Source organism: Bhargavaea cecembensis (assembly GCF_000826125.2).
GTDB classification, from domain to species: Bacteria; Bacillota; Bacilli; order Bacillales_A; family Planococcaceae; genus Bhargavaea; species Bhargavaea cecembensis_B.
Genome location: NZ_LN651373.1, coordinates 37,343 through 95,013 on the forward strand (window position 1 = coordinate 37,343; position 57,671 = coordinate 95,013).

Annotated in this window: 53 protein-coding genes (1 of these 53 cut by a window edge); 41 read left to right on the forward strand and 12 right to left on the reverse strand. The window is 52.8% G+C overall.

The window, feature by feature from the left end:
• On the forward strand, positions 1-751 hold a 751-nt coding region (tatC, locus tag BN1189_RS05975; protein ID WP_052455671.1), incomplete at its 5' end, for a twin-arginine translocase subunit TatC.
• Positions 752-861: 110 nt separating this feature from the next.
• Here the strand turns inward: tatC and BN1189_RS05980 are convergent.
• Positions 862-1,068: a hypothetical protein gene (locus BN1189_RS05980; protein ID WP_040226515.1), complete on the reverse strand. Its 207-nt coding sequence runs from the start codon at positions 1,066-1,068 to the stop codon at positions 862-864.
• A 240-nt stretch (positions 1,069-1,308) separates the two neighbouring features.
• Here BN1189_RS05980 and brnQ point away from each other — a divergent pair, with 240 nt between their 5' ends.
• Positions 1,309-2,673: a branched-chain amino acid transport system II carrier protein gene (brnQ, locus tag BN1189_RS05985; protein WP_040226516.1), complete on the forward strand. Its 1,365-nt coding sequence runs from the start codon at positions 1,309-1,311 to the stop codon at positions 2,671-2,673.
• A gap of 434 nt (positions 2,674-3,107) precedes the next feature.
• Here the strand turns inward: brnQ and BN1189_RS05990 are convergent, their stop codons facing one another.
• Positions 3,108-3,776, reverse strand: a complete 669-nt coding sequence (locus tag BN1189_RS05990) for a GntR family transcriptional regulator (RefSeq protein WP_040226517.1) — start codon at positions 3,774-3,776, stop codon at positions 3,108-3,110.
• 233 nt (positions 3,777-4,009) lie between these two features.
• On the opposite strand from BN1189_RS05990, the gene BN1189_RS05995 reads away from it, so the two are divergent.
• On the forward strand, positions 4,010-5,098 hold the full coding sequence (locus BN1189_RS05995) for an AI-2E family transporter (RefSeq protein ID WP_040226518.1): 1,089 nt from the start codon (positions 4,010-4,012) through the stop codon (positions 5,096-5,098).
• Between the two features lie 45 nt (positions 5,099-5,143).
• Here BN1189_RS05995 and BN1189_RS06000 read toward each other — a convergent pair whose 3' ends face one another.
• Positions 5,144-5,473 (reverse strand): CHY zinc finger protein, encoded by a 330-nt coding sequence (locus BN1189_RS06000; RefSeq protein ID WP_040226520.1) that lies wholly within the window; start codon positions 5,471-5,473, stop codon positions 5,144-5,146.
• Between the two features lie 110 nt (positions 5,474-5,583).
• On the opposite strand from BN1189_RS06000, the gene BN1189_RS06005 reads away from it, so the two are divergent.
• The 8 genes from BN1189_RS06005 (at position 5,584) to BN1189_RS06040 (ending at position 11,416) form a co-directional block, all read left to right on the forward strand.
• The gene (locus BN1189_RS06005) at positions 5,584-6,138 is read left to right on the forward strand and encodes a biotin transporter BioY (RefSeq protein WP_040226522.1); all 555 of its coding nucleotides are present in this window, start codon (positions 5,584-5,586) and stop codon (positions 6,136-6,138) included.
• Positions 6,139-6,268: 130 nt separating this feature from the next.
• Positions 6,269-6,916 (forward strand): hypothetical protein, encoded by a 648-nt coding sequence (locus BN1189_RS06010; RefSeq protein ID WP_040226524.1) that lies wholly within the window; start codon positions 6,269-6,271, stop codon positions 6,914-6,916.
• A 139-nt stretch (positions 6,917-7,055) separates the two neighbouring features.
• Entirely contained in the window at positions 7,056-7,916 is an 861-nt protein-coding gene (locus tag BN1189_RS06015) for an MBL fold metallo-hydrolase (RefSeq protein WP_040226525.1), read from the forward strand.
• Between the two features lie 246 nt (positions 7,917-8,162).
• Positions 8,163-9,566 (forward strand): MBL fold metallo-hydrolase, encoded by a 1,404-nt coding sequence (locus tag BN1189_RS06020; protein WP_040226527.1) that lies wholly within the window; start codon positions 8,163-8,165, stop codon positions 9,564-9,566.
• Between the two features lie 56 nt (positions 9,567-9,622).
• Positions 9,623-9,883, forward strand: a complete 261-nt coding sequence (locus BN1189_RS06025; protein ID WP_040226529.1) for a metal-sensitive transcriptional regulator — start codon at positions 9,623-9,625, stop codon at positions 9,881-9,883.
• A gap of 23 nt (positions 9,884-9,906) precedes the next feature.
• Positions 9,907-10,260, forward strand: coding sequence for a rhodanese-like domain-containing protein (locus BN1189_RS06030; protein WP_040226533.1), 354 nt, complete (start codon positions 9,907-9,909; stop codon positions 10,258-10,260).
• Positions 10,257-11,060: a sulfite exporter TauE/SafE family protein gene (locus BN1189_RS06035; RefSeq protein WP_257125387.1), complete on the forward strand. Its 804-nt coding sequence runs from the start codon at positions 10,257-10,259 to the stop codon at positions 11,058-11,060. Before BN1189_RS06030 ends, BN1189_RS06035 begins: the two co-directional genes overlap by 4 nt.
• A 59-nt stretch (positions 11,061-11,119) precedes the next feature.
• Positions 11,120-11,416 (forward strand): rhodanese-like domain-containing protein, encoded by a 297-nt coding sequence (locus tag BN1189_RS06040; protein ID WP_052455672.1) that lies wholly within the window; start codon positions 11,120-11,122, stop codon positions 11,414-11,416.
• Positions 11,417-11,453: 37 nt separating this feature from the next.
• Here the strand turns inward: BN1189_RS06040 and BN1189_RS06045 are convergent, their stop codons facing one another.
• Complete coding sequence (locus BN1189_RS06045; protein WP_257125388.1) at positions 11,454-12,140, reverse strand: hypothetical protein; 687 nt, start codon at positions 12,138-12,140, stop codon at positions 11,454-11,456.
• 109 nt (positions 12,141-12,249) lie between these two features.
• Between BN1189_RS06045 and BN1189_RS06050 the strand changes: the two genes are divergently transcribed.
• The 8 genes from BN1189_RS06050 (at position 12,250) to BN1189_RS15810 (ending at position 18,921) form a co-directional block, all read left to right on the forward strand.
• Positions 12,250-12,813, forward strand: coding sequence for an AAA family ATPase (locus BN1189_RS06050; RefSeq protein ID WP_040226539.1), 564 nt, complete (start codon positions 12,250-12,252; stop codon positions 12,811-12,813).
• Entirely contained in the window at positions 12,810-13,262 is a 453-nt protein-coding gene (locus BN1189_RS06055; protein WP_040226540.1) for a YaiI/YqxD family protein, read from the forward strand. The genes BN1189_RS06050 and BN1189_RS06055 overlap by 4 nt, the downstream gene beginning before the upstream one ends.
• Positions 13,262-14,263: a sodium:calcium antiporter gene (locus BN1189_RS06060; protein ID WP_040226541.1), complete on the forward strand. Its 1,002-nt coding sequence runs from the start codon at positions 13,262-13,264 to the stop codon at positions 14,261-14,263. Before BN1189_RS06055 ends, BN1189_RS06060 begins: the two co-directional genes overlap by 1 nt.
• Positions 14,264-14,754: 491 nt before the next feature.
• On the forward strand, positions 14,755-15,561 hold the full coding sequence (locus tag BN1189_RS06065) for an ABC transporter permease (RefSeq protein WP_040226542.1): 807 nt from the start codon (positions 14,755-14,757) through the stop codon (positions 15,559-15,561).
• 4 nt (positions 15,562-15,565) lie between these two features.
• A complete protein-coding gene (locus BN1189_RS06070; protein WP_040226544.1) occupies positions 15,566-16,345 on the forward strand; it encodes an ABC transporter ATP-binding protein in 780 nt (259 codons plus the stop codon).
• Positions 16,346-16,426: 81 nt separating this feature from the next.
• Positions 16,427-17,473 carry an ABC transporter substrate-binding protein gene (locus BN1189_RS06075; protein WP_040226625.1) on the forward strand — a complete coding sequence of 349 codons (1,047 nt, stop codon included), beginning with the start codon at positions 16,427-16,429 and terminating at the stop codon, positions 17,471-17,473.
• A gap of 558 nt (positions 17,474-18,031) precedes the next feature.
• Positions 18,032-18,634 carry a YusW family protein gene (locus BN1189_RS06080; protein WP_040226545.1) on the forward strand — a complete coding sequence of 201 codons (603 nt, stop codon included), beginning with the start codon at positions 18,032-18,034 and terminating at the stop codon, positions 18,632-18,634.
• Between the two features lie 8 nt (positions 18,635-18,642).
• Positions 18,643-18,921 carry a hypothetical protein gene (locus BN1189_RS15810; RefSeq protein WP_143242256.1) on the forward strand — a complete coding sequence of 93 codons (279 nt, stop codon included), beginning with the start codon at positions 18,643-18,645 and terminating at the stop codon, positions 18,919-18,921.
• A gap of 268 nt (positions 18,922-19,189) precedes the next feature.
• Here BN1189_RS15810 and BN1189_RS06085 read toward each other — a convergent pair whose 3' ends face one another.
• The 3 genes from BN1189_RS06085 to BN1189_RS06095 all read right to left on the reverse strand — a co-directional run bounded on the left by BN1189_RS06085 (position 19,190) and on the right by BN1189_RS06095 (position 22,474).
• Entirely contained in the window at positions 19,190-20,152 is a 963-nt protein-coding gene (locus BN1189_RS06085; protein ID WP_040226546.1) for a DMT family transporter, read from the reverse strand.
• A gap of 15 nt (positions 20,153-20,167) precedes the next feature.
• On the reverse strand, positions 20,168-21,394 hold the full coding sequence (gene pepT / locus BN1189_RS06090) for a peptidase T (protein WP_040226547.1): 1,227 nt from the start codon (positions 21,392-21,394) through the stop codon (positions 20,168-20,170).
• A gap of 198 nt (positions 21,395-21,592) precedes the next feature.
• Entirely contained in the window at positions 21,593-22,474 is an 882-nt protein-coding gene (locus BN1189_RS06095) for a LysR family transcriptional regulator (protein WP_040226550.1), read from the reverse strand.
• 120 nt (positions 22,475-22,594) lie between these two features.
• Here BN1189_RS06095 and BN1189_RS06100 point away from each other — a divergent pair, with 120 nt between their 5' ends.
• Positions 22,595-23,590 carry a YeiH family protein gene (locus tag BN1189_RS06100; protein ID WP_040226552.1) on the forward strand — a complete coding sequence of 332 codons (996 nt, stop codon included), beginning with the start codon at positions 22,595-22,597 and terminating at the stop codon, positions 23,588-23,590.
• A 105-nt stretch (positions 23,591-23,695) separates the two neighbouring features.
• Here BN1189_RS06100 and BN1189_RS06105 read toward each other — a convergent pair whose 3' ends face one another.
• Both BN1189_RS06105 and BN1189_RS06110 read right to left on the reverse strand, forming a co-directional pair.
• Positions 23,696-24,211 carry a hypothetical protein gene (locus tag BN1189_RS06105; protein WP_143242257.1) on the reverse strand — a complete coding sequence of 172 codons (516 nt, stop codon included), beginning with the start codon at positions 24,209-24,211 and terminating at the stop codon, positions 23,696-23,698.
• A 338-nt stretch (positions 24,212-24,549) separates the two neighbouring features.
• Entirely contained in the window at positions 24,550-24,780 is a 231-nt protein-coding gene (locus BN1189_RS06110) for a DUF2187 family protein (RefSeq protein ID WP_040226554.1), read from the reverse strand.
• Between the two features lie 328 nt (positions 24,781-25,108).
• Here BN1189_RS06110 and BN1189_RS06115 point away from each other — a divergent pair, with 328 nt between their 5' ends.
• The 14 genes from BN1189_RS06115 to BN1189_RS06185 all read left to right on the forward strand — a co-directional run bounded on the left by BN1189_RS06115 (position 25,109) and on the right by BN1189_RS06185 (position 47,903).
• Positions 25,109-25,327 carry a hypothetical protein gene (locus BN1189_RS06115; protein ID WP_040226556.1) on the forward strand — a complete coding sequence of 73 codons (219 nt, stop codon included), beginning with the start codon at positions 25,109-25,111 and terminating at the stop codon, positions 25,325-25,327.
• Positions 25,327-26,853: a sodium:solute symporter family protein gene (locus BN1189_RS06120; RefSeq protein ID WP_052455674.1), complete on the forward strand. Its 1,527-nt coding sequence runs from the start codon at positions 25,327-25,329 to the stop codon at positions 26,851-26,853. Before BN1189_RS06115 ends, BN1189_RS06120 begins: the two co-directional genes overlap by 1 nt.
• 5 nt (positions 26,854-26,858) lie before the next feature.
• Entirely contained in the window at positions 26,859-28,478 is a 1,620-nt protein-coding gene (locus BN1189_RS06125) for an amidohydrolase (protein WP_040226557.1), read from the forward strand.
• Between the two features lie 14 nt (positions 28,479-28,492).
• Positions 28,493-29,527 carry a C45 family autoproteolytic acyltransferase/hydolase gene (locus BN1189_RS06130; protein WP_040226629.1) on the forward strand — a complete coding sequence of 345 codons (1,035 nt, stop codon included), beginning with the start codon at positions 28,493-28,495 and terminating at the stop codon, positions 29,525-29,527.
• A gap of 97 nt (positions 29,528-29,624) precedes the next feature.
• Positions 29,625-29,903 carry a YhdT family protein gene (locus BN1189_RS06135; RefSeq protein ID WP_040226558.1) on the forward strand — a complete coding sequence of 93 codons (279 nt, stop codon included), beginning with the start codon at positions 29,625-29,627 and terminating at the stop codon, positions 29,901-29,903.
• Positions 29,900-31,375, forward strand: a complete 1,476-nt coding sequence (gene panF, locus BN1189_RS06140; protein ID WP_040226559.1) for a sodium/pantothenate symporter — start codon at positions 29,900-29,902, stop codon at positions 31,373-31,375. Before BN1189_RS06135 ends, panF begins: the two co-directional genes overlap by 4 nt.
• Entirely contained in the window at positions 31,372-32,610 is a 1,239-nt protein-coding gene (locus BN1189_RS06145; protein ID WP_040226561.1) for a M20 family metallopeptidase, read from the forward strand. Before panF ends, BN1189_RS06145 begins: the two co-directional genes overlap by 4 nt.
• Positions 32,603-33,688: a tartrate dehydrogenase gene (locus BN1189_RS06150; protein WP_040226563.1), complete on the forward strand. Its 1,086-nt coding sequence runs from the start codon at positions 32,603-32,605 to the stop codon at positions 33,686-33,688. The genes BN1189_RS06145 and BN1189_RS06150 overlap by 8 nt, the downstream gene beginning before the upstream one ends.
• Positions 33,689-33,693: 5 nt before the next feature.
• Positions 33,694-34,440: an SDR family NAD(P)-dependent oxidoreductase gene (locus tag BN1189_RS06155; RefSeq protein WP_040226565.1), complete on the forward strand. Its 747-nt coding sequence runs from the start codon at positions 33,694-33,696 to the stop codon at positions 34,438-34,440.
• Between the two features lie 77 nt (positions 34,441-34,517).
• Entirely contained in the window at positions 34,518-36,920 is a 2,403-nt protein-coding gene (locus tag BN1189_RS06160; RefSeq protein ID WP_441296264.1) for an aldehyde dehydrogenase family protein, read from the forward strand.
• Positions 36,921-37,324: 404 nt separating this feature from the next.
• Positions 37,325-40,189: an SNF2-related protein gene (locus BN1189_RS06165; protein WP_040226568.1), complete on the forward strand. Its 2,865-nt coding sequence runs from the start codon at positions 37,325-37,327 to the stop codon at positions 40,187-40,189.
• Between the two features lie 12 nt (positions 40,190-40,201).
• Entirely contained in the window at positions 40,202-43,189 is a 2,988-nt protein-coding gene (locus BN1189_RS06170) for a site-specific DNA-methyltransferase (protein WP_052455677.1), read from the forward strand.
• 19 nt (positions 43,190-43,208) lie between these two features.
• A complete protein-coding gene (locus BN1189_RS06175; protein WP_040226572.1) occupies positions 43,209-46,379 on the forward strand; it encodes a DEAD/DEAH box helicase family protein in 3,171 nt (1,056 codons plus the stop codon).
• 720 nt (positions 46,380-47,099) lie between these two features.
• Positions 47,100-47,903: an HIRAN domain-containing protein gene (locus BN1189_RS06185; RefSeq protein WP_069201954.1), complete on the forward strand. Its 804-nt coding sequence runs from the start codon at positions 47,100-47,102 to the stop codon at positions 47,901-47,903.
• Between the two features lie 523 nt (positions 47,904-48,426).
• Here BN1189_RS06185 and rhuM read toward each other — a convergent pair.
• Positions 48,427-48,639 carry a RhuM family protein gene (gene rhuM, locus BN1189_RS16645; protein WP_306610702.1) on the reverse strand — a complete coding sequence of 71 codons (213 nt, stop codon included), beginning with the start codon at positions 48,637-48,639 and terminating at the stop codon, positions 48,427-48,429.
• Between the two features lie 164 nt (positions 48,640-48,803).
• Here rhuM and BN1189_RS06195 point away from each other — a divergent pair, with 164 nt between their 5' ends.
• Together BN1189_RS06195 and BN1189_RS06200 are read left to right on the forward strand one after the other, a co-directional pair.
• On the forward strand, positions 48,804-48,992 hold the full coding sequence (locus tag BN1189_RS06195; protein ID WP_040226575.1) for a hypothetical protein: 189 nt from the start codon (positions 48,804-48,806) through the stop codon (positions 48,990-48,992).
• Between the two features lie 603 nt (positions 48,993-49,595).
• Positions 49,596-50,597, forward strand: coding sequence for a DNA/RNA non-specific endonuclease (locus BN1189_RS06200; RefSeq protein ID WP_040226635.1), 1,002 nt, complete (start codon positions 49,596-49,598; stop codon positions 50,595-50,597).
• A 94-nt stretch (positions 50,598-50,691) separates the two neighbouring features.
• Here BN1189_RS06200 and BN1189_RS06205 read toward each other — a convergent pair whose 3' ends face one another.
• A complete protein-coding gene (locus tag BN1189_RS06205) occupies positions 50,692-50,892 on the reverse strand; it encodes a cold-shock protein (protein ID WP_040226580.1) in 201 nt (66 codons plus the stop codon).
• Positions 50,893-51,198: 306 nt separating this feature from the next.
• Complete coding sequence (locus BN1189_RS06210; protein WP_257125434.1) at positions 51,199-52,578, reverse strand: amino acid permease; 1,380 nt, start codon at positions 52,576-52,578, stop codon at positions 51,199-51,201.
• A gap of 379 nt (positions 52,579-52,957) precedes the next feature.
• Here BN1189_RS06210 and BN1189_RS06215 point away from each other — a divergent pair, with 379 nt between their 5' ends.
• The 5 genes from BN1189_RS06215 to BN1189_RS06235 all read left to right on the forward strand — a co-directional run.
• Positions 52,958-54,211, forward strand: a complete 1,254-nt coding sequence (locus tag BN1189_RS06215) for a Zn-dependent hydrolase (protein ID WP_040226582.1) — start codon at positions 52,958-52,960, stop codon at positions 54,209-54,211.
• A gap of 68 nt (positions 54,212-54,279) precedes the next feature.
• On the forward strand, positions 54,280-55,698 hold the full coding sequence (hydA, locus tag BN1189_RS06220) for a dihydropyrimidinase (protein WP_040226584.1): 1,419 nt from the start codon (positions 54,280-54,282) through the stop codon (positions 55,696-55,698).
• Positions 55,699-55,811: 113 nt separating this feature from the next.
• On the forward strand, positions 55,812-56,447 hold the full coding sequence (locus BN1189_RS06225; protein WP_257125390.1) for a TetR/AcrR family transcriptional regulator: 636 nt from the start codon (positions 55,812-55,814) through the stop codon (positions 56,445-56,447).
• 294 nt (positions 56,448-56,741) lie between these two features.
• A complete protein-coding gene (locus BN1189_RS06230) occupies positions 56,742-57,635 on the forward strand; it encodes a 3-keto-5-aminohexanoate cleavage protein (RefSeq protein WP_040226588.1) in 894 nt (297 codons plus the stop codon).
• On the forward strand, positions 57,635-57,671 hold the 5' portion of the coding sequence (locus tag BN1189_RS06235; RefSeq protein WP_040226590.1) for an L-carnitine dehydrogenase. It continues 932 nt past the right edge of the window; only the first 37 of its 969 coding nucleotides appear in the window; its start codon is at positions 57,635-57,637; its stop codon lies beyond the right edge, outside the window. Before BN1189_RS06230 ends, BN1189_RS06235 begins: the two co-directional genes overlap by 1 nt.

A 57,671-nucleotide genomic window follows, 5' to 3' on the forward strand; every position in this document is an offset into this window, starting at 1 on the left:
GGGGAAGCAGCCCGCCGGTCCGGAACCGGATCCCGGTGACGGGGGGCTCCATGAGACGTACATGACCCATCTCGATGATCTGCGGAAGGCGCTCATCAAAGTGACCGTCGTCTTCCTCGCATTTTTCATCGGTGTTTTCTCGACGATCAATCTCTGGTTCCCGTATGTTACAAAAGGACACGAACTCGTCATTCTGGGTCCGCTGGAAGTCGTCAAGTTTTACATGACCATGTCAGGGGCGATCGCGCTTGGCCTGTCGCTCCCGTTCCTCTGCCATTTCATCTGGCAGTTCATCAAGCCGGGGCTGAATGAAAAAGAAGCGAAGTTCATCGGCCTTTATTCGCCGGTGATGCTCCTTCTCTTCCTGGGAGGAGTGGCTTTCGGATACTTTGTCATCCACCCGCTCAGCTACGGCTTCCTGCTTGGACTGGGAGCGGCGAACTTCGACGTCATGGTATCGGCTCAGGAGTACATGCGCTTCCTTCTAATGACGACGATGCCGATCGGCCTGCTGTTTGAACTGCCGATCGTCGCGCTCTTCCTCGGGGCGATCGGCCTGCTCACCGCCGATTCGATGAAGAAGGTCAGAAAGTGGTCGTATGTCTCCATTGCGGTCATTTCGGCGCTCATCACGCCGCCTGATTTCATCAGCCAGCTCCTCGTCCTCATTCCGATGGCCGTCCTGTATGAGGCTAGCATCTGGCTCGTCATGAAGACAGAACGGAAGCAGGCCGCGGCTGCCGCTGAATGATGAACTCAACTTAAATAAGCAGACGGATGGGATCTTCAAGTCCCGTCCGTCTGCTTTTCTGATGGCTCTTCATATAAAAAAACCCGGAGATCTCCGGGTTTTCGGCTGCCTCAATCAAAGAAGCTGGTGAGCAGGCCGCCTTTTTTCTGTGACTGAGATTTTCCGTTGTTCATCTGGGACTGGTGCTTCGGGGTGTTTTGATTTCCGCCGCCCGAAAAGTCATTGAACTGTTTTTTCAGCTTGTCCCGGGAGTCTTTGTTCCGCATCAGATAGGCCGCACCGAGTCCGACTGCTGCAAGCATCGCTTTATTCTTCATGTTGTTTGTCCTCCTTGTGCGTAGCGTCTGGCTTATGTATTCCCGGATTGGGTGGGGATAAACGGAAATGTCATGTCCAATTTTCGACAGACCGGAAAGACGAGACTGAAAATATTGCGTTCACGGAACATTCGTAGTAGGATTGAGGACGCTGGTTGGCGGTATCTGTCGAATTCAGCCGATTTCTATCAGAATATTCGGTTATAAAATTCAAATCGGACAGAAAGGAATCATGTTTGCATGCAAGAGAAACTTCCCTTTTCCAATTACTTTATTATCGGCGTCATGCTGTTTGCTCTATTTTTCGGGGCCGGCAACCTCATTTTCCCGGCTCAGCTCGGGCAGCTTGCGGGAGATCAGCTGTGGCCGTCGCTCATCGGATTTCTGATCACGGGGGTCGGACTGCCGTTCCTGAGCGTTCTGGCAATCGGCTATTCCGGCAGCCGGAACCTGCTGGAACTGTCCAGCCGGGTCCATCCGGTATACGGCGCCTTGTTCTCGTCTGTACTGTATCTGACGATCGGACCATTTTTTGCAGGGCCCCGGACAGGCGCTGTCGCCTATGAGATCGGCATTATGCCGTTTGTGGGCGAAGGAGCGGGGGCCGTTCCCCTGTTCCTGTTTACACTGATCTTCTTTGCCGTCACGCTATGGCTTTCTCTGAACCCGGCAAAAATCGTTGACCGGATCGGAAAGGTTCTGGCACCCGGCATCGTCGTCCTGTTGATTGTGCTGATCGGCATCGCCGTGTTCAAACCGATGGGCGCCCTCGGGGAAGCGAGCCCGGCGTACGCGGCGGAGCCGTTCCTCAACGGGTTCACCGAAGGCTACAACACGATGGACGCCATTGCGGCACTCGTGTTCGCCATCATCGTCATCAGTGCCATCAAGGGGATGGGGGTCACCACCCGGAAAGGCATTCTGAGCGCGACATTCAAAGCGGGGCTGACAGCCATCTCGCTTCTGGCGATCCTTTACATCGGCATCGCCTGGATCGGCGGAACGAGCGTCGAGCGCTTTGGTCTTTTTGAGACCGGCGGGCCGGTGCTCAGCAGTGCAGCCGAGTATTACTTCGGGAGTCTCGGGACGGTCCTCATGGCGGTGGTCATCACGCTCGCCTGCCTGACCACCGCCATCGGGCTCATCTCGTCCTGCGGTGAGTATTTCCATACGCTCATCCCGGCGGTCGGCTACAAAAAATGGGTCGTCGTGTTCACCGTATTCTCGTTCGTCGTGGCCAATTTCGGCCTGTCGAACATCATTACCTATTCGGTGCCGGTGCTCATGTTCCTGTACCCGCTGGCCATCTCCCTCCTGCTTCTGACCTTCACTTCGCCGCTCTTCAATCATGCGCGGCTCGTGTACATGGCTGCGACGGCGACGGCGTTTGTCATCGGTCTCGTTGACGGACTGAGCGCCCTTGCCAAGTCGCTAGAAACAGAGTTCGCCTGGCTCGAACCGGTGCTTTCATTCTTTAATGAACACCTGCCGCTCTACGAAGACGGCCTCGGCTGGGTCGTCCCGGTTGTCGCCGTCACCGTAATCACCGCCATCATCTCCCGGGCACTCGGCCTTTCATCGAAACTTGAAAGCGCGGAGGCTTGAAGAGGAATCAGAAAAAAGGGACCGCCTGGAGTATCGGCGGTCCCTTTCCTTATAGTCCGGTTCGAGTGTCAACCTTGTGGCCGGGAGTGTCAACTTCTGCATGGTGAGTATCAACATTCTCAAGGGGAGTGTCGACTTCACAGTGTCGAGTATTCACTTCCTTAATAAACGTTGTGTATCTGGGAGGAAACGTTGTTTATCTAAAGAAAAACGTTGTGTATCTGCGGCAAAACGTTGTTTATCTAAGCTGAGAGGTTAACAGATCTCTAATTGCAAATCAGTCTCTCTAATTGCAAATTCATGATTCTAATTGCAAATTTGCCTCTCTAATTGCAATTCCCCTGTTCTAATTGCAAATCTGCGACTCTAATTGCAAATCCCCCGTTCTAATTTCCACACTCCTTATTGCAATTCCCCGCGCCATCACGACTGTTTCACGACTCGTTCGTGCGGGTGGCTTTTAGTTCTCCGATGGCGGAGAGCCAGTTTGTTTTCATGAGGGCGGCGGCCCGTTCGCCGTCGCCGGCCGACATTGCCTCGATGATCGCTTCGTGTTCTTTGACGGACTGTTCCCGGAGGACGATGGCGTCGTGGAAGAATTGCCGGCGCACGTGGGCCTGGAGGTTGTCCACCATCGCCAGGATATACGGGTTTTCAGCCGTGTCGACGATGATCTGGTGGAAGTCCTCGTCCACCCGGATGGCGTCTTCATCGTTGCCTGATCGGACGGCTTCCGAAAACCGTTCATTCACCTCGGCCAGCCGGCGGGCGGTATCCGCATCCAGTTTCGGCGTGGCGGTTTCCGCGGACAGTGCCTGGAGCGCGGCGAGGGGAGGCAGCAGGTCGTTGATCGCTTCCGGATCGACTTCCGTCACCTGGGTCGCCTTGCCCGGATACATCTTGACGAATCCCCGGGTCTCCAGAAGCTGGAGGGATTCCCTGACGGGGGTCCGGCTCACGCCGAGCGCCTTGGCGATCTCCAGGTCGTTGAGCTTTTCTCCCGGCCGGAGCGTCCCGTCGATGATCCAGTGCTGCAATTGATTATAGGCGGCTTCCTTCGCAGAGAGCCGCACGGGTTTTGAGTGGTCTGAAGGAATCGGCATTTCTGTTCACCCCTGTCCCTGAAAAAAATGGGTATGATGAAGCGATTATACATCAAAACCAGCAGGCATGCCGGGCCAAATACAGTATTTGGGTCCTGTCGCCCTGAAAAGCAGTTGTCGGAAACGACTTCCGGCGATCCGCCGAATGCCGATTTTATTTTGAAACCTTGTATGCCCGCGGTCGTATGAACAGGTATACTTAAAGCAAACGCAAAGAACGGAAGGAGCACCAAATGACTAAGAAACTCTGGTTCCAGGCGGGAGTCGGAATTCTGCTCGCCTTGCTGATCATTCATTTCTTCATCAATATAAAAGGCATCTTCTCGCCGATCGGCATCATCCTGAAGACGATTTTCCTGCCGCTTCTCGTCGGCGGGGTCCTCTACTATTTGACCGAGCCGGTCCAGCGGTTCCTTGAGAAGCATAAGTTTCCGCGCTGGGCGAGCATCCTGAGTGCGCTTCTCCTCATCGTCGGCGTGTTCTGGGGGCTTTACGCCATGGTCGGACCGATGATCAACAAGCAGGTCAATGCATTCGTGGAAAACCTGCCGGAGATCCAGGAAGATGTCAAGGAAGCCGTCGATTACGTGCTGGACCGGCGTGATGAGTGGCCGGACTTCATTGAAAACGGGATCGAGACGGCCAAGGAGAAGGCGAACGAGATCACCATGAGTCTCGGCGGGGGGCTGGTCTCGTTTCTGACGGGGCTTTTCCAGACGGTCTTCATGCTGGTGCTCGTGCCGTTCTTCCTCGTCTACATGCTGAAAGACCATGAAAAGTTCATCCCGTTCGTCAGCAAATTCTTCAGGGGGGATACGAAGGCGTTCGTCGTCCGGACGCTGAAGGATGTGAACAGGACACTGAGCACGTATATCCAGGGACAGATGCTCGTCAGCCTGTGTGTCGGCATCATGCTGCTCATCGGCTATCTGGTCATCGGCCTCGAGTACGCGCTCATCCTCGCGATTTTCGGCTTGTTCATGAACCTCGTCCCGTTCATCGGTCCATGGGTTTCGGTTGTTCCTGCCTTGCTGATCGCCCTGATCCAGGATCCTAAGCTGCTCATCGGCGTCGGCATCGTCATGCTCGCCGCTCAGCAGATCGAGAGCAACCTGATCACCCCGAATGTCATGGGGAAATCGCTCGACATCCACCCGCTCACGGTCATCACGGTCATCCTCGCGGCAGGCAACATCGCCGGCTTCGTCGGCATCCTGCTCGCCGTGCCGGTTTATGCGGTCGGCAAGGTGATCATCGGCAATCTGTATGAACGCCGGAAGGAGATCCGGCAGGCAGCCACGAGCGACGTCGCCGCCAAATAATCAAACACCATGAAACCGCGGTCTGGCACCGCGGTTTTTGATTGCTCATTTTTCGAAATAAAGCGCCCGGTGCAGCTTGCAGCCCGGATTGAACGACGTTCCGCATTCCGGGCAGGACGGTTCCCCTTCCAGATACTCCCGGACAGTGAGCTGATGGCCGCAGCCGCCGCACAGCACCGCCCGCTCGTCAAAACGGTCTTTCGGCCACACTTCCGGGCTTCCGCAGCCGGCTTCTTCATGGCAGGCATGGCACGGAAACCAGTCTCCGCAGCAGAAGAACTTGATCGCAATGCGGTCGTTGTCCCTGTGATAATGCGCACATCGTGTTTCCCCATCGATGACCGGCCCCTTTATCTCCTCACCGTGGATCCGCACTCCGCATCCCTCCTTGTCAAAAACAGGTTGACTGCTTTTCTACTATTATATATCATGATATTAGTTAACTGAAAGAAGATAAAAGTTTACGCAAGAAGGGGAAATGAAAAATGGGAAATGAACGGCTGAAAATGATGATCCTCGCGGCACTGTTCGCCGCGCTCATGGGGGTGGGGGCTCAGATCATCATCCCGGTGCCGCCGGTTCCGTTTACCGCCCAGACACTCGTCCTGCCGCTGATGGCCATTATTCTCGGAAAACGTTACGGAACGCTGGCGGCCGTTTTGTATGTCCTGCTCGGGACGATCGGCATTCCGGTGTTCGCCGGCATGAAGGCGGGACTCGGCATCATCTTCGGACCGACGGGCGGGTTCATCCTCAGCTATATCCCGGCCGCTTTCCTGATCGGCTGGATTTTCGAAAAAGGAGGCGGACGGACAGCGGCAGCCGTTGCGGCGACCGTGGTCGGTGCGATGTTCATCCTGCTTGCCGGCACGGTGTGGCTCAAATACATGGGCAGCCTCCCGTGGTCCGGTGCGTTCGCCGGCGGCATGCTGCCGTTCATCATTCCGGATCTCATCAAAGCCGGATTCGCGGCGGTGGTCGGCGTCCTCGTCCGGAACCGGCTTGCATCAGCCAGGCTGCTGCCCGCCGCTCTGCGGTAAATAGACTTTCAGGCCTTCCGCGTTGGCGGGAGGCTTTTTGAATGGAAAGGACCGTTCCCGATATGCGGAAAGGTCCAACCTTCCGGCTCTGTTAAGATAGAGCCACTTCAACAAGATGGGAGTTTTCAAAATGAAAAAATGGTTAATGCTGATATTGATTGTCCTGCTCGCGGGCTGCGGCGACAAGGAAGAAGAAGCGGACGGGAAAACCGCACCGGCCGATGAAAACGCGGCGGAGGAAACAGCCGAGGAAAAAGCGGATGAAGGACCGGTCGAAGTCGATAAAGGGATTTTCAATGTGGAAGTGACCGTGCCGGCTTCGTTCTTTGAAGGAGAAGACGTGGACGAAGCCGTCCGGCAGGCAAATGAAGAAGGAGAAGCGGAAGCGGTCAAAAATCCGGACGGGTCCGTCTCATTCAAAATGACGAAAGCCGAGCACAAGGAAATGATGGGCGAACTCACTGAAGGGATCGACGAGCTCACCGCTGAACTGGAAGGAGACGAATATCCGTCCATCCGGAGTGTGGAAGCCGGCCGGAAATATCGGGAATTCACCGTGACGGTGGACCGGGAGCAGTATGAGAACTCCTTCGACGGCTTCTCATTGTTCGGAGTCGGATTTGCCGGGATGTATTATCAGCTGTTCGACGGCGTGAAGGCGGATGATCTCCGCGTCAATGTCCGGATGAAGGACGAAGAGACCGGAGAAATCTTCAATGAACTGCAATTCCCCGAGGTGCTTGAAGAGATGGAAAACGAAATGGGCGAAGGCGAATGAAACGGAAAGTCCGGCGGTCGGCATCAGTGCCGCGCCGGGCTTTTTGAAAAGGAATCGTGTTTTTGTCATGGGCATAGTGTGATTCTCCGAAAAGCGGGAAAGGTAGAAGATGAACGAACAAACAGGAGGGAATCATACGATGGACCATATGGAGAGAAGTTCGTCCACGGAACGGATGCAGCCCGTCACGTCCGTCAACAGCGGGGACGGCGTGCCGATGGGCGAGGACTTGTACAGCTTCACTGTCCAGATTGTCAATGTGATTTTCTACGGCAAGCCCGGCCCCGGCAATGAATGGGTCCTGATCGATGCCGGCATGCCGAAAGCGGGCGGGAAGGTGATCGAGGAAGCGGAAACCCGGTTCGGCGAAAACAACCCGCCGAAGGCGATCATTATGACGCACGCCCACTTCGACCATGTCGGCGGACTGATTGATATTCTCGAGAAATGGGACGTGCCGGTCTACGCACACCCGCTGGAGATTCCGTACATCACCGGGAAGAAAGATTATCCGGATCCCGACATGACGGTCGAAGGCGGCATGGTCGCCAAAATGTCCAAGATGTTCCCGACCGAAGCCGTCGACATCGGCGGCCGGGCCCGCGAACTGCCGGCGGACGGCACGGTCCCCCATATGCCGGGCTGGCGCTGGATCCATACACCGGGGCACTCGGAGGGCCATGTGTCGCTGTTCCGCGAATCGGACGGCGCCCTCATCGCCGGGGATGCGTTCGTCACGGTGAAGCAGGACTCCCTGTATAAAGTGATGACCCAGGAACTTGAGATCAGCGGCCCGCCGGTTTATTTGACCCCGGACTGGGAATCCGCCGAGCAGTCGGTCAAGGCGCTGGCCATGCTTCAGCCGCAGATGGCGCTCACCGGCCACGGCGTCCCGGTGAGCGGCGAATACCTCCAGGAGCATCTCGGTCAACTGGCCGCCCGCTTCAAGGAACTGGCCGTCCCGGATCACGGGAAATGGGTCGACGACCAAGACAAGTGAATGAGCCTGTTTCAGACCTGCAGCGGAGATCCGTATGCAGGTTTTTGTGCTGGCTGCCGGCCGGCCGGTTTTGTTGCGGGCAACCGGGTGGCGGATCCCGCCAACGCTTCCCGGTCTTACACGGTCATATTGGCGAACGCGCAATTCTCCTCCCGAAACAGGATGGTTGACGGAGATATACCCCGGGGTGTATATTCAACTTACCCCATGAGGTATATCGATCAATCCGGGAGGAGAGGTAAAAAGATGTTTTTCCAATCATTTTTTGACGAACGGCTGGCGCAGTATGCGTATCTCGTCGGCTGCCAGCGGACCGGAGAGGCCGTCATCATCGACCCTCCCCGGCACTCGGAAGAAATCATTGCACGTGCCGCCAAGGAAGGGCTCCACATTTCAGCTGCTGCGGAAACGCATATCCACGCGGACTTCACATCGGGCGCCCGGCAGCTCGCCCACGACCTCGACGCCACGCTTTATCTTTCAGATGAAGGCGGGGAGGACTGGCACTACAGCTACCTCGATGGCGTCGATGCCGTCTTGCTGAAAGACGGGGATGTCTTCTCGATCGGCAACATCGAATTCAAAGTCATGCACACACCGGGGCATACGCCGGAGAGCCTATCATTCATCCTGACGGACAGGGGCGGCGGTGCGGACGAGCCGATGGGCATCTTCACCGGCGATTTCGTGTTCGTCGGCGACGTCGGACGGCCGGACCTGCTGGAGAAGGCGGCCGGCATTGCCGATACGGCAGCCGAAGGGGCGCGTCAGATGTTTCATTCCGTGCAGAAATTCAAGGAACTGCCGGATTATCTGATCGTCTGGCCGGGCCACGGCGCGGGATCGGCATGCGGCAAGTCGCTCGGCGCAGTCCCGGTCACGACCGTCGGCTATGAGAAGCGGTTCAACTGGGCGATGAAAGAGAACGATGAAAAAGCCTTCGCCGACCGGCTTCTCGACGGCCAGCCGGAAGCCCCGGCCTACTTTGCCATGATGAAGAAAGTGAACAAGGAAGGGCCGGCGCTTCTTGGAGGCGGACCGATCCCCGTCATCGAAGACCCGGAACGGTTCAGCCGGCTCGCAGAAGGGGACCATGCCCTCGTCCTCGACACGCGCCCTGCGGCCGAAGCGGAAAAGGCGCTCGTGAAAGGGTCGATCAATATCCCGTTCAACAAATCGTTCGTGAACTGGGCGGGATGGCTGATCGGCTATGGTGAATCTCTCTTGATCGTTGCAGAAGAAGGCCTGGAAGATGAAATCCGCCACGCATTGGAATCAATCCATCTCGACCGCATCCGGGCGTTCGTCCGGCCGCAAGCAGCCCTCGCGGCAGGAGAAACGGACGCGTATGCAACCTTGTCGGCGGATCAATTCGAAGAGGCGAAGAAAGATGGCCGGGCATACGTGCTCGACGTCCGGAATGATTCGGAATGGGCAGCCGGCCGCATGCCGGAGGCCGTCCACTATTTCCTCGGCCATCTCCGGGACGAAGAGCTGCCGGGAGACCGCCGGCTCCTCGTTCATTGCCAGAGCGGCGCCCGGTCGGCGATCGCGGCAAGCATCCTGAAGGCCCGCGGATTCCGTGAAGTGGAACATCTGGCCGGCGGCTTCGGAAAGTATGAACAGGAAGGCCATGCTATAGTGAAGTAAAGCGACGGACCGCCGAGGCGAGGCAACGCCGGACCGGTCCGGGAAGGAGCAGACAGATGGAATACGACCAGAAAGTCAAAAACCGTTTGCGCCGTGTCGAAGGGCAAGTGAAAGGCGTCCTCCAGATGATGGAGGAGGGGCGGGACTGCAGAGAGGTCGTGATGCAGCTTCGGGCGATCAAGAGCGCGCTCGATCGGACCATCGGCGTCGTCGTCAGCACGAATCTGGAGACATGCGTGCGGGAAAGCATCGAATCCGGCGAGGATACGAGCGCGCACGTCCAGGAAGCGATCGATCTTCTCGTCAAATCGAACTGAACCGGAAGGAAGCGAAAACCGATATGAAATGGATCATCATTGCGGCCATCGTCCTGTTCCTCATCTGGCGCCTCAAGCCGGCAAAGGGCGTCCGGACGGCGGACACGCAAGCACTGAAAGGCATGCTCGGCGATCAAACGAAGCAGTTCATCGATGTCCGGACCCCTGCCGAATACAAAGGCCGCCACATCAAGGAATTCAAGAACATCCCGCTGAACACGCTGCCGCAGAAGGCCTCTTCGCTCGACAAGTCGAAAGAGACGGTCGTCATCTGCCAGAGCGGGATGCGCAGCGCACAGGCGGCACGCATTCTTAAAAAACAGGGATTTGAAAATGTCGTGAACATCCGGGGCGGCATGGGAGCCTGGAACGGTTGAGTTTTGGGGACTTGACGCTCCCGTTCATCCTGGCGATCTTCGCCATCGGATTCGCCGGCTCATTCATCTCCGGCCTTGTCGGGATCGGCGGGGCCATCGTGAATTACCCGATGCTGCTTTATATCCCGCCGATGCTCGGCTTCGCCGCGTTCACCGCCCATGAAGTCGCAGGGATCAGCGCCGTCCAGGTCATCTTTGCGACGATCGGCGGCGTATGGGCTTACCGGAACAGCGGCTATCTGAACAAAAAACTGATCATCACGATGGGGATCGCCGTCATCGCCGGCAGTTTCCTCGGCGGATTCGGCTCCTCGGGCATGAGCGAGCTCGCCGTCAATGTCGTCTACGGAATTTTGGCCGTCATTGCGGCTGTGCTCATGTTCATCCCGCAAAAGAAATCGGAGGAAAAGACGGACGGCGAAGTGGAGTTTTCGGTGCCGATTGCGGCTGTCCTGGCATTCATCGTCGGGGTGAGCGCGGGAATCGTCGGTGCGGGGGGATCATTCCTTCTCGTGCCGATCATGCTGACGGTGCTGCGCATTCCGGCGCGCACGACGATCGCCACGTCACTCGCCGTCACGTTCATCTCGTCGATCGGCTCGACCGCGGGCAAAGTGTTCACCGGCCAGGTGCTGCTCTGGCCTGCGGTCATCCTGACGATCGCCAGCCTCATCGCTTCGCCGCTCGGGGCGAAGGTTGGACAGAAGATCAACACGAACATGCTGAAATGGATCCTCGCCGTCCTGATCGCCGCGACTGCGCTCAACATTTGGCGCACCCTGATCATGGAGTGGATTTGACCGTGCGGGGATAGGGAAATGAGAGAATGGTGACCAGCCAAAAAGGAGAGAAATCGTAAATGAAAACCATCACAAACGAAGAATACCTCGAAGTTGCACAAATCGGGAAAGTGACGCTGATCGACGTACGTGAACCGGATGAATTCGCGGCCGGCCATGCACCGGGCGCTGTCAGCATCCCGCTCGGACAGATTGAAGACCGTGCGGATGAGATTCCGGCGGAAGGCGACGTCTACATCATGTGCCGTTCGGGCGGCCGCGCCGGCATGGCCTGCGACACGCTCGAAACGCTCGGCCGCAAGAACCTGATCCGCGTGGCGCCCGGCATGGGCGAATGGGACGGACCGGTGGAATAACAGAAAAGGCAGCCCCCTGCGAAACGGGAGGCTGCCTTTATTTCTTCAGCGGGCAAAATCCGCACTGCATGAGGCCGGGGACATCTTTCGAGTGGCAGCAGGTCGTGCGGACCGTCGTGTTCAGGAGATCCGACGGGCGCCGGTCCTGGAGATAACGCGCGAAAAGCGATTCCTTGGCGAGGCCTTCCCACGTCCGGCCGTCCTTCAGGATGTCCAGCACCGCCTGCGCCTCTGCGGCCGTGTATGGATCGTTGAGCAATACATGGAAATGATAGAGGAGGAAGCCGAACATATTCTCCCAGTGGGTGAGGGAAGAGGCGGGCGACACGGTGCGCAGCGGGTCGGACACGTCTTTCACATAGGTTCGCAAAATGGCCCGGACCGTTCCCCGGTGTTCGTCCGGATCGGCCGGCCGGAACGTCCCGCCGGTGAGAAACTGGCTGACGGTCAGGTTGCCGTATTCCTCGATCGCCCCGAACCCGAGCTCCTCATCCGGCCCTTCCCAGATCTCTTCGTAGACGATGAGCATGTACAGCTGCATCGCTGTGAACATGCCGAGCCGGCGGGTGAAGAAGGAAGCCGCGACCGTCCGGTTTTTTGTCCGGCTCACGGCCTGCACGAGATCGAGCGCGGCGGACGGATCTTCTTTCAGCGATTTCAGGGTAAACAGAGGATGGGCGGGTTCCCCAAGGTAGATGCTGTAACTATTCAGTTGCCTTTTCATATCGGGCGTCAAGTTCATCATAGGACCATTATAGCGCACGCGCGCCATGCTGAATAAGGAATGCTATGCTATGTTTAAAAGAGAAATCCGGGAGAAAGGGGGTCAGCCCTTGGAACGGTTAGCCGTAATGACTGTCGGAAAAACGCACAGCGGGAAAACGACATTTGCACATATGCTTGCCGGAGAACTTCCCGGTTCGGTCGTGATCGACCAGGACCTTCAGGCGAAGTTTTTGAACAAGTACTACCCGCAGCTTCTCCCGAAAAACGGGCCAAATCTCATCAAAAACGCCCTGACCCGCACGGTCGCCGAGCATGCCGTGGAAAACACGGACTGCCACCTCATCATTTCGAACTCGAACCTGAGCGGGGAGGACCGTCGGACGTGGCTCGATTACTACAAGGAAAAAGGGTTCACGACCGTCCTCGTCTTTTTCAATCTGTCAGAAGACATGCTGCGCCTGCGCATCCGCAGAAGTACGAGGAGCACGAACATCTTCCGGGTGAGCCTGACGTTCGGCGACCTGCTTGACCGCCAGCTGAAGGCGTACCCCGCAACCGGGCCGTCCGCCGGGGAAGCGGATCATCTGCTGACGGTCCATCACGGAAAAGATGTCGAACCGGTCATCGGACGGATCCTGGATATTTCCCGAGGAAAGGGGCGGCGCGCATGAAAATCCTCGTCGACGCGGACGGCTGTCCCGTCGTGAATGAAACGATCCGGACGGCGGGCCGACTCGGGGTCCCCGTCCTCCTCCTCTGCGACACAGCGCATGAGATGTTCCGGGAGGGCGCGGAGACGATCATCGTCTCAAAAGGTGCCGACTCGGTCGACTTTTCGCTCGTGAACCGGGTGGACAAAGGGGATATCGTCGTCACCCAGGATTATGGCCTGGCTGCAATGGTCCTCGCAAAAGGCGGCCGCCCGATCGACCAGAACGGCCGGCTCTACACGGAAGGGAACATCGACTCCCTCCTCGCCAGCCGCCACTTCTCCCGGAAAGTCCGGGATGCGGGCGGCCGCATGAAAGGCCCGAAAAAGCGGAGGCCCGAAGCGAACATCCAATTTGAACGGAATCTGGAAGCGCTCATCCACGAGCGCACGGGAAGGGAAGAACAGTGATGGCGTTTGTCTGGTTCATCCTAGCGGCGGCAGTAACGGTGTTCGCCGCCATCAAACTATCAAATTACGCGGACGTGCTCAGCACGAAAACCGCGATGGGCGGCCTGCTCGTCGGGACGCTCCTGCTGGCGGGCGCGACATCGCTCCCCGAAGTAACGACGAGCATCTCGGCCGTCCTCATTGACAACCCTGACATCGCGATCGGGAACGTCGTCGGCTCGAACATGTTCAACTTGTTCATCTTCGCCTGCTTCGACCTGTTCTACAGGAAAAACCACCTGCTCGAACAGGCCGGACGCAGCCACCTGTACACGGCCGGCACCGGCTTCGTGCTCATGGCGATCACGTACCTGTCGCTCACATTCCATCCCGGCTGGTCGGTGCTCGGCGTCGGACTGGACGCCATCGTCCTCGTCCTCATCTACGCGGCCGGCATGGTGATCGTCGGCCGCGTCTCCCGGAACCTGTCCGGCGAGCCGGCCGCTCCGGCCCACGATCTGGCCGAAGAAACCGCCACCGGAAATGAAGACGTCACCGTCCGTCGCGCGATCATCGGCTTCAGCCTGGCAGCACTCCTCATCATGGGCGCCGGCACGGTCCTCTCCATCATGGGCGACCGGATCGCCGTCATCACCGGACTCGGCTCAAGCTTCGTCGGCAGCTTCCTCATCGCGGCGACCACCTCGCTCCCGGAAGCCGTCTCGGTGTATGTCGCGCTCAAATTCCGCAACGTCAACCTGGCGCTCGGCGGGATCCTCGGCTCAAACATGTTCAACATGCTGATCATCTTCCTCGCCGACCTCTTCTACCGCGACGGCCCCGTGCTCTCCGCCGGCGACCCGTCGCACCGCATCACCGCGCTCGTCGTGCTCGCCCTGTCCGCGGTCATCCTGTTCGCCCTCGCCCGGCGCCGGACGAAATCCAACTTTTCGTACGCCCTGCCGTCCGCACTCATCATCGTCGGCTACTTCGTCGCATCGTATCTGATGTTCCAGGGGTAGGCGTGGCGTGAGGACGTGGGGGCATGGCGGCGGATAAAGATAACGTTTCGGCGGATAAAGATAACGTTCCCCTGACCATAAGCCCGCCCCGGACTCCGGGGCGGGCTTATTTTGGTGAATCGATTGAAGTGCCTTCGCGTTGGAGCGTGTTCATGAGGTGAGTGTGAGCGGAGCGAGGCCGAGTGTAATCGGAGGGCGATCGAGTGTAATCGGAGAACGTCTGAGTGTAATCGGAGGGCACCCGAGTGTAATCGGAAGGCGACAGGCTGCGATCGCATTGATGAGGGCCATGTCCAAGACGTCCTCTGATGGAGCACAGTCCCGAATCGAACGATTGCCCTCTCGAATCGAACGATTGCACCCGCGAATCGAACGATTACCCTCTCGAATCGAACGAATACGCCTCCGAATCGAACGATTCCCTTTCAGGCTGAGCGCCTACACGCAACACCGGGCGGGCTCATATCCTGAACGGGAAGGGGTGAAGGCGCATGACAATGACAAACAACCCGGTTGAAGTGGAACGCGAAGAATGGAAAAAGCGGCAGATGAAAGAACGGCTGAAGCAGCTTCTCACCGTCTCCTCCCCGATCTTCATGCTGCTGTTGTGGGAAGTCCTGTCCCGGACCGCCATGATCGATCCGCGGTTCTTCCCGCCGCCGACCGAAATCGTGGCGACGTTCTGGGAACTGCTCGCAAGCGGCGAACTCATGAGCCATATCGGTGTATCGCTTTACCGGATCTTCGCCGGATTCCTGCTCGGGGTGATTCCGGGCATCGTGATCGGCCTCCTCATGGGTCTGTATTCGCCGATCCGGCATTTCGTCCAGCCGATCGTCATGGCGCTCATGCCGATCCCGACGCTGGCCCTTCTGCCGATCATCATTATCCTGTTCGGCATCGGGGACCTGTCGAAAGTCGTCACGATCGCCGGGAGCGTGTTCTTCCCGGTCGTGATCAACACGGCCGCGGGCGTCCTGAACATCGAGCAGATTCATATGGACGTGGCGAAAAACTACGGGGCGGATTCGAAGGACTACTTCATGAAAATCGCGTTTCCCGGTGCGCTCCCGGTCATGCTCGAAGGCATCCAGATGGGCCAGGCAATCGCCCTCCTGACCATCGTGGCCGCGGAAATGATGGGCTCCGTGTCGGGGATCGGGTTCCTCATCTGGACTTCATACAAGGCGTTCCTCCTGAAAAAGATGTACGTCGGACTGATTCTCATTTCATTCTTCGGCTATCTGTTCTCCCTGCTGCTCCGCGGCCTGCAACGCAAAATCCTGAGATGGAGGTGACCGCATGACCGATGACGTGAAGATCCGCATCCGCAACCTGACGAAAGTCTTTTATAAAAAAGGGGAAAGCATCACGGCGCTCGACGGGCTGTCGCTCGACATCCATGACGGTGAATTCGTCTGCCTCGTCGGACCGAGCGGATGCGGCAAGACGACACTGCTCCGCATTCTGGCCGACCTCGAACAGCCGAGCGCCGGCGAGTTCTCGATCCGTTCCGGCAAGGAAGACCGCCCGCTCCAGTCGATGGTGTTCCAGGAGCGGGGGGTCATCCCGTGGCTCACCGTCCGCAACAACGTGGCATTCGGCCTCCAGATGAGGAAACTGCCGGCGAACGTGATCCGCGAACGGACCGACTATTACCTCGAGAAAACGGGACTGATGGCGTTCGCCGACCGGTTCCCGAAAGAACTGTCGGGGGGCATGAAGCAACGGGTGTCGATCGCCCGGGCATTCGCGAACGATCCGGAAATCCTGCTCATGGACGAACCGTTCGCCGCGCTCGACGAGCAAAATAAATTCATTCTCCAAGAGGAGCTTCTCCAGATCTGGGCCGAAACGAAAAAGACGGTTTTATTCATCACCCACAGCATCGACGAGGCGCTCCTCCTGTCCGACCGGATCCTCCTCATGAGCGCGCAGCCCGGCCGGATCACCGACGAAGTCCGGGTGGACACACCGCGGCCGCGCACAATGGAAGCGATCCGCGCCGACCCGAAAGTGGCCGAACAGTTCGTCCACGTGCTGAAGCATCTGCAGGATGAGGTTCAGCGGTCGAGGAAGTGAAGTTCGTAGTTAATCGCAATGAGAAGGAGGATATTAGTGGGGAAAGGGATTTGGAAATTCGGTTTTATCCTGTTTGCCGCAATGCTGCTTGTGCTCGGGGGATGCGCAAAGAAAGAACCGGCGGCCCCTGCGAAGCCGGCCGAAAAACCGGAGGAGGCCCCGTCCGGCGACCTGGCGCCGCTTGAGGAGCGGGTCACCGTCATGATCGCCGAAGACGGAGCGGCGTCCGGCGCCGGATTCTACATCGCCAAGGAAAAAGGCTATTTTGAGGACTACAACATTGACGTGAAGTTCGCCCAGTTCGCGAACAGCGACGAAATGCTCCCGGCGCTCGCGGCGGGCGAAGTGGACATCGCGGGCGGCGTGTCGACCGCCTCGTTCTTCAACGCGATCGCCCAGGGGATCGACGTCCGGATCATCGCCGACAAAGGCCACAACGTGCCGGGCAAGTCGTACTTCACATTCGTCACCGGCGTGGACAGCGACATCAAGGACTACGCCGACATGAAAGGCAAGAAAATCGCCGTCTCGTCCCGCAACTCGATCGACAGTTATATCTTCGACATGATGATCGAGCACGCCGGACTCACGGAAGACGACGTCGAATTCGTGCTCATCGCCGACTTCGGCAGCATGCTCGGCGCGATCGACAACGGATCGGTCGACGCTGCGCTGAGCATCGAGCCGCTCATCACGCAAGGCGTGGAGAACGGCATGCACCAGCGATTCCTCGACGCGACCGACTACGCGCCGGAATCCCAGATTGCGATGGTGCTCGGCTCACCGCAGTTCATGACGCAGGAGAAGGAAATCTCGCTCCGTTTCATGCTCGCCTACCTGAAGGGCCTGCGCGACTACAACGACGCGTTCTTCAAGGACGACGGCAAAGACGAAGTGATCGACATCATGGTGAAGCACACCGCGCTGAAAGACCCGGAACTGTGGGAAAAGGTGTACGTGACCGGGCTCGACCCGGACGGCAAGATGTTCGTCGAAGACATCCGGAAACAATTTGAGCATTATAAAGCCGCGGGCGCCATCTCCGGAGACATCGATTTCGACACGGCGATCGACACCTCGATCACCGAAGAAGCGCTGAAAATCCTCGGGCCGTACGACGGCGGCTGAATGGCCGGCTCATAACTGGAGTTTTCTTGAGCCGGACCGGAAGATAGGGTATAATGGCATAAGAAAGATGGACTACGAAATGAAAAGGACCGGATGCGCGAACATCCGGCCCGAACGCAGCCTGTGCCCGGACGGGACGTCAGGCAAATAAGAGACAATGGCCGTCCCATCCTTTTGGCCGAGGTGGGGACGGTCATTCTTTTTTGGAAATGACGACAATGAGCGTCACGACAAGCGTCAGAAACCCGACGATCGAGCCGGCCAGCGAGATGGCCAACCCTGCCGCTTCGGCGATTGTCATAGGCATCACCCCCTTCCGGAGGATCCGCCCGCCCCGCACATGGCTGCCATCTTATTATACCACAAATGAGAACGCATGTTCTTAATTTTAAGATCCGATAAAGTGATTTAAAGAGAAACCAGCCTCTGCATGCCGGGACTCCGCCGTCCGGTTGGCCGGATAAACCGCGGCTTGTCCGAAAAACCGGCCGCCGATGTGTGCCCGTCGGCAAAAACGGGAACACAAAAGGGAAGGAATACGACGGAGGAGGGACTTACATGAAAGTGAAATATGCATGGCCGGTCCTCATCGCCGGCACGCTCGTCCTTGGAGCGTGCGGAGAGACCACCAACGAATCCACGGATGCCGAGCAGGCACCCGCGCTCGAAGAAGACGGCGCCGGGGCGTCTGCAGGAGATTCGGGGACAGATAACACAGCAACGGACGACTCCGCCGCAGAAGACGCAGCCGTCGGCGGCAGCGACGGACCGGACGACCCGGTCAGCTCCGACGCCGCCGACGCAACCGGACAGGAAGAAATGCAGCAAAAGATGGACGAACTGAACTACACGGAATTCGAACTCGAAGTCGAATACGCGGAAGGCAAAGAATACGAAGCCGAAATCGAACGCAAGAGCGACAACACCGTAAAAGCCAAGGTCGAAGACGAACTGAACGGCGTGAAAAAGAACGGCCTCGACGCCTTCAACGACCTGTACCCGCTCGTGGAGCAGATGACCATCAGCTCCGGAACCGCAAAAGAAGACGCCATCCGCGAAGTCCTCTCCACCTTCAGCCTGCCCGACGACTACACTAAATTCGAGCTGGAGCTCCGCTTCAAGGACGACGGCACGGAGTATGAGATCGAAGACCGGAAGTGACAGGATGAGTGAATGACAACTTCGCTCCGTTGAGTGTTAACTTTCGGGTGACGGGCGTCAACTTCGAAAGAATGAGAGTCAACTTCGGAAATCACATCAAAAGCGATCCGCTGGGCAGGTTCCGGCGGATCGCTTTTTTTACGGCGAAGGGCGGTATTACTGTAGAGCGTTATCTTTATCCCGTAAAACGTTATCTTTATCCGGCACAGCGTTATCTTTATTTCCCGAAACGTTATCTTTATCCTGCGAAACGTTATCTATTTTCTTTTCGAGCGACTGACCATTGAATGTTCTGCAGAAAGGGGTGTGAAGCCACCCGAAGCCGCGGGAAGAGATCTCCTGAAAGAGTCCAGCCAAGAGAAGGATTGATGGTCAAGTATAAAGTGATCCAGGGTCTTGAACGGCCAGTGGGTGGCTGTTCCCTTTGAAGCGGTAGCAAACAGACGCGAGTGAGTGGCTTTCCGGTGTGAGTGAGTACCTTTTCACTTATCACCCCAGCGGGAAAGGAGTCCATCTGAAAAAAGTCCGTCCCGAACGTTCCGGGACGGACTTTTCTTATGCTTCTACCGTCGCTTTCAGCTTTGCGAGCATCGTCTGGAAGCTGTGGAGCGACATGCCGATGATGATGACGGCGATGCCGCCGAGCGCGATCGGTCCCGGGAGCGGGAGCGAGAGGAGGATCATTTCGCCGGCGAGGGCGAAGACGATTTCAAGTGACTGTGTCGCTTCAACGGCGGCGAGCCGGCCTTGGTCATGGCGCGCCAGGTCGGTCGCCATGAAGAACAGGGTCGTCGCAACGACACCCGACGAGACGGCGACGATGAACGACTGGACGACCTGGCCCCACGACGGCCAGCCGACGGTCACGACCGCCACCACCGCCAGGACAATCCAGAACGGCAGCGAAGCGAGTGTCATCGCAAGCACGCGCTGAAATGTATCGAGCCGGCCGCCGAGCGCTTCCATCATCTTCCGGTTGCCGAGCGGGTAGGCGAATGCAGCCACGACGATCGGCAAGATTCCGAGAAGGATCGTCTTCCCGCCGACCGTGCCGGCGTGCGGGAGCTGGATGAGCACAACACCGAGCAGGATGATCAGCGAGATGCCGAGCGAGATGAGCGGAATTTTATGGCGCACCACCCGCTCACGGCCCCCCTCCTTCACGGCGAACGTGAACAGCGGGGCGAGCAGCACGCCCGCCACAATTGTCAGCTGCCATGTGCCCGCGACAAGCCACCCCGGGCTGAACGCCGCCGCAAACGTCAGGGGTGCATAGAACAGCACGAACGCGAAGAAGCTCCAGACGAGAAACGGGCCGGGGATGCGCTTCATTTCCGAAATCGAACCTTTGATCCCGCGCCGGGCGGCGACGATGAGAAGCAGGAACGGCACCATGAAGAGAAAGCGGAGCGACGCGCTCCACATCCAGCTGCCGCCGTCTAGCTCCATCGACCGGTTCAGCACGAACGTCACGGCGAAGAACAGCGAGGCGAGGACGCCGAGTGCGATCTCTTTCATGGGAAAAGCCCTCCTTTACGCGCGTTCTTCGTACAGCTTCACCATTTCGATGATGACGTTCGCCGCTTTTTCCATGTCATCGGCGGAGATGAACTCATACTTGCCGTGATAGTTGTCGCCGCCCGTGAAGATGTTCGGCGTCGGCATGCCCATGAACGACAGCTGGGAGCCGTCCGTGCCGCCGCGGACCGGAATGATATTCGGCTTGATATCAAGCTTGCCGAATGCATCGGCCGCAATGTCGACGATGTGCATGACCGGTTCGATCTTCTCGGCCATATTATAGTACTGGTCGTTCAGGTCAAGCTCGACGGCACCTTCGCCGTACTCGGCATTCAGTTTCGCCGCTGTTTCTTCCATCAGCTTCTTCTTCGCTTCGAACTTCTTGCGGTCGTGGTCGCGGATGATGTAGGACAGCGTCGTCTTCTCGACCGTGCCGTCGACGTACATGAGGTGAATGAAGCCCTCGTAGTCGTCCGTCTTCTGAGGAATCTCGTCTTCCGGCATCGCCGCCTGGAATTCATGCGCGATGAGGATCGCGTTCACCATCTTATCTTTCGCGGAGCCCGGATGGATGTTCGTGCCGTGGAAGATAACCTTCGCGGCGGCCGCATTGAAGCTTTCATATTGGAGCTCGCCGAGCGGGCCGCCGTCCATCGTGTAGGCGAATTCCGCACCAAACGCCCCCACGTCGAACTTGTGCGGGCCACGGCCGATCTCCTCATCCGGCGTGAATGCGACGCGCAGCTTGCCGTGCTTGATCTCCGGATGTTCGGCCAAGTATTCCATCGCCGTCATGATCTCCGCGATGCCCGCCTTGTTGTCGGCACCGAGCAGCGTCGTGCCGTCGGTCGTGATGAGCGTGTGGCCGACATAGTTTTTCAGCTGCGGGAACACGGACTCTTCCATCACCGTATTTTCATTCAGCCGGATGTCGCCGCCCTCGTAGCTGTCAATCCGCTGCGGATTCACGTTCTTGCCCGTGTAGTCGGTCGCCGTGTCCACGTGCGCGAGAAAGCCGATCACCGGCACGTCCTTGTTCGTGTTTGCCAGCAGCGTCCCGAACAGATAGCCGTTGTCATCAAGCGTGATGTCGGTCAGGCCGACTTCCTTCATTTCCTTCTCAAGCACGTGAAGCAGGTCCCACTGTCCCGCAGTCGACGGCGTTGTCGTGCTTTCCTCATTCGACTGGGTATCAATCTTCGCATAGCGCACGAGGCGCTCGATCAGCTTTTCTTTCATTTCAGGTGCCCCCTCGTTCTAAATGAATTCCGAATAGTACCATTCTAACAGAATGGCGGGGAGGAAGGAATGGCATGCCCCTCGGTCAAAACGTTGTGTATCTGCGGCGAAACGTTTTGTATCTCAGCAGAAACGTTGTGTATCTATGGCGAAACGTTTCGTATCTCAGCAAAAACGTTATGTAGCTGCCGTCCCCCCTCATTCCCCTTCCGTCACCGTCTCCAAAAATGCCCCAACCGCCGCGCGTTCGGCCATGAGCGGAGCGTGAAGCAGGGAGAAGGTCCGCTTTTGGGGCGGCAGTCCGGCGTCGAGCCGGACCAGATAACCTGCACCGAGTCCGTCTCGGGCGGCGTGAACCGAGATGGCGGCGATGCCGAGGCCGGCTTTCACTGCCTGGAGGACGCCGCCGTTGGACCGGATGATGAGCCGCTTCGGCGCCACGTGGCCGATTGATCGTAATAAATGATCGCTGTGTTCACGCGTGCCCGATCCTTCTTCCCGGGTGATCCAGCGGGCGTTCTGGAGGTCCTCCGCAGTGACGGTCTGCCGGACGGCGAGCGGGTGGCCGGCGCCGGCGATGATGATCAGCTCGTCTTCCATGAACGGGACGGCAATCAGGCTGTCTTGCCGCACGGTGCCTTCGACGCATCCGACGTCACAGCGGAATTCATGGACCATCGACTCGACTTCCTCCGTGTTGGCGATGGCGATATCGAGTTCGAGTTTCGGGTGCGCCAGGAGCAGTGGGGCGAGAAGGCGGGGGAGGACGTATTCGCCGATCGTGTTGCTCGCGGCGATCATCAGCGTGCCGGTCAGCTCGCCGCTCTGGCGGATCATGTCTTCCTTCGTTTCCTCGGCGAGCGCGATGAGCTGCTTCGCCCGGTCATACAGCAGCCGTCCGGCCGGCGTGATGCGGAATTGTTTTTTCGTCCGGATGATGAGTTCCGTGCCGAATTCCTCCTCGAGCTGCTTGATGTGCAGGCTGACAGTCGGCTGGGCGAGGTTCAGCGCTTCGCCCGCTTTCGTGAAGTTTTTCAGTTCGACGACCGCGGCGTATGTGTGAAGCTGTTCGAGCAGCATGGGCGGCGTCCTCCTTTGTATCAGTTTTTATAATCGATTTTATCACGAAACCTCATTTTACTGATGAATTAATCCCTTCTATAATAAAACCATAAGAAGTTCAGGAAGGGGTCTTCATTCATGAAAAGCAAAGGATTTTGGACGGGCATCGGCCTGACGCTCATCCTGGCGGTCATCGCCAAGCTCGCGGCCGGCCTGCCGTATATATCGCTGATCGGCCCGCTCGTTTTCGCCATCCTGCTCGGGATGCTGTGGAACACATTCCTGCCGGTCAAAGCCGAGTGGGAACCGGGCACGACGTTCGCGTCGAAAAAACTGCTTCGCGCCGGGATCATCCTGCTCGGGATGCGCCTGAATCTCGCGGACATCGCGGCCGCCGGGTGGCCCGCATTCAGCCTTGCCGCCATTTCGGTCGTCGTCGGGATCGCCGCCGTCTACGCGGCAGCAAAAGTCATGAAATCCGACCCGGAAATCGGCTTCCTCACCGCATGCGGAACAGGGATCTGCGGAGCCGCGGCCATTGTCGCCGTTTCCACGCAGAAGAAATCAAAACCGGAAGAGACCGCCGTCAGTGTGGCGATCATCGCGATCATGGGGACGCTGTTCACCTTCGCCTATGCACTCCTGTATCCGGTGCTCGGGCTCGGAGACAAGGCGTACGGCATGTTCGCCGGCGGCACGCTCCATGAAATCGCCCATGTCGTCGCGGCCGGTGACGCGGCGGGCACCGTGTCGCTCGACTATGCGCTCGTCGTGAAACTCACGCGGGTCGTCCTGCTCGTCTTCGTCGCTTCCGCGGTCGGCTTCTGGGCGGCCCGGAAAGAACGTGGCGAAGGCGGGCCGAAGCTCACCTGGAAGACGCTCCCGATTCCGTGGTTCATCTTCGGCTTCCTCGCCGTGAGTGCGCTTTACTCGACGGGCATCGTTCCGGAAGCGGTCGCTGCCAAACTCGTTGACCTCGCCTACCTGCTCATGGCAATGGCGATGGCCGGGCTCGGGCTCGGCGTCTCCTTCAGCGCATTCCGCCGGGCGGGCATGAAGCCGTTCGTTGCCTGCCTGATCGGCTCGATCGTCCTGGCCGCCGTCGTGTATGGCTATGTGGTACTCGTGGCGTGACCCGACAATGAATAAAAAAAGATCGCTTCCTTTGCGGTGCGGGTCATCCCCGCCTACAAAGGAGCGATCTTTTTAATTGGGAAGCAGATGAATGGAAAGCGGCCGTTAAGCAATCCCGCTTCTCTTCAATGTTTCAATCTGCTCTTTTCTAAAAGGCCAATGTTCGAAGGTGAGGCCCGTCTCCGACATGAATCCCAAATCATCAGGATGAACGGCAAATATGCCGCCGTCCATCCACTTCGGCAGATTGAGCATCACGAGTGCCCGGCAGTCAAAGGTCCGGGTCACTTCCTTAATCTGCTCAGCCGTGATGCCATTTTCATTGAGAAAACCTTGCAGCTTATTCATCAGGCAGGCAATCGCTTCGTCGGTATTATACTCAATCCGGCTTACTTCATCCGGGCTCAACTGGAAAGCGACGGTCCAAAAAGAAAATTGGGCGTTGCCATGCCCGCTCAAAAAATTATGTTCCCCTGCGTCAAAATGAAAAGTGGCCTTGATTCCAAGGGCAGCATTCAGATCTTTTGCAGTGAACTTCCTGATCGGACGCCCAATGTCTTCAGAATAAGCATCGGGATCAGACATGAAACAGAAATTGAGAACAACGTTTTCAGTGAACATAGCATCTTCCTTACTTAGCATAATAGTGAGCGTTCAACCTTCGTTTAGTTAAATATACAATAAACAGAACTTATTAAAAATGAGTCAACATTGCTAAAAAGTTTCTTCCATGAGTTTGGGTGAATCCGTTCAGGCCGCTTCCGATGACGCTCGGGGCCTCTGCGATAACACTCGGGCCCCCTCCGATCACACTCGCAGCCTCTGCGATGACACTCACAGGCCCTCCGATCACACTCATGGCCTTCAATGCCGCTCCTTCTCATTACCGCCGACGCCCCACACGAAAAAACAGCGCATCGCCGCCTGAAATCAGGTCGACGTGCGCTGTTTCTTCAATATCAATCCGGGACGTTGTAGTGTTTGTGGGAAACAACGGTCAGATCTGAAGCGGCTCCGATCCTCTTCGCATCCTCGTCGGAGATTTTGACGATGACCGAGTTCTCGAGAATCTTGACGATCGTGCCGAATACTTCATGGTCATTGCGGACGAACGAAACCAGCTCGCCCGCTTTCCGGGCCGCCACAAATGGCGACAGTTCCTTCTGCTTTGCAGGAAAAGCCACTCCCATCCACCCCTTCAATCTTATTGGTTAAACAAAAAAGCCCGGGTGTTCATCCCTGGGCGTACGCGGGAGCGGCACGGTTGCCGAACCTCCAGACGGGTTGTCTACTCCCATTATAGCACACTTTGACATTATTCGCTCATCCCGTCTCTTCAGCCGATTTTAAAGGCAGATTGGACACAGTGTCTAAGGATAAAAGAAATCATTACACACAAGAGTAGAAGAATCAGAATATTCTATCCAATAAAATGTTCATAGACAACTTATTGAGCATCAACACAGATCAGATGTAAGCGTTATCAGTAAAAACACAGGACAAGAGGGGGGTACATTCATGAAAGCGACATTTAAAACGCCCAAAAGCGGAAAGGGTTGGTTCGGTCTGTTGGGGCTTTTTGTGATTGTCTTGCTAGGAGGATGGCCGATCATCCCGTTGCTGAACAATGACTTGATTATTTTGGGCATGCCGACATTAATGGCTTGGTCTATCTTGCTCATTATTTTGACGACCGGACTGCTTATTCTCTTGAATAAAATGGGGGTGAATGACTGATGGCAACTTGGATTCCGTTCTTGATTACAATTGCTTACATGGTGGTTGCCGTTTGGCTTGGATTTGGCGCCGGGAAAGGGCGCAAGATGGATACTGTTGAGGAGTGGGGCGTTGCGGGGCGAAGCCTGGGCCCTCTTGTCATGTATCTCTTGGTCGGGGCGGGCGGCGTCAGTGCCTACACGTTCATGGGTGCACCTGGATGGGCGCACTCAAAAGGAGTACCGGCATTATATGTTGTTGTTTATCTGACTTTCATGGCAATTACCGCATGGTACCTGGGTCCTCGTGTATGGGAGCTGGGAGTAAAGCACAACCATGTTACCCAGGGAGCGGCGATTACCCATCGATATGAGAGTCCTGCCCTTGGCGCGCTCACCTCGATGGTTACCTCTATTGGGATTCTTGCTTACGCAGTCATTCAAACAACAGGGGCGGCTTACATCCTGAATGTGATGAGCCACGGCGTGATACCGGTATGGGCCGGGGTGTTCCTGTCACTTGGAGTCATCTCGATCTACCTCTTCCGAAGTGGCCTTAGAGCGATCGGAATTACGAACGCCTTCCAAGGAGGCTTGATGATGGTGGTCTCCTGGGCGGTGGGTCTATGGGCAATCTTCCAATTCACAGGAGGCTTCTCCTTTGGCCCGGTGTTCGAGCGGGTCCGTGCCGAAGCTCCGCAATTCCTCACCTTGCCTGGCAATCTGGGGGACATGGGCTTCGCCTTCTGGACCACCTCCATCCTGATCTCCATGGTGTCTGTTTGGCAGACCCACTGGATTCAGTGGATGGGAGCAGATTCAAGGAAGTCTATTCGTACTGCGGCTACACTGCTTCCAACGTTCTACATTGTTTGCATTCCCATGCTGGTCGTCGGGTTTATAGGAATCTTCATGTACCCAACCATCGCTAATTCGGACACTGTCGCTATTCAGATGGCAATTGATAACATGCCGATCGTCATCGCCGGTCTCCTTGGTGCGGGGACATTGGCTGCGGCTATGTCCTCCAGTGAGCCGTGCATTCACTCTACCGCGTTAAGTTACAGCAAGGATATTATCCAGCCGATTTTCAAACTATCTGATGAGAGGGCCGGCAAGATGACACGTTGGTTGATCTTCCCGATCATGTTGTTCATCGTCGCGCCAATCTCTATTGCTGAGCCGGCCAGCCTCGTTTACATCCTTTTAATCGGCTACGGCTTCATCGGCCAGGCAATGCCGGCGCTCATCGGTATGTTCTTCTGGCCGCGTGCAACCAAACATGGAGCTCTTTGGGGACTGGCCGCTGGTTTTGTCCTGACACTGATCTTTTCGGTCTGGTATCCGCATCCGCTCGGCATCCACGCAGGAATCTGGGGCTTGTTCATTAATCTACCCGTTTTCTTCATTGTTTCTCTGCTAACACAGCCGGTGTCGAGAAAAACAGTCGAGGACTTCTTCCCGGATATGGTTGATGAGCTTTATGAGGAAGAGCCAGACCTGGCAAATCCGGTACCCGTTTTAAACATGGCCCAAATTAAGGAGTGATTGAGATGGAGAGACAGTTATTCATAAACGGAGAAGTGATCACGGCAAACGGAAACGATGATATCGCTGAAGCGGTCGCTGTGGAAGACGGGAAAATTATTGTCGTCGGCTCGACAAGCGACATACTAAAGCTGAGAAAGGACGGGGCATCCGTCACAGACCTGGCGGGCAGGACGCTCATGCCCGGAATTATCGAGTCCCATATCCATACGACGATGTACGGAGCCAATGTTCTCTCGGTATCGTGCAAGGATCCCGCCGTCCGGACGATTGACGATCTGCTCGAACGCCTGAAAGAGCAGGCAGGCCGCGTACCGGAAGGGCAGTGGGTCCGGGCATGGGGCTTTAATGAGACGTCGATTGAAGACCGACGATTCCCGACAAAGGAAGAGTTGGACCGCGTGACCGACAAGCACCCGGTTATGGTCGTGCGCGCCTGCGGGCATATTTCGGCAGTCAACAGCAGGGCGCTTGAAATCGGCGGTCTGGACAATGACTCCCCGGATCCAGAGGGCGGTTCCCTCGGAAGAACACCGAAAGGGGAACTGGACGGGCGGCTTATCGAAACCGCCCATATGGATCTCTACCAGCTGGCGGCCCATACCCGGGATGAGATTCGAGAAGCCCACCGGGTCGCTTCCGAACATTTTGCTGAGTATGGAATCACCGCCATACATGACGCGACCGGCTATGGCATCGAGAACGTCGAAGCGCTCCGTGAAGATGCCGAGGGCGGCGTCATCTCCCAGCGGGTGTACGCAATGGTGGGTGCCCTGAACAAACCGGACGAAGTGGTGAAGCATTATCTTTCCCGTGACATCCGGACCGGCGATGGCAATGAACGCTTCAAATATGGACCCGTCAAAGTCTTCCTCGACGGATCCAGCAGCGGCCCGACGGTCTGGACAACGGAGCCGTACACGAGCGACCCTGAAAATTATGGTGTCCATTATCTCTCCCAAGATGAACTGGACGAGCTCTTCATTCCCGCACATGAGAAGGGATGGCAGCTGACTGCCCACGCCCAGGGCGATGCGGCCATCGACCAGCTTCTCAACACGATCGACAAGGCGTTGGCCCTGCATCCGAGGGAAGATTCCCGCCACCGGATCGAGCACGCCGGCCTTGCCAGGAAAGACCAGGTCGACCGGATGAAGCAGCTTGGGGCCGTCCCGACTCCGAACCCGGCATTCTTTCATGAGTACGGGGACGGCTATGTGAAAAACTATGGAAAGCGGGCGGAGGGGATGTATCCGCTGGCCAGCTACCGGGATGCCGGTGTCACCGCTACACTGACCGCCGACTGCCCAGTGACTGACTTTAATCCATTCCGCGGCATCCACAGTGCCATGACAAGAAGATCCCCGTCCGGAAAAGTCGTCGGCGGGGCGGAATGCATCGGCTTGTTGGAAGCGATCCGTTGCTGTACGATCAACGCGGCGTACAGCGGATTCAGCGAGACGGAGACCGGCTCCATCGAACCGGGGAAGTTTGCAGACCTTACCATCCTCGACCGCTCCCTCATCAATGCTGATGTGGAAGAGATTCCGGAAATCCGAGTTGACCGCACCGTCATCGGCGGAGAAACGGTGTTTGAGCGGGCAAAGGCAGTGGTGCAGCCGTGAGCCGGGTCCGAGAATTGAAAGGATTGACTGCATCGGGCTCTCCCTATGAAATCGGCCGTACACACGGCTCGGAAGGAAAAGAAGAAATACACAATAGTCTTTCCACCTATGAGTCCCTGTTCAAAGGGTACGCGGGCCTGACATGGAAGCAGGCGTGCGAGAAGGCACTCCTGCACGAAAGCGCGATTGAACGCTTCCGGCCTCAATATATCGAGGAGATGCGGGGAGTTGCGGACGGGGCCGGAGTGACCTACGAGGATATCTTAAGCTTGAATGCCCGCAGTGAAATTGCACTGACCGCCATTCCCGATGGATGCACGTCATTTGCGGTGGAAGTCGGCGGAAACACGTTCCTGGGCCAGAACTGGGACTGGAAAGAGAGCCAGAGCAGTTCGTTGTTAAGGCTTGAGATCCGCCAGACGGGAAAGCCGGATATTCAAATGGTGACCGAAGGCGGCATCATCGGGAAGATCGGAAGCAACAGTGCGGGGGTCGGCGTCTGTCTCAACGCCTTGCTCTCCCGCTCGTGGAGTCCGGACATTCCGATCCATCTTGGCCTTCGTGCGGTGCTCGAATCTGAAAGTTTTTCCGGGGCAGTTGAAGTTGTCACGAAAAACCGGATGGCCTCCCCTGCCCATTTTCTCATCGCCTCGGGAGACGGTCAGATGGCGGGGATGGAAGTATCCCCGGTCGGCACGGCGGCAATCGAAATGGAAGATCGAATGGTCGTTCATACGAACCATCTTTGTGATCCTGTTTTGAAGGACCGGATCAATGACACGGTGAAGCCGGACTCGCCGATCCGGCTTGAACGGATCGGAAAGCTGATCGGCGAGATGAAAAAAGACGGGGATATTGATGACTTCTTCTCCATTCTTTCCGATCATCACAACTACCCGGATTCCATCTGCCGGCACTCAAACCCGGCTCATGCGCCGCATGAACAGATGGAAACGATCTTCAGTATCGTCATGAACCTTTCAAAACGGGACCAGGAAGTCCGGTTGGGGACGCCCTGCAAGGCAAAAACCGGTTTAGCGACAAGCTAAACCGGCATTTGCCGTGAAGGAAGAACAGAGAGAGCTTGTTTTCTGTATAATTAGTAAACAAGCAAGCAATCAAGTGTAAAAAGTGGGGGAGGACATCATGGAAAATAAAAAAGAAACAGACTGGCGGTTCAAGGTCGCGAACCGGGAGGCGCTCATCGGCTGTGCACTCGCGCTGGCGAACTTCATCTGGTGGTTCGGCTTCGCCTACGGGATGGGGTCGCGTCCCGTGGAAGAGTACAAGTACATAATGGGCCTGCCGGACTGGTTTTTCATCAGCTGTGTGCTCGGGTTCCTCCTGATCACCGTCGCGGTCATCATCGTCGTGAAGTTTTTCTTCACCGAAGTGCCGTTTGAGGAAGAGGAGGAGATCCGATGAACTGGGAAGTCATTATTCCGCTGCTTGTGTTCCTCGTCATCATTTTCATCATCGGCATCTGGTCGAGCCGCAAGGGGGCGCAGGTCGAAGAGGGCGGGTTCCTGAAAGACTACTTCCTCGGCGGCCGCGAGCTCGGCGGGTTCGTGCTTGCGATGACGATGGTCGCGACGTACGGCAGTGCTTCAAGTTTCCTCGGCGGTCCGGGGACGGCTTACACGATGGGCTTCGGCTGGGTGCTGCTCGCGATGAGCCAGGTCGTGACCGGCTACTTCGTCCTCATGATCCTCGGGAAGAAGTTCGCGATCATGGCGCGGCGCTATGATGCGCTGACGCTCGTCGATTTCCTGAAGGCCCGGTATAAAAGCGCGCCGGTCGTCATCCTGTCGGCCGCGGCGATCATCATCTTCCTGTTCTCCGCGATGGCGGCGCAGTGGATCGGGGGAGCCCGCCTCGTCGAATCGCTCACCGGGATGAGCTATCACACGGCGCTGTTCATCTTCGCCGTCTCGGTGCTCGTCTACGTGACGATCGGCGGATTCCGGGCGGTCGCCGTGACGGACGCCGTCCAGGGGGCCGTCATGGTCGTCGGGACGCTCGTCCTGCTTATCGGCGTCATCATCGCGGGCGGCGGCGTGTCGAACATCATCGGCGATCTCATCAATGAAAACCCGAACCTCGTCACGCCGTTCGGCTCGGACGGCGGCCTGTCGAAGGCATACGTATCGTCGTTCTGGATCCTCGTCGGCGTCGGGGTCGTAGGGCTGCCGCAGATCGCGGTCCGCTCGATGTCATACAAAAACTCCCGCTCGATGCACCGCGCGCTCATCATCGGAACGGTCGTCACGGGCGTGATCATGCTGAACATGCACTTGATCGGCGTGTTCGCCCGTCCGATCCTGCCGGGCATCGACGTCGGCGACAAAGTCATCCCGCTCATCTCGATGGAAGTGCTGCCGGCGTGGCTTGCGGGCATCGTGCTCGCCGCCCCGATGGCCGCCATCATGTCGACGGTCGACTCGCTGCTCATCTTGGTTTCGTCGACCGTCGTGAAAGACGTCTACCTGAACTACATCAAGCCGGACGCATCGATCAAGGCGATCAAGCGGGCGAGCTTCGGCGTGACGGCCGTGCTCGGCGTCATCGTCTACATCTTGGCGCTCGACCCGCCTGACCTGCTCATCTTCCTGAATCTGTTCGCGTTCGGCGGACTGGAAGCGGCGTTCATCTGGCCGATCGTCCTCGGACTCTACTGGAAATACGCCAATAAATACGGCGCGATCGCCTCCATGATCGCCGGCATCGGCAGCTACATCGCGATCCATTTCTACAACGAAGCGAACGGCAACCTGTTCGGCGTGCATACAGTCACACTGCCGGTCGTCTTGTCGCTCGTCGCGTTTATCGTCTTCAGCCTGCTCATGAAACAGGAAGCGTATGACTATGACCGCATCGGGAAAGGGGAAATTGCATGAAAACAGATATCCAGCATCCATCGTACCAGCGGGACCGCGAAGCGGTGATCCAACTCACCCAGGAGCTCGTCCGGATCGATAGCGTGTACCGCGGGGAAGAAGTGCCGGGGGCGAATGAAGAAAAAGTCGCCCATTACGTGGCGGACAGGCTTCGTTCATATGGCATCGAGACCCATGTCGAAGAAGTCGCCCCGGGAAGGCCGAACGTCATCGGCATCGTCGATTCCGGCAAGCCGGGGCCCGTGCTCCTGTTTGAAGGACATACCGATGTCGTCACGGAAGGAAACCGCGAAGCATGGACACACGACCCGTTCGGTGCAGAGATCATCGACGGGCGCATGTACGGCCGCGGCACGAACGACACGAAAGGCAATCTGTCGTGCATGATCACGGCGGTTCATTCGCTGCTTCAGGACGAGGAGGAGATTTGCGGCAAGATCATCCTCTGCATCCCGTGCGACGAGGAAGGCCTCATGATCGGCATCAAAGATTTCATCAAGAAAGGCTGGGCGGACGGCGTCGACGGCGCGATCATCTGCGAGCCGGAGGAAAACAACGTCTGCATCGCCCAGCGCGGCGCGATGCGCATCCAGGTCGACATCTACGGCAAGATGGCCCACGGCGCGATCTCCTGGAGCGGCATCAACCCGAACTGGCGGATGGCCCGGCTCATCGTCGAGCTCGAGAAACTCGAGAAGGAAGAACAGGAGCGGCTCGGTGAAGACCCGTATCTGAAATGGCCGTCGATCACACCGACGATCCTGCAGGCGCCCGTCAAAGGCGACGCGCAGATCAACGTCATCCCGGACCACTGCCGGATGACGCTCGACATCCGGACGGTGCCCGCGCAGGACCACGGAGAGCTCCGCAGCAAGATCGACCGGATCATCGAGAAGCTGAAGGCCGATGACCCTGACTTCAACTGCGAACTCACCCTGCTCGACGACCGCCCGCCGACCGCGACGGACAAAGACGAGCCGGTCGTCCGGGCGATCTGGGAAGCCGTCAAGCAGGTCACCGGCAAAGAACCGATCTACAACGGTGTCCCGGGCGCAACCGACGGGACATTCCTCCACGTCCACGGCGTCCCGATCGTCACGATCGGCGCCGGCGACCGGGACATCCCGCACCAGATCGACGAATACGTCGACATCGAGGAACTCGCCGAGACGACCGCGATCTACCGCGACGCGGCGCTCCGCTTCCTGAACGGGGAGGTGCGCAAGGATGGCTGACTATAAAATCGCGGTCATCGCAGGTGATGGCATCGGACCGGAAGTGATGGGAGAGGCGCTGCAAGTTTTGCGGGCGGCAGAAGAGTCGGAAGGATTCTCGCTCCAGATCGAGGAATTCCCGTGGAACTCGGAGTACTGGCTGGAGCACGGACGCATGATGCCCGAAGACGGACTGGAACAGCTGCGCTCGTTTGACGCGATTCTGTTCGGCGCAATCGGGGATTCAAGGGTGCCAGATGACATCACGATCTGGGAACTCATCATGCCGATCCGCAAAGGGTTCCATCAATATGTGAACTTCCGGCCGGTCAAATCGCTGCCGGGCATCCCGACGCCGCTCGCAAACGGCGCCGGCATCGACTTCGTCATCTTCCGGGAAAACGCGGAAGGCGAATACTCCGACAGCGGCGGCCGGCTGTACGCCGGGCAGGAAGGCGAAATGGCCATCCAGAACACAATCATGACCCGCGCCGGCATCGAGCGCATCACAAGGGCCGCCTGCCGGTATGCAAAAGAGAACGGCCGGACGAAAATCACGAGCGCGACCAAGTCGAACGCCGTGATCCATGCGAATAAACTATGGGACGAGCATGTGCAACGGGTCGTGTCGGATGAGTTCGCTGACCTGGAATTCGAGCAGTACTACGTCGACGCGCTCGCCGCTTACTTCGTCCAGCGGCCGCAGTCGTTTGACGTCGTGCTCGCCTCGAACCTGTTCGGCGACATCCTGTCCGACCTCGGCTCCGGACTCGTCGGCGGGCTCGGCCTCTCGCCGTCCGGCAACATCAACCCGGAAAAAGACTATCCGTCGATGTTCGAGCCCGTCCACGGATCAGCGCCGGACATCGCCGGACAAGGCATCGCCAACCCGGTCGCGCAAATCTGGTCCGCAGCGCTCATGCTCGAGCATCTCGGCGAAAAGCGGGCGGCCGAGCGGATCGTGGCCGCGATCGAAGAAGTGCTCGCGGAAGGGAAAGTGAGAACCCGCGACATCGGCGGGGAAGCATCGACGAGCGAGATGGGCGGCGCGATACTCGAAGCATTCAATAAGCAGGAAAGTGCGGTGACGGAAGGATGAGCGGCATGCGGATGGAAGGAAAAACAGTGATCGTCACGGGTGCAGGCGGCGGCATGGGACAGGCCATCGTCCAAAAGCTGCTCGATGAAGGGGCAGCGGTCGGCGGCATCGACCTGAAAAGAGAAGCGATGGACAAACTGAGCCACGACCGGTTCACGGCGTTCGCCGCGGATATTCTCGATGAAGAAGCGATCGCCGGCGTGTTCCATGACATGCATGAAAAAACAGGCCGGATCGACGGGCTCGTCGGCGCGGCAGGCATCGCACAGGCCGCCGCCCCTATCACGGACGTGTCGCTGGAACAATGGCACCGGCTGATCAACATCAACGCGACGAGCCTGTTCATCACCTCCCGTGAAGCGGCACGCTATATGAAGCCCGCCGGGAAAGGCTCGATTATCACGATCGGCTCCGTCTCGGCCACGCGACCGCGACCCGGCCTGCAGGCGTACATCGCGTCCAAAGGAGCGGCCGAAAGCTTTACAAGGGGGCTCGCCATTGAACTCGCGGAAGCAGGCGTCCGCGTGAACACGATCCACCCGGGACCGGCGGACACGGGCATGCTGAGCCAGTTCACCGCAGAAGGCGCCGACTCCGAAGAGACACGCAAGGAAATCTTCGAAAGCAGCGTCCCGCTCGGCCGGCTCATCCAGCCGGACGACATCGCGGGCGGCGTGCTGTATCTGCTGTCGGACGATGCCTCGATGGTGACCGGCACGACGCTGCATATTGATGGTGGCCGGGGACTGTAAAAGCAAGCGCGCCTTCAGGGGAGGGCGCGTTTTTCATACATACACGAAAGGGGACGAGTGAAATGAAGAAGATTCAAATGCTGATCGGCGGCCGGTGGGTTGGGGGAGAGGGAGACGAATGGCTTCCGGTGTATGATCCGTCCGACGGCACGCAAATCGCTGAGATCATCAATGGAACCGACGCCCAAGTGGACGAAGCGGTGCGCGCGGCGGAGTCTGCTTTTGAAAGCGAAGAGTGGCGGGCGTGGAAACCGCATGAGCGGGGGAACCTGCTCATCGAGCTCGCCCGCCACATCCGGGAAAATGCCGAGCACTTCGCAGAACTTGAATGCCGGGACGTCGGCAAGCCGCTCACACAGGCACGGGCAGATGCAGAAGCGGCCGCCCGCTATTTCGAGTTTTACGGCGGAGCGGCCGACAAGGTCATGGGCGACACGATCCCGATCGAGGACGGCCTGCTCAATGCCACCGTGCTTGAGCCGGCCGGCGTGACCGCCCACATCATCCCGTGGAACTATCCGCTGCAGATCATCGCACGCAGCGTCGGCGCGGCGATTGCAACCGGCAACGCCGTCGTCGTGAAAAGTGCGGAAGACACGCCGATGTCCGCCCATGCGCTGACGGAATGGTTCGCGGACTGCGGGCTTCCGGTGGGAATATTTAACCATGTGACGGGACTCGGTGCCGGAGCGGGCGCGGCACTTTCCGCCCACCCAAACATCAACCATGTCACGTTCACCGGCTCGGTCGGGACCGGCATTGCAGTCATGCAGGCAGCGGCCAGGAATGTCGTGCCGGTCACGCTCGAACTCGGCGGCAAGTCTCCGAACATCGTCTTTGCGGATGCGGACGAAGAGAAGGCACTCGACGGCGTCGTCCGGGCGATCATCCAGAACGCCGGCCAGACGTGCTCGGCCGGATCCCGGCTACTCGTTGAGGAAAATTATAAAGAAGAGTTCCTCGGCAAGCTGAAAGAACAATTTGATGCACTCGAAGTCGGACGCGGCATGGATGACAAAGACATCGGCCCGATCCTCAACAAGCGCCAGTTCGACGGCATCATGCGGCGCATCAATGAAGCAAAAAAACAAGGCAAACTGATCGCTGGTGGAGAAGAAGTGAAAGTCGACGGTGCGGACGGCGGCCACTACATCGCCCCGACAATCATCGACGGGCTCGATCACAGCTGCGACGTCGCCCAGGAAGAAATCTTCGGCCCGGTGCTCTCGGTCTTCACATTCCAGACCCCGCAGGAAGCGATCGACCTCGCCAACTCCACCGACTACGGACTCGTCGCCGGCGTCTGGACCAAAGAAATCGACATCGCCCACACCCTCGCCGCCCGCATCAAAGNCGCCCGCTATTTCGAGTTTTACGGCGGAGCGGCCGACAAGGTCATGGGCGACACGATCCCGATCGAGGACGGCCTGCTCAATGCCACCGTGCTTGAGCCGGCCGGCGTGACCGCCCACATCATCCCGTGGAACTATCCGCTGCAGATCATCGCACGCAGCGTCGGCGCGGCGATTGCAACCGGCAACGCCGTCGTCGTGAAAAGTGCGGAAGACACGCCGATGTCCGCCCATGCGCTGACGGAATGGTTCGCGGACTGCGGGCTTCCGGTGGGAATATTTAACCATGTGACGGGACTCGGTGCCGGAGCGGGCGCGGCACTTTCCGCCCACCCAAACATCAACCATGTCACGTTCACCGGCTCGGTCGGGACCGGCATTGCAGTCATGCAGGCAGCGGCCAGGAATGTCGTGCCGGTCACGCTCGAACTCGGCGGCAAGTCTCCGAACATCGTCTTTGCGGATGCGGACGAAGAGAAGGCACTCGACGGCGTCGTCCGGGCGATCATCCAGAACGCCGGCCAGACGTGCTCGGCCGGATCCCGGCTACTCGTTGAGGAAAATTATAAAGAAGAGTTCCTCGGCAAGCTGAAAGAACAATTTGATGCACTCGAAGTCGGACGCGGCATGGATGACAAAGACATCGGCCCGATCCTCAACAAGCGCCAGTTCGACGGCATCATGCGGCGCATCAATGAAGCAAAAAAACAAGGCAAACTGATCGCTGGTGGAGAAGAAGTGAAAGTCGACGGTGCGGACGGCGGCCACTACATCGCCCCGACAATCATCGACGGGCTCGATCACAGCTGCGACGTCGCCCAGGAAGAAATCTTCGGCCCGGTGCTCTCGGTCTTCACATTCCAGACCCCGCAGGAAGCGATCGACCTCGCCAACTCCACCGACTACGGACTCGTCGCCGGCGTCTGGACCAAAGAAATCGACATCGCCCACACCCTCGCCGCCCGCATCAAAGCCGGCCAAGTCTTCATCAACAACTACGGCGCCGGCGGGGGAATTCAGATGCCGTTCGGCGGATACAAAAAGAGCGGGATTGGGAGAGAGAAAGGGTTTATTGCGCTGAGGAATTATGTGCAAGTGAAGAATATTGCGGTGAAGTTTGGGGTTTGATAAGGTGAACCGTACTTAAGTGAGGATGAAACTGAAAGGGACATCAATGTGGCCCTTGTCTGTTTTTTCACTGTATTAATTTTTATTTAAGGGCGCCAAATCAACATTCTTATTATTAGCATAGCTTGTCATCTTAGGGTAAGACTATTAATGCTATTTGAAGAAGAGCAAACTAAAGCACCTTACCAAACGAGAACGAGACTTTTCTATCACGTTGAAAGGAATGCTATATAATTGGAAAGGCCGGATTTAATAAACACCAAAACTAGTCGGAGAAGAGACGGATTCTCACTCTCACCAAGTAGTTCAATGATAAAACTCTTATTCTTACTATGTCCAAAGCTTTAATTTTCTAGGATTAACAGCTACAGCCGTATATAATTAAATAAAAAAGGGGGGGTATTATGTCGACGGTCTATCATGCGAAATACTTTGCACATGAATTAACTAGACAATCGTCAAAAGAAGGAGTGGAAAAGCTATCAAGGTCGTTATTTGATGCTTCCGTAGATCTAAATCCCCACCAAATTGAAGCGGCTCTTTTTGCTTTTCGCTCTCCGTTATCAAAAGGTGTAGTGCTAGCCGATGAAGTAGGACTTGGTAAGACAATAGAAGCAGGGCTAGTATTGTGCCAAAAATGGGCAGAACGTAAGCGTAGTCTTTTAATTATATGCCCCGCTTCATTACGCAAACAATGGAGCATGGAGCTCTACGAAAAGTTTAATTTACCAAGTGTAATACTAGAGGCAAAATCATTTAATGACTATATCCGCAAAGGAAAAAGTAATCCATTCGAACAAGATGCAGTAATAATAACTTCTTTTCAATTTGCTAATCGTAAAAGGAGTGAACTGCGGCTTGTTCCTTGGGATATAACTGTAATAGATGAGGCACATAAGCTAAGAAATGTCTACCTCAAAAGCAACAAAATGGGAAAGGGTATAAATTGGGCGCTAGAAGATCGAAAAAAAATACTTTTAACTGCCACTCCACTGCAAAATTCATTATTAGAACTTTTTGGTTTGTCTACGCTAATAGATGACCATATTTTTGGTGATATAGGCTCCTTTCGTTCACAATATATGAATAGTAAGGCCCAGTTGGCGGATTTAAAAGAACGTCTAAGTACCTTTGTTCATCGTACTCTCCGTTCACAAGTTCTAGAATACATAAAATATACAGAGAGAATACCAATAACATTCCCATTTAAACCGTCAGAAGATGAACAAGCACTCTATAAAGGTGTTTCAAACTTTTTGTTAAAAGAGGATACCTATGCAATACCAAATAGCCAAAAGGTGTTAACAACGCTTATCATTCGAAAATTACTAGCATCATCTTCTCAAGCTCTTGCTGGAACCTTACAGACCATTAAGGAGCGTTTAGAAGCAATGCTTGAGGAACAGGATTTAAAAGATGATTGGCTAGAGGAAATTATAGATTATGATGAGATGGAAAATGATTTATTAGATGAGAAAGAAATGGAAGATGAAGCGGAAGAAGATGTTATTTCCGATAAGTCGATAGATGTTGAAAAATTAAAAGAGGAAATAAATGAGGTTAATCGTTTATTAACTTCAGCCAGGTCTATACGAATAGATAGTAAATCAAGATCATTAATTAAGGCTCTGCGGACAGGGTTTAACCAAATGAGTAAAATGGGTGCTAAAAATAGAGCACTTATTTTTACCGAATCTCGTCGTACACAACAATATTTAAAAGATTTCTTAGAAGCTAATGGTTATGCAGGAAAGATAGTTCTATTTAACGGAACGAATAATGATGAGGAATCAAAAAACATTTATAAACGTTGGTTAGATAAATACGAAAATACGGATAAAATAAGTGGATCTAAGACATCAGATAAGAGGGCTGCGTTGGTTGAACATTTTCGGGATGATGCCGAGATTATGATTGCAACAGAGTCTGCTGCAGAAGGCGTCAATTTGCAATTTTGCTCTTTAGTAATTAATTATGATCTTCCGTGGAATCCGCAACGGATTGAGCAACGAATAGGGAGATGTCATCGTTATGGTCAAAAGCATGATGTTGTAGTAATTAACTTTTTAAATGAGCGAAACGAAGCAGACCAAAGAGTATATGAGCTGCTAAATGAAAAGTTTAATCTATTTACAGGTGTGTTAGGAGCATCTGATGAGGTGTTAGGTAGTGTAGAATCAGGAGTTGACTTTGAAAAACGTATCTTATCAATTTATCAGCAGTGTCGTACAACGGAGGAAATAGAATTTGCATTTAATGAGCTTCAAGAGGAATTAGAAGAGCAAATACAAACAAAAATGATAGATACAAGACAAGCAATATTAGAACATTTTGATTCTGACGTACACTTTAGATTAAAGATAAATTTGGAAGACACTAAATATCAGCTTGATCGTGTGAGTAAAATGTTTTGGGCACTGACCAGGGTTATTCTAAATGATAAAGCACAATTCAATGATGAAGAATTAAGTTTTACTTTAATGAAAGAACCTACCAATCTTGAAGTGTACAAAGGTCAGTATGAACTAATTTCGAAAGAGAAAAAGGAAACAAGTGCAAATCTATATAGACTCTCCCATCCATTAGGTGAATATGTTATTAAATCTGCTAAGATGCTATCAACTCCACAAAGTGAAATTGTATTTGATATTACAAATCATCCCGTACGGATATCTGTTATTGAGTCACTAAAAGGACAAAGCGGTTACTTAATACTTACGAAATTAACAATAGATTCATATGAAAAGGAAGAGTACCTACTTTTTAATGGAATAACTGATGAAAATCAACAAATTGACCAGGAAATATGTGAAAAGTTATTTCAATGCACAGGAAATGAGGAACATTCAACACAGTGGTCTAATGAAAGGCAGCAATCTTTGATTAAAGATGCAAATCGACATGTACAAGCTACCATTAGTCAATCACTTGAAAATAATAATAGATACTTCCATGAAGAAAGAGAACGGTTAGAACGATGGGCAGATGATATGATATTAGCATCGGAAAAAGAATTGCAAGAAACTAAAGCTAAACTTAAAGAAGCTAAGAGACGAGCAAGAATGGCCAAATCAACAGAAGAACAGCATCAAATTCAAAAGGAAATTAAGAGCTTAGAGCGCACTCAACGAAAACAAAGACAACGCATTTTTGAAGTAGAAGATGAAATAATGGATAAACGTGACGATTTAATTGACGAGCTTGAGGAGAGAATGGTACAGAAAACCGAAAAAGAAGAGTTATTTACGGTTCGATGGAAAGTAATCTAAGGAGGAAGAGCAATGGCAACAACGCAGCAAAAGAAGTTTATTGATTTGCTAGAAGAGATATTTCAGTTTGACCAAGCAGATTTAGATTTTGGTATATACCGAATCATGAACCAAAAAAGAGAAGAGGTAACGAATTTTTTAAATAATGAATTGTTACCACAAGTTAAGAAAGCATTTGACAAGTATAGGAACGCTGATGTAGAAGCGGTTAAGCAACAAATGGAAGAGTTAGAACAAAAACTAAATGAAATGGGAGTAGCAAAAGACAGCTCGGTGAAATACTTAACATTAAAGGAAAGAATTAACAAAGACGTTGACATAATGGCCCTAGAAAATGAGGTTTTTTCAGATTTAACGAATTTTTTCCGCCGTTATTATTATGAAGGTGATTTCCTTTCTTTACGTAGATATAAAAAATACATATATGCTATCCCATATGAAGGCGAAGAGGTGAAGTTACACTGGGCTAACGCTGATCAATATTATGTGAAAACATCAGAGTATTTTCGTAGTTACACATTTAACCTTCCTTCTGGAAAAGCAGTGCATTTCAACCTAATAGAAGCGAATACGGAAAGAAATAATAATAAGGCACAAGAAGGAAAAGAACGCCGATTTATATTGTTTGAGGAAGAACCAATAAAAGAGGAGGATGAAGAATTATATATTCAGTTTGAGTATAGGCCGCCAGAAGGGAAACAAAATCAAAAGCAACTAAATGAGAATGCACTAGAGTATTTATTTTCCCTAACCGAGTACAATGATTGGTTAAGAGAATTAAAAAAACTTGCTCCAACTGAAAAGAATAAGAAACGAACAATTTTAGAAAAATATTTAAATGATTATACATCACGTAATACATTTGACTACTTTATTCACAAAGAACTAGGTAAATTCTTACGAAGGGAACTAGATTTTTTCATTAAAAATGAGGTAATGCATTTAGATGATGTTGACACAGAAAATGAAAGAGGATTTGAACAGTATCTTTCTAAAGTAAAAGTTATAAAGTCAATAGGAAATAAGATTATTTCATTTCTAGAACAGATTGAAGACTTTCAAAAACGGTTATGGCTGAAGAAGAAGTTTGTTGTTGAAACAAATTACTGCATTACTATAGATAGAATTCCAAAAGAGTTTTATAAAGAAATTATTGAAAATAAGGATCAAGTTGATGAATGGATAAAGCTATTTAATATAGATGAAATAGAAAGTTTTACCAATCCTGTTACTACTGAATTTCTAAAAGAAAATCAGAATCTAATTCTTGACACTAAGTTTTTTGATACAAAATTTAAAGAAAATTTATTATCTAACTTTGATGACATTGACCACGACACTAATGGTCTTTTAATTCATAGTGAGAATTTCCAAGCACTTAATCTTATTCAAGAGAAGTATTCAAATAAAATCAAATGTGTATATATTGATCCGCCGTATAACTCACCTTCAAGTGAGATATTGTACAAAAATAATTATAAACACTCGACTTGGCTAACTCTGATGGAAAACAGGCTAAACTTGAGCAAATACTTATCAACAAGAGATGGTTCTACAGTAGTTGCAATAGATAAATATGAGCACAATGGACTTTTTGCTTTATTAAGCCAGCTTCATCCTAATTCGGATATAGCTTCAGTATCAATTGAACATAATAAAAAAGGTACACAGGGTGACCATTTTTCATATTCAAATGAATACGCCATATTCACAATGCCAAATGAACTTAAGTCTTTAAATAGAGTGGAGATTCCTGAGGATGAATGGGAGTTTTCAAATCTTAGAAATTGGGGTGGTGAGTCTTTGAGAGAAGATGCTGCCAATTGTTTTTACCCAGTATATGTTAAGGATAATGAAATAATTGGGTTTGGTGAAGTAAGTGAAGATGATTTTCACCCTAGTTCCTCTAATTTAATAAGTAAGGATGGAGTAATCGAAATTTATCCAATTGACGATGAGGGGATAGAAAGGAAATGGAGATATGCAAGACAAACCGTAGAAGACATTAAAAAATATTTAAAGGTAGACAAATCAAGAAAAGGTAATCTACAGGTTAAACTTGCTAAGGCAACAGAACAATATAAAACTATGTGGTATTCTTCAAAATATAATGCTGGTGATTATGGAACAAAGGTATTAAGTGCCCTGGGACTAGGAAAAAACTTTGACTATCCAAAATCAATTTATACAGTTAGAGATTGTATATTCGCAGTATCCGACAAAAATGATATTGTATTAGATTATTTTGCTGGTTCTGGTACAACTGGTCATGCAACAATCAATCTCAACAGAGAAGATGGAGGAGATAGAAAATACATTCTGGTTGAAATGGGTGAGTACTTTAATACGGTTACAAAACCACGTGTTCAAAAAGTTATTTATTCCGAGGATTGGAAGGATGGTAAACCAGTTTCACGGAGAGGCTCCAGTCATATCTTTAAATATATAGAATTAGAAACCTATGAAGATACACTGAACAATATAAAATTTAATCGTACACCAGAGCAGCAAGCTGCAATGGAAGAGATTATGTCTACTGATGCACGTGAGGATTATTTACTTTCTTATATGCTGGATGTTGAAGCTGAGGGTAGTCCATCACTATTAACTATTGAGGCTTTTAATAATCCGTTTGAGTATAAAATGAAAATTATGGAAGGCGCGGAAATTAAATCTAAGAAAATTGACTTGGTAGAAACATTTAATTATTTGATTGGGATACATGTTAAAACAATCGATATGATTAACGGGGTCAAAGTGATCACTGGTGTTCTTCGGAACGGAGAAGAAGTACTGATTCTTTGGAGAAATATAGATGAGGTACCCAATGAACAACTAGAGGATTTCTTTAAAAAACAAGGATATAGTACCCGTGATACTGAATTTGACCGTATTTATGTTAATGGTGATAACCACTTAGAAAACTTAAAATTAGCAGTCGATAGATGGAAAGTAGTACTTATTGAGGAAGAGTTTAAACGTTTAATGTTTGATGTATGATGATAGGAGGTGAGATGTAATGGCACCAGGAAAGAAAAAGAAAATACAGTTGAGTAACCAGCTCGTATTGAATCAATATATGCTTCATCTTTTTGAAGTGGACAGTTTTAAAGATTTAGCTAAAGACATGAAGGATAGATCACTTGAGGAGTTTGATACAGATAATGTATCACGTTTTTACAAGCATTTATCCACAAGACTCGTTGATAGGGTAGAATTAAGTGCCGATATACTAAGACAATATGATGAAAATATAGTAAGCCATACTATGAAGATAAATGAAAAAAGAGATAAAAAAATAAAATGGAAATATTTTCAGTATCTTTCATTATTATTTACTGAAGTATACCTTGATCGTTATTTTCATCAGAGAGAAAAATTACTACAAGATTTAAACGCTTTTGTTGATAGATTTAACGAAGATAAATCTAAAGCAGAACAACTTAGCTATTATGATCAAGAAGGCCTGAAAAAGTTAGCATTCTGGAATGCTACTGGCTCGGGAAAGACTTTACTAATGCATATCAATATTCTTCAGTATCTGCATTACTTTCACAAAAATAATCGTCGTGAAGACTTAGAACAGGTTATTCTTTTAACGCCCAGTGAAGACCTATCGAAGCAACACTTGAGGGAATTTGAAGCTTCAGGTTTACAAGCCGCACTCTTTGATAAGAATATACAGGGACTTTTCAGAGGGGAAGAAATTTCGATTATTGATATTCATAAATTAAAAGATGATATGGGTGAGAAAACCGTAGCAATTGATTCATTTGAAGGAAACAACCTGGTTCTTGTGGATGAGGGCCATCGTGGTTCTTCAGGTGATGAATGGAGAAATAAACGAGAAAGATTAAGCGAACAAGGTTTTGCTTTTGAGTATTCAGCAACTTTTGGCCAAGCTGTATCAGGAAAACCGAAGTTGATGCAGGAATACGCAAAATGTATTCTTTTTGATTACTCATACCGTTATTTCTACAATGATGGATACGGGAAAGATTATCGTATATTGAATTTGCAAGATGATAGCGATGAACAGATTCGTCACCTATATCTAACAGCCTGTTTAACATCCTTTTATCAACAAATTAAATTATACAAAGAAAATGAATACTCTTATCGTCCGTTTATGGTAGCCAAACCACTATGGGTCTTCGTAGGTGGAAGTGTTAACGCTTTACGTACTCAAAAGGGTAGAAAGGTTTCTGATGTAACAGATATTCTATTATTCATTGCTCGGTTTGTGAAAGAAAGTCAAGAAAGTATCAATATGATTAAGCGCCTTCTAAGCGGAAATCCAGGATTGTTAGATGCTAAAGGAAATGAAATATTTGGTAACTCTTATCCTTACCTTATTGACGAGAAAATGTCTGCAGAAGAAGTTTATCAAGATATATTATTGCTTGTTTTCAATTCTACGATTGCTAATGCAACATTGAGAGTAGAAAACCTAAAAGGCGTAGATGGCGAAATAGCACTTCGCATCGGCGAGCATGAACCATTTGGTGTCATTAATGTAGGGGATACAAATGATTTGAGCAAACTTTGTGCTACTTATCAGGAATTACTGGTAACTGATCGGGATTTCTCAACTTCCTATTTCCATGAAATCGATAAGAAGGAGTCATCAATCAACCTTCTAATAGGATCGAAAAAGTTTACGGAAGGATGGAGTAGTTGGCGTGTAAGTACAATGGGCCTAATGAATCTAGGGAGAAGTGAAGGTTCACAAATCATACAATTGTTTGGACGTGGGGTCCGTTTGAAAGGATACAATTTTAGCCTGAAACGTAGTGAAGCCTTAACAGGTGAGATTCCTCAGGTGCCGAAGTATCTTCGCTTTGCGGAGACACTAAATATTTTTGGAATACGTGCAGATTACATGCAACAATTTAAAGAGTATCTTGAAGATGAAGGAATTCAGACGGAGTTCGATTATGAGGAGATTTATCTTCCAGTTTTAAAGGACTATCATAAAAGAAAACTTAAGCTAAAGGCATTGCGTTTAAAAGAAGGTATTAATTATAAAAGGCAGGGACCTAAGCCATTGTTTCAGTCACCAACGGAACATTTACCTAGTAACGCTAAAATAGTAGTAAACTGGTATCCTAAACTTCAGGTTCAGGATAGTCGATTAAAAGGATTTAGTATTCGTGAAACGCAGGCAGCCGAACTTAACAAAGAAACATTTTCAGACAAGCATATAGCCTTTATGGACATGAATCATATATATTTTGAGATGCAGAAGTTTAAAAATGAGCGCTCTTGGTACAATTTGATACTATCGAAAGAAGAAATTGTAAATCTTTTGTTTAATGATTACTGGTATGAGATTGAGATCCCAAAAGAAGAATTGACTTTTGATTCTTTTAGCAAAGTAAAACGCTGGGAGGAAATAGCGTTAGTACTTCTTAAAAAGTATTGTGAGAAGCAATATCTATATGCTAAAAAAGATTGGGAAGCACCACATATGGAGTACTATGATGTAACAGAGGCGGATAGCAACTTTTTTGAAGAATATAAGGTGTCTGTTGACTCAAATGACGATAGTATGTTAGCAAAATTAAAACAGTTGAAGGATGCACTTAAAAAGAACAAACTATTTGATGTTAAGTTTGGTGGCTTAGAGTCATTTACTTTTAATCAACATTTGTACCAACCATTAATTACTGTGGATGGAGCGGCAATCAAGGTCACACCAGTACCCCTAAATGAAGGTGAATATAACTTTGTGCGAGATTTGAAGGATTATTATGAACGGAATCAAGACTTCTTCGAGGATAAAGAATTGTATCTGTTACGAAACCAAAGTAAAGGAAAAGGAATAGGCTTCTTTGAAGCAGGTGGATTTTATCCAGACTTTATTCTTTGGATTTTACATGGAAATAAACAGTACATTACCTTTGCCGATCCAAAAGGAATCAGGAATCATTCTATTACAGACTCCAAGCTACAGTTTTACCGACATATTAAAGAGCTAGAACATCGCTTAAATGATAATGAGATAATCCTTAATGCGTTTACAATCGCCAATACTTATTACAGTGATATCTTGAATACAGGGCTTAAACTAAGTAAAGAGGAAATGGAAGAGCAGCATATATTGTTCCAAAATGACGATAAGGATACTTATATAGATAAAATGATTCATGGCATTTTAGAAGAGAATAACATCACATCATGGTATTAACAGGTAGGGGTCTTTTTAGCTCCTACTTTTATTTTTAGAAGGGGGAATACGATTGAATGAGCATATTCTCAAAAAGATAAGTCAAATAATCATAGAGTCTGCTAGTAATAATGAAACTATCGAGTACAATCAAATTAGCAAACAATTAGAGGGTGTTATTGCTAGTCTCCATTGACCAAATGCTGACGGCATTGCCTGTCCGGAGATTGACGGATATACTGTCCATAAGAATCTATAGAAAGGAAAAGGACGCCTCCCCTGAGCGCATGGTCTTGCCGGACCATGCGGGAAGCGTCCCCACCAAAAAGTATATGATGATCATATCAGATTACACATTGGTTTTAAACCCCGAAAGCGGGGTTTTCGGTTAAGCCGACGGGAGCCACCATCCCTTGCCTTGCCTGCGACGCTGTCGCCGATCATCGGAAGTTAGGTGTTCAGGCAGAAGAAGAGACAGTATTAAGGAACAATATCTAATTGAAGACTGAAAAATCCAACCATTGGAATGACCGCTGAGGAAGTGGAAATGTCACTAGGGGGCAGAAAAAAGTCATCGCATAGTTTTCAATACATGAATAGTGGGTTTATTGAAACGGACAATACCTTTATTTTACTGACGGCATCCTAACAAGTTTTAACGAATGGAAATATAGAAAACCAGACATCAGTGTTACATGAATTGGTCAAATTATTGCTTTACAGAAAGGAGTGGCTTGAGTCGTGGCTGAAATCAACTATGGCCAATTGAGTGAACCGCCTCTCGTCCTCTGGCTGATTTGGCAGAACACCGAAACTCGGAACCGCTATCATGTGGGCAACCTCATTTATGAAAAAGGACAGTATCTTTTCTATTATGAAAAGAAAAACCGTCGTTCTTTAAGCGAGGCCGAAAAGGATGGATATGAGCCGCACTTGGCGTTCCCGGATACCGAGAAGGTTTATCGTTCTTCAGCGCTCTTTCCGGCCTTCGAACGTCGTCTTCCGGATCGGCGCCGGGTCCGGTTCAAAGAAATTCTGAAGTCCCTTGACCTGGATGAAACAGCTGATGACTTCGAGTTATTGGCCGCCACAGGCGGAAGGTTGGCGACAGATCCCTATGAGTTCGTCATGCCGATCACTAGAAACGAGAACGAGTTTATCTTTAGTTTTTATATTGCCGGCTGGAGATACAACCAAGGCGAAGAGATGCTTGATCAGTTAACCCGCGGAATGAGCGTTCAACTGAAGCTGGAACCGGAAAATGAGAAGGACCCTAAGGCGGTTGCTCTTTATGATTCAGTATTAGGGCAGAAGCTGGGGTATGTCCCGGCGTTTTATAGCGGGTTTATCTTCGACTTACTGCAAAGTGGCTCATCGTGCAGGGCCGACATCACTGAAATCAATCGAAATGCTTACCCTCAAAAGAAAGTGAAAGTCTCCATCCGGGGAGGCGTGCAGGGCAAAGAGCCTGGGTTCATCTCGGAATATACGATGTCCGTCGAAGAAGCCACCGAAACGTATAATGCATTGCGGAAAGATGCGTAAGCCGGGTTAAATGCTCTGCATCCATGTTAAATTGCAGCGAAGCGGTATATAGGCAGATGGGCGATAAACTTAAAACTGCGTTAAAAAACTTCCGGCTGTCTTAGCTTGGAAGTTTTTTAATCGCCTTTAACCCATAATCTATCGAGGAACGACCATCAGCGAGCAGGAGACCTAAGTATACAAAGTCCCTCTTTTCGTTCTCATTCCATAAAAAAGCTTGGGAATGAAACTAGGGAAAAGGCATCTGCAAAATTGGAAGGTGTCTTACGAGTGACAATGGAAAGTATGGTCTTGCTTTTACATTTGAAGTCCAGGTCGATAAATTCACAACAACAGAGCTTCCCACCGTAACCGTCCAACGGTTTCAGGCTGACACTTCGTCTTGATCTGCAAAGAGTCCATGCTCATCCCATTATTACGGGTGAATTTGATAGTCGATGTACGAGAAACGCATTAAAATAATCAGACCGATATCGCGCATTTCCTTCATCCGCTCATCATCCATCGTAAAACCTTTGATCGATTATTCATTTAATATAGCCCATTGGCGGAACTGTGTACCACGATGGGAACGAACACGATAGCCCACTGCAATAATCATTTCTAGATTGTAGTGTTTAACTCTTCTTTTGACTTCCTTCATTTTGAACTTGTAAGTAATCCTTATAAGTTGCTTCCTCTGACAATTCACCTTCAGCATGTATATTGTTATATGCAAAGTAATATTGGAACGCATCCGTGAGTATTGGTGCCTCTAAAAGACGATTCTACCAAAAAACGATCTGTCCAGGTAGGGAAGCTACAGAAAATAAAAAACAGGCCCTATGTAGATTCTATTTGCAAATGTAACCCATTTTAAAGTTATAATTAGTCAAGTCATAAACAAAAAGGACGGATGGTATGAAATATAATAAATCAATTATGCTCAAGCTGATCAATGAACACCGAGAGTTGCATGATGAATTAAAAAGGCTGAAAGCTGAAATGGGTTTGGAGAAAAACTTTGCAGTCAAGGCGTTGTATCATTCATATGTTGCAGAGGACGGTCCTTACATGAAAGAATACCAGAATTTAGACAGGTTACATTAAATCGTAGCAGCCGGTTTTGGGTGTATGTCTTGGTTACCTATCCGGACACTGCTGACGAGATTGTGAAGCGTGAGATTGACCGATGCCATTAGGTCGCTGTTGGAGTCGCGACGGGTGTGACCACCAGGCCGCAACCGCATCGACGGTAGTTGGTCCACAGGCCACAATCGCTGCTGCCACTGGCGCAATCGGGCCAGCCGCCAAAGCGTATGGGGAGGCGTTTTACGGATGTTTGGCTTCGATCAGCTTTCCGGATGCCATTCGCGGCCAGATCAAGGCAGTACTGAACCACGATGACAAGGGGATTACGGATTGGAGCGGGTCCCACCATCCGATCCGCCATCCGTATGGGCCGCAGTTTGCGTACTACGGGTACGGTTATTTTTGAACAGAGGCATCTGTCCAGAAAGGGCACACCCACATCCCAGATCCGGACACTTGAAAAGAGTCCGGATTTGGGGCTTTTTCGTTCCGGCTGACTCCGTTATACTAAACGGGTGCTGAAAGCCGTCAATCTGGATGCGTTTTTTTTTGAAAGAATTGTTTCAACACCTAATCAAGCATTTCGAAGAAGCACTTGACATCATAGAGGAGAACATCAAAATGAAAAAGAAACTCAACTATTTAATCTTGCTTTTTACACTCACCTTTATGGTTGGTTGTACAGAGGGTGAAGATGCTGCCATTTCAGATGAAACAAAATCACAAGTAGAAACAACTGTTAATACCAGTGATCTTGATGAAAAACCAGTTGAAGAGACAGATCCGGAAAAAGCCACTGCAGACACAAATAACGAAAACGAAGAGGCTGCCACTACGGCTGCCGATGAAGCGATAGCGGAAGAAATATCAGATGAAACAAATGATGAACAGTTCTCAGGATACAAACTGATTGAAGTGGATGGCGGTGATTTGTCTGGACACCGTGAACCTAAAGTCGCCGTCGATATTGGATATGGAGACCGCGAGTATTGGGCGTTTACTAACGAACACGGGCAGCTGGTGCGGGTGATTGCCGACGAAATTATTCTGCAGGATGACAGTAGCGAGCCTGTAACGTCAAATGGCAGATACTATAATGACGAGGCAAAGGTTCCGGGGGTTGAAAGTGACACTTTAGATGAAGGACATGTGATTGCCGATTCTCTCGGAGGAGTGTCGAATGCTTATAATATCACTCCGCAAGACAGTACGCTCAACCGGCACGGTGACCAGGCGTACATGGAAAAGGTCATTCGTGATGCAGGTGGGGTTACGGATTTTGAAGCGATTATCACCTATCCAAACACGGAAACGCAGACCCCTTCGAGTTATCAGTACACCTATACTTTGATGGGTAACGAGGTCGTTGATAAATTTGATAACGTGAACCCTGATCAAGTAAACGAATCACTCGGCTTAACAGACAGCAAAACTACCAGTGAAACTTCAGAGCCAACCGGTTCAACCACAAATGGTGATATTTCTAGTATTGATACAAATGGTAATGGCCAGGTTACCATCAAAGAAGCAAAAGCAGCTGGTTTCAGCATGCCGATCACGAGTGATCATTGGTTATACCCTTATATGCGCGATAATGACGGAGACGGAATGGTCGGAGAGTAAGCCCTAGTAAATTGAGCAACTGTCCGGATGGTTCAGGGAGTTGCAGAAAATAAAAACAGGCCCCCTAAAGGGCCTGTTTTTAAAGACGATTTAATTAAGCTTTTTGAACGTTGGCTGCTTGAGCGCCACGAGGGCCTTGCTCAACGTCGAATGTTACTTGTTGACCTTCGTCCAGCGTTTTGAAGCCGTCGCTTTGGATTGCGGAGAAGTGTACGAATACGTCGTCTCCACCTTCACGTTCGATGAAGCCAAAACCTTTTTCTGCGTTGAACCATTTAACTGTACCTTGTTCCATGTTTGTTGCCTCCCAGTGCGTGATCGCACATTGTATTACTATTGTTGCTCAAAGTATTAGCGAGATGAAAAGTGGATATTCATACGATCCTTTACACCGAACAAAAATAATTAACTTCATCATAACAGACGGAGGGAGAAATTGCAAATGAGATTTAAATTTTACAACCTCATCATGTGCCCATTTGCTTTCTCGCATGAACCTTCACGAATCTCGCAGGCTTCATCCGTACATCACCATCAAAAGCTCCCCGCCGCCAGCCGATTCAATCCGGCTGCGAGGGGGAGCTTCTTTTATTCCCTTCAATCACTCCGGCGACCGTTGCACACCCACCGGGGCCTTGCCGAATCCCACCGCTTCTTTCTTCCGGTAGAACAGGAAGTAGATGCCCACTACTCCCACCGCAACGAGGCTTGTCAGGATGACCTGCACCCGCATCGACGGGATGAAGAACATGGCGAGGTAGATGCCGGAGACGACGGCGATCGTGGCGTAGGTGAGATAAGGGAAGAGCCACATTTTCACCGCGAGTTCGCCTTGTTCGGCTTCGAGCTTCCGGCGCATCCTGAGCTGGGAGACGCTGATGATGAGGTAGACGAGGAGTGCGACGGCGCCGGACGAGTTGATGAGGAACAGGAAGACTTTGTCCGGCGAGATGAAGTTCAGGACGACCGCGACATATGAGAATACGGTTGAGAACAGGATGGCGCGTGTCGGGACGCCGCGTTTGCTGAGTTTCAGGAAGGCTTTCGGGGCGTCGCCTTTTTGGGCCATCCCGAACAGCATGCGGGAGTTTGCGTACAGCGCCGAGTTCAGGCAGCTGAGGACCGCCGTCAGGACGACGAAGTTCATGATCTGCGCGGCCGCCGGGATGCCGATGTAGTCGAGCACGGCGACGAACGGGCTCACCAAGATGTTTGCCGAGTTCCACGGCAGGAGCGTGACGACGACGGCGATTGAGCCGATGTAGAAGATCAGGATGCGCCAGATGACGCTGTTCGTCGCGGTCCGGACCGATTTCACCGGGTTTTCCGATTCGCCGGCTGCGATGGCGACGATTTCCGTGCCCATGAACGAGAAGATGACGACGGTGATGCCGAGCATGATGGCGCCGAAGCCGGACGGCATGAATCCGCCTTCGCCGATCAGGTTCATCGTTCCCGGAGCGCCGACGCCCGGGTACCAGCCGAACAGGACGACAAGTCCGAGGACGAGGAATGCCGTGATGGCGACAACTTTGATGAGAGAGAACCAGTATTCGAACTCGCCGAACGACTTGACCGAGAACAGGTTCGTCGCGGTCAGGGCGACGGTGAGGATGAGGCTCATGAGCCAGATCGGGAAGTCGGGGAGCCAGTACTGGACGATGGCCGCGCCGGCGAGTGCCTCGATCGCGATGACGACGACCCAGAAGAACCAGTACAGCCAGCCGATGGCGAATCCGGCCCACGGGCCGATCGCTTCATTCGCATAAGTGGCGAACGATCCGCTCGTCGGTTTGGCGGCCGACATTTCCCCGAGCATCCGCATAACGAGGACGACGATCAGGCCGGCGAATGCATAAGACAGGATGGCCCCCGGCCCGGCGGAGTTGATGACGGCACCGCTTCCGATGAAGAGGCCGGCGCCGATGACGCCTGCGATCGAAATCATCGTAATGTGGCGGGTTTTCAGGTCGGACTTCATGCTGGGTTCCTGGAGTCCGGGTTCTGGTGGTTGGTGACTTTCGGTAGACAAAAGCATTTCTCCTTCCGGCGCTTATCAAGCGTAAGCGCTTTCTTTTTATTCGAAAAGTGAATCTATTCATTCATCATGAAGGCGCGGCCGGCAAGAGGAAATAGACAGGACGTCAAATAAACAGCCGAACCGGCGGACGGAATGTAAAAGCAGGAACGCCGATTCGTGATTTGACCGCCGACCAATCAATCGCGTTCAGTCATTGACAGAGTGTCCAGACACTCGTTTGTAATCGTTTACATACTGACCGCCGGCTGTGCCTGGCGGGAATGTTACAATGAAAACATAAACTTTTCTACTAATCAATCTTTTGATCGGAGGGGAGGTCATGGAGAAGGTGAACGGGCAGCGGCTCCGGGAGACGCTGGAACAGTTCAGTGCATTCGGAGCGACGGCTGCGGGCGGGGTGACCCGGCTGTCGCTTTCGGAGGAAGATCTGGCGGCGCGGAATGAATTCCGGCGGCTTTGTGAAAAGGCCGGACTCTCGGTGACGGTCGATGACATGGGCAATATGTACGGGCTGCTGCGGGGGAAGAAGGACCTGCCGCCGATCGCGACCGGTTCGCATCTGGATTCGGTCGTGAAGGGCGGGCGGTTTGACGGCGTGCTCGGTGTGCTGGCGGCACTCGAGGTGGCCCGGACGATCGTCGACCGGAAGCTGGAGCTTGATCATCCGCTCATGGTCATCAACTTCACGAATGAGGAAGGGGCCCGCTTTGATCCGGCGATGATGTCGTCGGGTGTGCTGGCTGGGAAGTTCGACAAGGAAGAAATGCTCAGGTCCGCAGACCCGGACGGCGTGACGTTCGGCGAAGCGCTGGAGGCGAGCGGATTTCGGGGAGATGAGGAGAACCGTCTTAAGGAAGCGGCAGCGTTCGTCGAGCTTCATATTGAGCAGGGGCCGGTGCTCGAGCACCACGGCGAGGAGCTGGCGGTCGTGGAGGGCGTCATGGGTATGTGCTGCTACGAGATTTCGCTTCACGGGGAATCCAACCATGCCGGGACGACGCCGGTTTCCATGCGCAAGGATGCGATGTTCGCCGCGGCGGGCGTCCTGAAGGACCTTCAAAAGCAACTTCTCGAACTGCCGGATGATCTCGTGTTCACGGCCGGTCGTATCAATGCCTATCCGAACATCCATACCGTCATTCCGAACCGGGTGATGTTCACGCTGGAAGCACGCCACAAAGATCCCGACGTGATCCGCCGTGTTGAGGAGATCATTCAGGGACTGCCGGCAGAGGAAGCGGGCTGTGCGCTGGAAAGTCGGAAACTGTGGGGCCGGGACACCGTCGTGTTCAATGATGCGGTCGTCGGCGCTGTGGAAAAGTCGGCGGAGGAACTCGGGTTGAACTACCGGAAAATGTACAGCGGCGCCGGCCATGACGCCCAGTTCATCGCAGGCTTCGTCCCGTCCGCGATGATCTTCGTGCCGAGCGCCAACGGCTACAGCCACCGCGAAGACGAGTATACGACCTGGGAAGAATGCACCCGCGGAGCCGACGTCCTGCTCAACGCCATCCTGAAGCTGGACAAGGAGCTTTCTGAGCCGGGCCAGGAGGCGCAGGAGGCTGTGCAGTGAAAACGGCGTTTTGATTCGCCGGCGATGTTTCGCGAACGCTTTCGATGATGAAAAAGGAGTGACCACTCATGAAAAAACTGATCACAGGCGGGACGGTCGTCACGGCGGCCGATGAATACCGGGCGGATGTGCTCGTGGAAGACGGGAAGGTGGCGCAGATCGGCCATGACCTGGACGCGGGCGGTGCGGAAGTGGTGGACGCATCGGGCCTGCTCGTATTTCCGGGCGGCATCGACCCGCACACGCATCTCGACATGCCGTTCAACAACACGGTGACCGACGATGACTGGGAAACGGGGACGATCGCGGCCGCACACGGCGGCACGACGACGATCATTGATTTCTGCTTGACGGCGGGGGAGAAGCGGCTGAAGGATGCGGTCGTCAAGTGGCACGAGAAGGCGGACGGCAAGGCGGTCATCGACTACGGCTTCCACCTGATGGTCGGCGAGCTGAATGAAGACACGCTGAGCCAGCTGCCGGACGTGCTGGAGGAGGAAGGGATCGCGTCGGTGAAGGTGTTCCTCGCGTACGCCCGCGAGTTCCAGGCGTCCGACCGCACCTTGTTCCAGGCGTTCAAAGTGGGCGCGGACACCGGAGCGGTCGTTCTCGTCCACTGCGAAAACGGGTCGGTCATCGACGAGCTCGTCGACACGGCGCTCGCGGAAGGACACACCGAGCCGAAGTACCATTATCTCACACGTCCGCCCCAGCTTGAGGGCGAGGCGACGAAGCGGGCGATCGAGCTCGCGAACCTCGCCGGGGCGAAGCTGTACGTCGTGCACGTGACGTGCAAGGAAGCGGTCGATGAGATCATCGAAGCGCGCAACAAAGGCTACGACGTGCTCGGCGAAACATGCCCGCCGTACTTGACGCTCGACCAGACGTATCTCGAGAAGCCGGGCTTTGAAGGGGCGAAGTATGTGTGGTCGCCGCCGCTGCGGGAAAAGTCCAATCAAGACGTGCTTTGGCACGCACTCCAGTCCGGCCAGCTGCAGACGATCGGGTCGGATCAGTGTTCGTTTAACTTTAACGGCAAAAAGCGCCTCGGCATCGACGACTTCTCGAAGATTCCGAACGGCGGGCCGTTCATCGAAGACCGGTTCGGCGTCCTGTATTCCGAGGGAGTGGTGAAAGGGCGGATCAGCCTCCAGGAATTCGTCGCGGTCGTCTCTACAAACGCCGCGAAGACATTCGGCCTGTTCCCGCAGAAAGGGACGATCGCGGTCGGCTCGGATGCGGACATCGTGCTGTTCGACCCGGGCGTCGAGCGGACGATTTCAGCTAGCACCCACCATATGAACGTCGACTACAATGCGTTCGAAGGGATGGAAGTCCGGGGCGAACCGGTCAGCGTCATGGTTCGCGGCGAGTGGGTCATCAAGGACCGAAAGTTCGTCGGTAACCCGGGGAGCGGCATGTACCTGCGCCGGGAACTGGCGAATGCCAAAACGGAGCGGCAGCCGGTCGGACTGGGCGGCAAATGATTGGCGAATTGACGGGGAATCCGTCGGACAATATCGCTCTTGGGACACGATCCGCATATGGATCGGTGTCTCTTTTTTTGTGTTATCGCATTTGGCGCGATGATGAAACCATAATGAAGCAAGAGGAGCCGGCACTGGAAAGAACAAGTTTGTCAAAATACCGTCCAGGTAGTATAGTGAAATCTAAAATTCTTTTCTTAAAGGAGATCAATATGGGCAGAGCTTCTCGGAAAGAGGAAATCCTCCTTGCGGCATCCAAGATTGTCAGTGAACGCGGTATTTTTTCTTTAACGCTGGAGTCAGCGGCTTTGGAAGCCGGCATCAGCAAAGGCGGTCTGCTGTATCATTTTCCATCGAAAGAAGCGCTCGTCAAAGGCATGGTGGAGCATTTGGCTCAAAATTACCGGGAAAAAGTCGCAGCGAAAGCCGCCGAATCGCCTGAGGAAAAGGGAAAATGGATCAAGTCATACGTCACCGTCACATTCAAGGAACAGTATCAGAATCAAGGCATGCATGCCGGTCTCCTTGCTGCAAAGGCAGTGAATAAAGAGTTATTGAACCCGATCCAAGAGTTGTATCATGATTGGGAGACAGAAGTGGAGACGGATGGCATTGATCCGATCAAAGCCTCGATCATCCAATTGGCTGCGGATGGGATCTGGCTATCGGAGCTGCTCGATACCCGTCACATCGACGAAGAGAAAAAAGAAGCGATTTACGAACGGCTGATCGAGTGGGCGAATGAATGACCCGGCGTGCCAGTCGGCAGAAAAATCATACAGGTCGAAGCGCATCATCCACTGGGTGATGCGTTTTTATTTGAAAAATTTTAATCGCCGATTCATTATCGTAAAAGCCGTCAGCATAAGGGCTGGCGCGTGATTTTAAATTCCGAAAATTATTCCCGAAATCGTCTCGTGCCGGAAATCGCCTTGAAGCTAAACCGTCCGGATGGTACACTTCCAAAGTGGTGAAAGCGGTTTCACGGTAAACCGAGAGAAAAAATGAGCAAATGGGCTCAGCAAACAGGGAGGAGCATCAAAATGAAAAACAAGATTTTATTGACAGCGGCAGTGACGGGTGCCGGGAGCACAACTTCCAAAAGCCAACATGTACCGGTGACACCGAAAGAAATCGCAGAATCGGCGATCGAATCCGCAAAGGCAGGCGCGACCGTTGCGCATGTGCATGCCCGCGATCCCGAAACAGGCGGCATCAGCCATAACCTGGACCATTACCGGGAAATCGTTGAGCGCATTCGTGAGTCGGAGACGGATGTCATCATCAATATCACTTCAGGCGGCGGCGGAGATTTCATTCCGGATCTGATGAATCCGTCGGCAGGCGGAGAAGGAACGGACATGCAGACACCGGCGGAACGCCATGAACCGGTCGGTTCGCTGCTTCCTGAAATGTGCACGCTGGACTGCGGCAGCGTCAACTTCGGCGACATGGTTTACATGAGTCCGACAGACTGGCTCCGGGAACAGGCAAAACTGGTCCAGCAGAGCGGCGTGAAACCGGAACTGGAATGCTTCGATACCGGACATCTCCGCTTCGCCAAGCAATTAATCGCTGAAGGGCTGATCGATGGAGATCCGATCTTCCAGTTCTGCCTCGGCATCCCGTGGGGAGCGGAAGCGGATGAAGAGACCATCCAGTACATGAAAAACCGCATTCCTGAAAATGCCCACTGGTCGGCGTTCGGCATCGGCCGCATGCAAATGCCGATCCTGGAGCAGACGGCAAAGCTCGGCGGAAACGTCCGGGTCGGGCTTGAAGATAATCTGTATTTGGAAAAAGGGGTACTGGCGCGCAATGAGCAGCTCGTTGATAAAGCGGTAACGCTTTTGCAGGCCTCGAATATCGAAGTGATGACACCGGCAGAAGCACGCAGTCACTTCAACCTGATGAATCCTTACGGAGGTGGAAACTGATGGCCGATCCAGTCAATGAAGTGAAAAAAGTTGCCG

Coding starts and splice junctions, on each gene's coding strand:
- BN1189_RS05980 (WP_040226515.1), bottom strand. CDS start 1,068: ATGAAGAATAAAGCGATGCTTGCAGCAGTCGGACTCGGTGCGGCCTAT.
- brnQ (WP_040226516.1), top strand. CDS start 1,309: ATGCAAGAGAAACTTCCCTTTTCCAATTACTTTATTATCGGCGTCATG.
- BN1189_RS05990 (WP_040226517.1), bottom strand. CDS start 3,776: ATGCCGATTCCTTCAGACCACTCAAAACCCGTGCGGCTCTCTGCGAAG.
- BN1189_RS05995 (WP_040226518.1), top strand. CDS start 4,010: ATGACTAAGAAACTCTGGTTCCAGGCGGGAGTCGGAATTCTGCTCGCC.
- BN1189_RS06005 (WP_040226522.1), top strand. CDS start 5,584: ATGGGAAATGAACGGCTGAAAATGATGATCCTCGCGGCACTGTTCGCC.
- BN1189_RS06010 (WP_040226524.1), top strand. CDS start 6,269: ATGAAAAAATGGTTAATGCTGATATTGATTGTCCTGCTCGCGGGCTGC.
- BN1189_RS06015 (WP_040226525.1), top strand. CDS start 7,056: ATGGACCATATGGAGAGAAGTTCGTCCACGGAACGGATGCAGCCCGTC.
- BN1189_RS06020 (WP_040226527.1), top strand. CDS start 8,163: ATGTTTTTCCAATCATTTTTTGACGAACGGCTGGCGCAGTATGCGTAT.
- BN1189_RS06025 (WP_040226529.1), top strand. CDS start 9,623: ATGGAATACGACCAGAAAGTCAAAAACCGTTTGCGCCGTGTCGAAGGG.
- BN1189_RS06030 (WP_040226533.1), top strand. CDS start 9,907: ATGAAATGGATCATCATTGCGGCCATCGTCCTGTTCCTCATCTGGCGC.
- BN1189_RS06040 (WP_052455672.1), top strand. CDS start 11,120: ATGAAAACCATCACAAACGAAGAATACCTCGAAGTTGCACAAATCGGG.
- BN1189_RS06045 (WP_257125388.1), bottom strand. CDS start 12,140: ATGAAAAGGCAACTGAATAGTTACAGCATCTACCTTGGGGAACCCGCC.
- BN1189_RS06055 (WP_040226540.1), top strand. CDS start 12,810: ATGAAAATCCTCGTCGACGCGGACGGCTGTCCCGTCGTGAATGAAACG.
- BN1189_RS06060 (WP_040226541.1), top strand. CDS start 13,262: ATGGCGTTTGTCTGGTTCATCCTAGCGGCGGCAGTAACGGTGTTCGCC.
- BN1189_RS06065 (WP_040226542.1), top strand. CDS start 14,755: ATGACAATGACAAACAACCCGGTTGAAGTGGAACGCGAAGAATGGAAA.
- BN1189_RS06070 (WP_040226544.1), top strand. CDS start 15,566: ATGACCGATGACGTGAAGATCCGCATCCGCAACCTGACGAAAGTCTTT.
- BN1189_RS06075 (WP_040226625.1), top strand. CDS start 16,427: ATGCTGCTTGTGCTCGGGGGATGCGCAAAGAAAGAACCGGCGGCCCCT.
- BN1189_RS06080 (WP_040226545.1), top strand. CDS start 18,032: ATGAAAGTGAAATATGCATGGCCGGTCCTCATCGCCGGCACGCTCGTC.
- BN1189_RS06085 (WP_040226546.1), bottom strand. CDS start 20,152: ATGAAAGAGATCGCACTCGGCGTCCTCGCCTCGCTGTTCTTCGCCGTG.
- pepT (WP_040226547.1), bottom strand. CDS start 21,394: ATGAAAGAAAAGCTGATCGAGCGCCTCGTGCGCTATGCGAAGATTGAT.
- BN1189_RS06095 (WP_040226550.1), bottom strand. CDS start 22,474: ATGCTGCTCGAACAGCTTCACACATACGCCGCGGTCGTCGAACTGAAA.
- BN1189_RS06100 (WP_040226552.1), top strand. CDS start 22,595: ATGAAAAGCAAAGGATTTTGGACGGGCATCGGCCTGACGCTCATCCTG.
- BN1189_RS06105 (WP_143242257.1), bottom strand. CDS start 24,211: ATGTTCACTGAAAACGTTGTTCTCAATTTCTGTTTCATGTCTGATCCC.
- BN1189_RS06110 (WP_040226554.1), bottom strand. CDS start 24,780: ATGGGAGTGGCTTTTCCTGCAAAGCAGAAGGAACTGTCGCCATTTGTG.
- BN1189_RS06115 (WP_040226556.1), top strand. CDS start 25,109: ATGAAAGCGACATTTAAAACGCCCAAAAGCGGAAAGGGTTGGTTCGGT.
- BN1189_RS06120 (WP_052455674.1), top strand. CDS start 25,327: ATGGCAACTTGGATTCCGTTCTTGATTACAATTGCTTACATGGTGGTT.
- BN1189_RS06125 (WP_040226557.1), top strand. CDS start 26,859: ATGGAGAGACAGTTATTCATAAACGGAGAAGTGATCACGGCAAACGGA.
- BN1189_RS06135 (WP_040226558.1), top strand. CDS start 29,625: ATGGAAAATAAAAAAGAAACAGACTGGCGGTTCAAGGTCGCGAACCGG.
- panF (WP_040226559.1), top strand. CDS start 29,900: ATGAACTGGGAAGTCATTATTCCGCTGCTTGTGTTCCTCGTCATCATT.
- BN1189_RS06145 (WP_040226561.1), top strand. CDS start 31,372: ATGAAAACAGATATCCAGCATCCATCGTACCAGCGGGACCGCGAAGCG.
- BN1189_RS06150 (WP_040226563.1), top strand. CDS start 32,603: ATGGCTGACTATAAAATCGCGGTCATCGCAGGTGATGGCATCGGACCG.
- BN1189_RS06155 (WP_040226565.1), top strand. CDS start 33,694: ATGCGGATGGAAGGAAAAACAGTGATCGTCACGGGTGCAGGCGGCGGC.
- BN1189_RS06165 (WP_040226568.1), top strand. CDS start 37,325: ATGTCGACGGTCTATCATGCGAAATACTTTGCACATGAATTAACTAGA.
- BN1189_RS06170 (WP_052455677.1), top strand. CDS start 40,202: ATGGCAACAACGCAGCAAAAGAAGTTTATTGATTTGCTAGAAGAGATA.
- BN1189_RS06175 (WP_040226572.1), top strand. CDS start 43,209: ATGGCACCAGGAAAGAAAAAGAAAATACAGTTGAGTAACCAGCTCGTA.
- rhuM (WP_306610702.1), bottom strand. CDS start 48,639: ATGCGTTCCAATATTACTTTGCATATAACAATATACATGCTGAAGGTG.
- BN1189_RS06195 (WP_040226575.1), top strand. CDS start 48,804: ATGAAATATAATAAATCAATTATGCTCAAGCTGATCAATGAACACCGA.
- BN1189_RS06200 (WP_040226635.1), top strand. CDS start 49,596: ATGAAAAAGAAACTCAACTATTTAATCTTGCTTTTTACACTCACCTTT.
- BN1189_RS06205 (WP_040226580.1), bottom strand. CDS start 50,892: ATGGAACAAGGTACAGTTAAATGGTTCAACGCAGAAAAAGGTTTTGGC.
- BN1189_RS06210 (WP_257125434.1), bottom strand. CDS start 52,578: ATGAAGTCCGACCTGAAAACCCGCCACATTACGATGATTTCGATCGCA.
- BN1189_RS06215 (WP_040226582.1), top strand. CDS start 52,958: ATGGAGAAGGTGAACGGGCAGCGGCTCCGGGAGACGCTGGAACAGTTC.
- hydA (WP_040226584.1), top strand. CDS start 54,280: ATGAAAAAACTGATCACAGGCGGGACGGTCGTCACGGCGGCCGATGAA.
- BN1189_RS06225 (WP_257125390.1), top strand. CDS start 55,812: ATGAAGCAAGAGGAGCCGGCACTGGAAAGAACAAGTTTGTCAAAATAC.
- BN1189_RS06230 (WP_040226588.1), top strand. CDS start 56,742: ATGAAAAACAAGATTTTATTGACAGCGGCAGTGACGGGTGCCGGGAGC.